The sequence below is a fragment of the Variovorax sp. GW821-FHT09B01 genome, assembly GCF_059418345.1.
This window is the reverse complement of record NZ_JBWKPQ010000030.1, coordinates 1-55,793: the sequence shown is the minus strand read 5'-3', so window position 1 is coordinate 55,793 and position 55,793 is coordinate 1. Positions and strand designations below refer to the sequence as shown.

Here is a 55,793-nt window from a genome sequence, read left to right as displayed (position 1 = left end):
GATGCCGGTGCCTGGGGCCTGACCTTCGCCACCGTGACCCAGCTCGCGGTGGGCGTGGCCGCCGGCGCGCGCCGCACCCTGATCGCCAACCAGGTGGTGAGCGACGAGGACCTGGCCGGCATCCAGCTGCTGCTGCGCGACCATGCGGGCCTGCGCATCGTGTTCCTGGTCGATTCGCTGGCGCAGCTCGCGCTGATCGAGGACTGGGCGCGCCGCCACCCGAACAGCGTTCCTTTCGAGGTCATGCTCGAGATCGGCGTCGCGGGCGCGCGCACCGGCTGCCGCACGCACGAGGAGGCGGTGGCGCTGGCCACGCGGCTGCGCGCGAGCGACGCGGTGCGGCTGGTGGGCATCGAGACCTACGAAGGGCAGGGCGCCACCGGCGCCAGCGAGCCCGACGCGGCCTATGCCGCGACCCTGATGGACCGCGTGGAAGCGGTGGCGCGCCATTGCGACACGCAGCAGCTGTTCGAGACCGACGAGGTGCTGGTCTCGGCCGGCGGCTCGGCCATCTTCGACCTCGTGGCCGGGCGACTCAAGCCCGCGCTGGCGTCGCCGGTGCGCGGCCTGCTGCGCTCGGGCTGCTACGTCACGCACGACCATGGCTTCTACAAGCGCATGGTCAGCGCGGTCGACGAGCGCCTGGGCTGCGATTGCGGCGAGAGCCTGGTGCCCGCGATGGAGGTCTGGGCCACGGTGCAGTCGCGGCCCGAGCCCGGCCTCGCGATCCTGGCCGTGGGCAAGCGCGACATCTCCTTCGACCTCTCGCTGCCGGTGCCGATCGCGCGCGCGGCGCGCGGCGCGCTGGCGCCCGAGGCCGTGCCCGCCGGCTGGAAGATCACGGCGCTCAACGACCAGCATGCCTACCTGCGCTGGGAGGCCGACGAGGAGGCGCGCGCGACGGCCGTCGGCGACCGCGTGGGCCTGGGCATCTCGCACCCCTGCACCACCTTCGACAAGTGGCACTGGATGCCCGTGGTCGAGAACGACTACCGCGTGAGCGACGCGGTGGCGATGCACTTCTGACCGCGCGGCCGATGACTCCCTCGCTGCTCCAGAAGATCGCGCAGACCCGCGAGGGCGCGCCCGCCACGCGGCGCGCGATCCTCGACCTGATCCTCGAGGACCCCGACCGGGTGCTCGAGGAGAGCTTCGAATCGCTGGCCGAGCGCTCCGGCAGCTCGGTGCCGACCATCATGCGCACCTGCCGCGACCTCGGCTTCGCGGGCCTGCGCGAGTTCAAGCTCGCGCTGGCGCAGGAGCTCGCGCTCGGCGGCTCGCCGCTGCACCGCCGCGTCAACATCGAGGACGCCGCCGACGAGGTGGTGTCGAAGATCGCGCGCAGCGCGGCCGCCTCGGTCTCGGGCGTGCGCGGCCAGCTCGACATGCAGGTGCTCGACGGCGCCGTCTCGGCCATCGCGGCCGCGCCGCACGTCGACCTCTACGGCGCCGGCGCCACCTCGTGGTTCATGGCCAACGACCTGCAGGCGCGGCTGTTCCGGCTCGGCCTGTCGGCCAATGCCTGGGCCGACTACCACCTGCAGCAGGTGGCCGGCGCCGCGCAGCGCCCCGGCGGCGTGGTGATCGCGATCTCGCACGTGGGCGGCATGCCCTCGCTGCTCGACGCGGTCGACATCGCGCGCGGCCAGGGCGCCAAGGTGGTCGCGCTCACGCGGCCCGGCACCGCGCTCGCGGCCAAGGCCGATTTCCTGCTCGGGCTCTCGGTGCCCGACGACGCCGTGATGCACGTGGGCATCGATGCCTACCTGACGCACCTCACGGCGATCGAGATCCTCACGGTGCTGGTCGCGCAACGGCGCGGCGAGCCGGCGGTGCAGCGCCTGCAGCGCGCGCGCGAAGCCTTCCAGCGCCACGGCATCGACGCCACCACGCACCCGCTGCAGAGCTGGGACGGCGGCGGCATCAACGAGAAAGGACACCGGTCGTGAGCGCTCCCCAAGCCGTGCTGCTCGAGGCCGGCCTCGTGGTCGACGGCTCGGGCGGCCCCTCGTGGCCCGGCGACGTGCTGCTGCGCGGCGACCGCATCCTCGCGCTCGGCGAGGGCCTGCGCGCGCGCCTGCCCGAGGGCCTCGAGCTGGCCGATGTCGAGGTCGTCGACTGCCGCGCCAAGGTGATCGCGCCGGGCTTCATCGACGCCCACACCCACGACGACGCGATCGTGCTGCGCGACCCGCTGTGCCTGCCCAAGGTGTCGCAGGGCATCACCACCGTGGTCACGGGCAACTGCGGCATCTCGCTCGCGCCCTACCGCACGCCGCAGTCGAAGCCACCGCTCACGCTGCTGGGCGCCGACTCGTTCCGCCACGCGAGCATGGCCGAGTACCGCGCCGCGGTCGACGCCACGCAGCCCGCGCTCAACGTGGCCGCGCTGGTGGGCCACACCACCCTGCGCTTCGCGGCCATGGAGGCGCTCGACCGGCCCGCCAGCGCCGACGAGCTCGCGCGCATGGCGGCGCTGCTCGAGGCCTGCATGGAAGAGGGCGCGCACGGCATGTCCTCGGGCCTGTTCTATGAAGAAGCCTTCGCCGCGCCCGCCGAGGAGGTGACCGCGCTCGCGCGCGTGGTGGCGCGCCACGGCGGCGTCTACGCCACCCACCTGCGCAGCGAGATGCAGCAGATCGTCGAGGCGCTGCACGAGGCCGGCGACTCGGCCTTCGCCGCCGGCGTGCCGCTGGTGATCTCGCACCACAAGTGCGCCGGGCCCGCGAACTGGGGCCGCACGAAAGAGACGCTGCCGCTGATCGAGTCGCTCGCGCAGCGTCAGAAGATCGCGATGGACGTCTATCCCTACGTCGCCGGTTCCACCGTGCTGCGCGAGGACCTGGTCGACGGCGTGATCGACGTGCTGCTGACCTGGTCCGACCCGCATCCCGAGATGACCGGCCGGCTGGTGTCGGACATCGCGCGCGAATGGGGCGTGAGCGAGCAGGAGGCCTGCCTGCGGCTGAAGCCCGGCGGTGCCTGCTACTTCCAGATGCAGGAAGAGGACGTGGAGCGCGTGATCGCGCATCCGCTGACCATGATCGGCAGCGACGGCCTGCCGCACGACCGCCATCCGCATCCGCGGCTGTGGGGCGCGTTCCCGCGCGTGTTCGCGCGCTACTGGCGCCAGCGCCGGCTGTTCACGCTCGAGCAGGCGGTGCACAAGATGACCGGCATGAGCGCGCGCAACCTGCGCATCGCCGAGCGCGGCCTGCTGCGCGCGGGCCACATGGCCGACGTGGTGGTGTTCGATCCCGAGACCATCGCCGACACCGCCACCTACGACCGGCCCAAGGGGCTGAGCCTGGGCATCGAGCGCGTGTTCGTCAACGGCGTGCTCGCTTACCGCGGCGGCGCGACCGTGGACGAGGCGCGCGTGCTGGCGCGCGCGGGGCGCATGCTGACGCGCGGGACCTGAGCGCGGCGGCCGCCCCGCGGCTGTCATCGGACTGTCACGAACCGTCATATTGCGTGGCTAGGATGTTCCTCGAACCCCGATGAAGGGGCCGAGGAGCAACACCGTTGGAAATCCGCAAACTGATCGCGCCGGCGCTGGCCGTGGTCCTGCTGGCCGCGGTCGCGGGCGGCGTCTGGTATTCGAACCAGCGCGTGCGCGACGACACGACGGCCGGCAACGCCGCGCGGATCGAGCAGGCGCGCCATGTGGCGCTGCGCGGGCTGATCGGTTCCGAGAAGGAATCGTTCTTCGCCGACGAGCGCGTCAAGCAGGCGCTGGCCGCGCAGGGCATCACGGTCACGGTGGAGAAGGCCGGCTCGCGCACCATCGCCGAGCGCTACGACGCCGGCAAGTTCGACTTCGGTTTTCCCTCGGGCGCGCCGGCCGCGCAGCGGCTCAAGGAGCTCGCGAAGGCGCCCAATGTCTACAACCCCTTCTACACGCCGATCGTGCTCGCGAGCTGGCGGCCGATCGCCGAGATCCTGATCGCCAACGGCGTGGCCGAGAAGCAGGGCGACTTCTACTACGTGGTCGACCTGCCGAAGCTGATGGCGATGATCGAGAAGGGCACGCGCTGGAAGGAGCTCAAGGCCAGCGCCGCGTTCTCCACCAGCAAGTCGCTGCTGATCAATTCGACCGACGTGCGCACCTCCAATTCGGCGGCGATGTACCTGGCGCTGGCGAGCTACCTCGCGAACGGCCAGCAGATCGTGCAGAGCCAGCAGGACGTGGACCGCGTGCTGCCGACGGTGGCGCCGCTGTTCCTGCGCCAGGGCTTCCAGGAACAGTCCTCGGCCGGCCCGTTCGAGGACTACCTCGCGCTCGGCATGGGCAAGGCGCCGCTGCTGGTGGCCTACGAATCGCAGCTGGTGGAGTTCTGGCTCAAGCATCCCGACCGGCTGCGCGGCGACATGGTGCTGCTCTATCCGCGGCCCACGGTCTATTCGAAGCATGTGCTGGTGCCTTACACGCCGGGCGGCGCGCGCCTGGGCGCGGCGCTGGAGAACGATCCCAAGCTGCGCGAGCTCGCGCACGAGTACGGCTTTCGCACCGGTGGCGATGCCAAGGGGCCCGAGAACTGGGCCGGCCGCGGCGTCAAGGTGCCCGACGTGCTGGTCGACGTGATCGACCCGCCCAGCTTCGAATGGCTCGAACGCATGACCACCGCCATCGAAGGCCGCTTCAAGTGAACCCGAGGAACCCATGAACACTTCCCGTCCCGAGTCCTCTCCCGCCACGGCGGTCGCCGTTGCCGCGCCCGACGTGCTGCAGCCGCCGCAGTCCTTCGTGCTCGAGCCGCCGGCGCCCGTCGCCCCGGTGCCGGTCGAATCCGCCAGCGGGCGGGTGCGGCTCAAGCCCGAGGAGGTCGGCGAGCTCGATGCGCAGGTCGATCGCTTCATCGACGACATCACGGCGCACGACAGCCAGCATCCGCAGTTCAAGGAGGCGGTGGCACGCATCCACTCGATGGGCAGCAAGGAGATCGAGGCCTCGGCCTCGGTCTCCAACCGCATGCTCGAACGCCCGGTGGGCTCGCTGCGCAACGGCCTGTTCGGCCAGGGCTCGCAGATCGGCCAGTCGCTGATCGACCTGCGCCACCAGGTCGAGGACCTCGATCCCTCGAAGCAGGGCGACCTGTTCTCGGCGCGCAAGCTGCTGGGCCTGATCCCGCTGGGCAACAAGCTGGTCGCGTACTTCGAGCGCTACCAGTCCTCGCAGTCGCACCTCAACGCCATCATCGAATCGCTCAAGCGCGGCAAGGACGAGCTGCTGCGCGACAACGCGGCCATCGAGCAGGAGAAGGTCAACCTCTGGACGCTGATGGAGCGGCTCGAGAAGTACGTGCACATCGGCAAGGCGCTCGACGCGCGCCTCGATGCCAAGGCGCGCGAGTTCGACGCCACCGATCCCGAGAAGGCGCGCGTGGTGCGCGAGGAGATGCTGTTCTACGCGCGCCAGAAGGTCACCGACCTGTTGACGCAGCTCGCGGTCAACATCCAGGGCTACCTGGCGCTCGACATGATCCGCAAGAACAACCTCGAGCTGACCAAGGGCGTGGACCGCGCCACCACCACCACGGTGTCGGCGCTGCGCACCGCGGTGATCGTGGCGCAGGCGCTGGCCAACCAGAAGCTGGTGCTCGACCAGATCGGCGCGCTCAATGCCACCACCGGCAACCTGATCGCCACCACCAGCGAGCTGCTGCGCGAGCAGACCGGCCAGATCCACCAGCAGGCGGCCTCGGGCACGATCGAGATCGCCAAGCTGCAGCAGGCCTTCGCGAACATCTACCAGACCATGGACGCGATCGCCGACTTCAAGCTCAAGGCGCTCGACTCGATGCAGACCACGGTCGATACGCTGAGCGACGAGGTGGCGCGCAGCCGCGGCTACCTCGACCGCGCGCGCCGCGAGACCTCGGCCGCCGCGCTGCGAGAACCGTCGGCGGGCGGCGGGGTCGTGCTGTGAGCCTGGCGCCGGCGCGGCGCTTCGCGCTCGGCGCGCTGCTGGCGCTGGCCCTCGGGCTGGCCGGCTGCGGCCGCGAGGAGACACCCACCGCCGCCGCGCCGCAGGCCACTGCGCCATCGGCCGCCTTCACCGTTCTCGCGGGCTCCGAGCTCAAGGACCTCGAGGCGCCGCTGGTCGAGGCCGCGCGCGCCGCCGGGGTGGAGCTGCAGCTGTCGTACGCGGGCACGCTCGACATCGTGGAGCGCGTGAACGCCGGCGAGCGCTTCGATGCGATCCTGCCGCCCAACGGCGCCTATCCCGCGCTGGCGCTCGCCAAACCGGCGGTGGCGCGCGAGAAGCTCTTCTATTCGCGCATCGCGCTCGGCGTGAAGGCCGCCAAGGCCGCGCGGCTGGGCTGGGACAAGCGCGCGCCCGGCTGGGCCGACATCGCGCGCGCCGCCAGCACGGGCCAGCTGCGCTACGGCATGACCAACGCGACCAGCTCCAACACCGGCATGAGCGCGCTGTTCGCGGTCGCCTCGGCGCTCGCGGGCAAGACCGAGGACCTGACGGCGCAGGACGTGGACGAGAAGACGCTCAAGGCCTTCCTCTCGGGCCAGAAGCTCACGGCGGGCAGCTCGGGCTGGCTGGCCGATGCCTACCTGGCCGATCCCGCGGCCATCGATGCGATGGTCAACTACGAGGCCGTGATCCTGCGCCTCAACGAGCGGCTGCCCGCGGCCGACCGATTGCTGCCGATCTATCCGCGTGACGGCATGATCTCGGCCGACTATCCGCTGATGCTGCTCGACGAGGCCCGGCGCGAGCCCTACAACCGGCTGGTGGCGGCCTGGAAGGGGGCCGCGTTCCAGCGCGACGCGCTGTCGGCCGCCTTCCTGCGCCCGGCCAATCCCGAGGTGCAGGCCGCGAGCGCGCTGCCCACGGCGGCGGTGTCGGAGCTGTCCTTTCCGAACCGGCTCGAGGTGATCGATGCCGTGCTCGGCACCTACCAGGCGCGCTGGCGCAAGCCCTCCACCTCGATCTTCGTGCTCGACCTCAGCGGCTCGATGCAGGGGCAGCGCCTGGAAGCCATGCGCGAGGCGCTCAAGCGGCTGTCGGGCGCCGAGGCCGGCGCCGCGGCGAGCGTGCGCTACAGCGCGTTCCAGAGCCGCGAACGCGTGGTGCTGATTCCGTTCGCCACGCGCGTGTCGGAACCGGTGTGGGTGCGCTTCGAGCCCGAGCGCATCGGCGCCGCGCGCGAGGAGCTGCGCCGCCAGGCCGACGCGATGAAGGCCGATGGCGGCACCGCCATCTATTCGGCGCTGGCCGTGGCCGAGGACCTCGCGCGCGAGGAGCAGCGCAGCGATCCCGATCGCTTCGTGAGCATCGTGCTGCTGACCGACGGCCAGAACAACGCGGGCCTGAATCCCGAGGAGTTCCAGGCGCGCTATGCGAACGGGCTGCCGGCGCGCATCTTCCCGATCCTGTTCGGCGAGGGCAACGCGGCCGAGATGCACCAGCTCGCGAAGTCCTCGGGCGGGCGCGAGTTCGACGGCCGCCGGCTGGTGCTGGCGCAGGTGTTCAAGGAAATCCGGGGCTACCAGTGAGCTCGCGCAAAGGTCCGACGTGGCGCGGCATTCGCTGAAGCTGCGCGCGCTGCTGTTCCTCTACGGCAACGGCAACATCCTCAGCTGCGCGCTCGCGCTGGCCGGTCCGGCGCTGCTGTTCGCGGGCGTCATCGACCGCGGCTGGCTCGCCATCACCGCCGGCCTCTACATCGGCGGCTGGCTGCTGGGCCGGCGCGCGCCCGAACTCGAGCGCCGCATCGAGGACAGCCTGAGCCTGGAGGAGACGCTGCGGCGGCTCGAGCAGGTGGTCGCGCGCGCCTCGCCGCACCTCACGGAGGACATGCGGCACAGCCTCGAGAGCGTGCGCGGCCTGGTGGTCGAGGTGCTGCCGCAACTGATGGATGCCGGCACCGGCGGCGACGACCTGTTCACCGTGCGCGAGACCGTGCTGCGCTACCTGCCCGAGACCCTGGCCAACTACGTGGCGCTGCCGCCGGCCTTTCGCGTCACGCAGCCGCTGAAGGACGGCAAGACCGCGCGCCAGCTGCTCGGCGAGCAGCTGGGCCTGCTCGATGCCAAGTTGCGCGAGGTGGTCGCCAACCTGGCCGCGAGCGATGCCGCGGCGCTGGTGGCCAACGGCCAGTTCCTCGAGAAGAAGTTCAGGCAGCCCGATTTCCTCGAAGGCTGAGCCGCGCCGGCAAAGCCCTTGCAAACGTGGGGCCGCGCGAGGGCTTCGATAGACTGCGCGGGTGACTTCCTCCTCCGAGCCTCCCAGTCCGTTGCTGGCCTGCGCCAGCCTCCCGCTTCTTCGCCGCCGCTTTCCGCGCGTGCTGTCCCCGCCCCTGACACGGCCTCCGCCGCGTCCCTCGGCCGCTTCTTTCCTCCCGATTTCCCCCTCATCGCCCGCCATGGTTCGCGCCATGCCGGGCCGCACGCGCTCGCGCGCCACCTTCCATGATTGAACTGCTGTCCGACCCCGCCGTCTGGATCGGTCTCCTCACGCTCGTCGTGCTCGAGATCGTGCTGGGCATCGACAACCTGATCTTCATCGCGATCCTCGCGGAGAAGCTGCCGCCGCACCAGCGCGACCGCGCGCGGCTCATCGGCCTGAGCCTGGCGCTCTTGATGCGCCTGGGGCTGCTGTCCATCGTCTCGTGGCTGGTGACGCTGACCACGCCGCTATTCAGCCTGTTCGGCCAGGGCTTCTCGGGGCGCGACCTGATCCTGCTGTTCGGCGGCCTGTTCCTGCTGTTCAAGGCCACGGCCGAGCTGCACGAGCGCATCGAGGGCGTGAGCCATGCCGTGACCGGCAGCGCGGCCTATGCGAGCTTCGGCGTGGTGGTGGCGCAGATCGTGGTGCTCGATGCCGTGTTCTCGCTCGACGCGGTGATCACGGCCGTCGGCATGGTCGACCACCTGCCGGTGATGATGGCCGCGGTGATCATCTCGATCGCGATCATGCTGTGGGCCTCGAAGCCGCTGACGCGCTTCGTCAACGCCCATCCCACGGTGGTGGTGCTGTGCCTGAGCTTCCTGCTGATGATCGGCCTGAGCCTGGTGGCCGAGGGCCTGGGCTTCCACATTCCCAAGGGCTACCTCTACGGCGCGATCGGCTTCTCGGTGCTGATCGAGGCGCTCAACCAGTGGGTGCGCCGCAATGCGCTGCGCCACGAGGCGCGCCGGCCGCTGCGCGAGCGCACGGCCGAATCGGTGATCCGCCTGCTCGGCGGCCGCACGCGCGGCGAACCGGTGCCCGCGGGCAGCGATGCGGCCGATGCCGATGCGCCCGCGGACGAACCCGCCTTCGGCATCGAGGAACGCAACATGGTCAGCGGCGTGCTCTCGCTGGCCGAGCGCAACGTGCGCTCGGTGATGACGCCGCGCGCCGACGTCTCCTGGGTCGACCTCGACGACGATCCCGAGGCGCTGCGCGAGCAGCTGCTCGACACGCCGCACGGCATCTTCCCGGTGTGCCGCGGCTCGCTCGACCAGGTGGTGGGCGTGGCGCGCGCCAAGGACCTGCTGGGCCAGCTGCTGCGCCATGGCCGCATCGACGAGGGCCATGGCCTGCGCGCGCCGATCTACGTGGCCGAGTCGACGCGCGTGATCCGCCTGATCGACACCCTGCGCGGCGCGCGCGGCCAGCTCGCGCTGGTGGCCGACGAGCACGGCACCCTGACGGGCGTGGTCACGCCGATCGACGTGCTGGAGGCGATCGCGGGCGAGTTCCCCGACGAGGACGAGGCGCTCGAGATCCAGCAGACCGGCCCCGAGGCCTGGACCGTGGCCGGCAGCGCCGACCCGCACCTGCTCGAGCAGGCGCTGCAGACCGACGGCCTGGCGAGCGAGGACGACAGCTACACCTCGGTGGCGGGGCTGCTGCTCGATCGCTTCGGCGGCCTGCCCGCGGCCGAGGCGACCTGGGTGCACGACGGCTGGGAATTCGTCGTCACCGGCGTGGATGCGCAGCGCATCCGCGAGGTGGCGGTGCGGCGCGTGCCCGTGGCGTTGCCCGAGGCCTGAAGCGCGCGGGGCGCCGCTTTGATAGGCTGGTGCCTTCCGCTCTCCGATCCGCTCCGCGCATGACCTCCAACGCTTCACACCGCCAGCCCGTTCCCCTCGCCAAGGCCTACCGCCTGCTCAACCACGGCCCCACGGTGCTGGTGAGCGCGGCCCATGCGGGCCGGCGCAACATCATGGCGGCGGCCTGGGCCATGCCGCTGGACTTCGATCCGCCCAAGGTGGCGGTGGTGCTCGACAAGAGCACCTGGACCCGCGTGCTGCTCGAGGGCGCGGGCAGCTTCGCGCTGCAGGTGCCGGTGCGCGCGCAGCTCGATCTGACCGAGGCGCTGGGCAGCAGCTCGGGCCGCGAGATGGTCGAGCGCGACGGCCGCGACAAGTTCGAGGCCTACGGGCTGCAGAGCTTCGCGGGCAGCGCCACCGGGGCGCCCCTGCTCGAGGGCTGCGCGGCCTGGCTCGAATGCCGGCTGCTGCCCGAGCCGCCGATCCAGCAGCGCTACGACCTGTTCCTCGGCGAGGTGATCGCGGCCCAGGCCGATGCGCGCGTGTTCTCGAACGGCCGCTGGCACTTCGAGGGCCACGACGAACTGCGCACGCTGCACCACGTGGCCGGCGGGCACTTCATCGTCGACGGCGAGGCGGTGGACGCGAAGCCACTGCCGCTGGCCGGGCGCTGAATCAGCCGTCGCTGGTCCGGCCCGACGCCACCAGCAGCTGCCGCAGCACCACCCCGCCGCACAGCGCGGCCGCGCCGGCCAGCAGCACGAAGCTCAGCACCCCGGCCGGCGAGGCGTCCTCGAGCCAGCCGGCCACCAGCAGCGTGGCGCTGTTGTAGGCCGCGTGCAGCGCGATGCACGGGATCAGCGAGCGCGTGCGCTCGTAGAGCCAGCCCAGCACCGCGCCCATCGCCACGCCGACCACGAACTGGTAGATGTTCATGTGGGCCGCACCGAACAGCAGCGCCGACATGAAGATCGCCTGCCCGCGCCCGTAGCGCTGCAGGAAGCCGCGCAGCACGATGCCGCGGAACAGCATCTCCTCGAGCAGCGGCGCCATCACGCAGACCGCCAGCACCGCCGCCACGCTGCCGTCGGCCATGCGGCTGAACATCGCCTCCTCCCAGGCCGACAGCGGCAGCGCCAGCGTCAGCAGGTTGATCGCGCAGGTGATCGCCAGCATCAGCGCCGGCACCAGCAGCAGCGTGGGCGGCACCACCAGCATCAAGGTGGCGCGCATCGAGGCATTCGAGGGATGGAACAGCGCGCGCCAGCCGAGCTTCTGCTGCTGCATCACGACCGCGAACACCAGCCCGTTGCCCAGCACGGACGACAGCACGCCGATCTGCATGGTGCTCAGGCCGAACAGCCGGTTGCCGTCGCGCAGCGCGGCGCCCACGACCAGCTCGCAGAGGAACAGGGCGAGGTACAGCAGGACGGCCTGGGTCGCAGAAGGGAAGGCCGGGCGGTTCGGGGAGGGCATGGGCGCTGCGCAAAGGTGGCGGGCATGTTAGCCGCTGCCGCCGGCCCGGCGCCTCCCCCAACCGGGGGGCGGTGTCAGACCACGAAGGGCAGGAAGCGCTTCGTGCCGCGCATGTAGGCGCGGTAGGCGTCGCCGAAATGCGCGATGCATTCGCGCTCGTCGCTGAGCGCCGTCAGCACCAGCAGCACGGTGGCCGCGAGCGCCAGCGCGAGGCCGGGGCCGCCGATGTCCTTGAGGCAGGCGCCCCAGGCCAGCAGCATCAGCGCGGTGTACATCGGATGGCGGATGTAGCGGAAGGCGCCGTCGGTGACCAGCGAGTCGGTCTTCTCGAAGCCGAGCAGCGCGGGATCGTCGCCGCGCGCCGCGCCGGGCCGCACCGCGGCCTGCAGCCGGCGCCAGGCATGCACCGGCAGCCAGGCCGACAGCGCCAGCAGCAGCCACGACAGCAGCTGGTGCGGCGCCAGCGGATCCACGTGCCACACCGGCAGGTTCAGCAGGATCAGCGCCAGCATGCACTCCCAGGCGAAGAAGCGGTAGAAGCCGTGCGAGCCGCGCCGGCGCAGCGCGCCGCGCGAGACGTACAGCAGCGCGGCCGAGACGACGACGAAGAGGGCGATCTGGATCCAGGCGAAAGGCATGGGCCCGAATCTACACGCCGGGCCGCGGCGCCCTCACACCTTGTCAGCCCATCGTCGAGTAGCCGCCGTCCACCGGGATCGACACGCCGGTCACGTAGTCGGCCGCGGGGCTCGCGAGGAACACGGCCGTGCCCGCGATGTCGGCCGGCCGGCCCCAGCGGCCCGCGGCCGTGCGCGCGACCACGCGCTCGTAGAGGCCCGCGACCTGGGCGCGCGCGCCGTCGGTCATCTCGGTCTGGAACCAGCCCGGCAGGATCGCGTTGACCTGGATGTTGTCGGCCGCCCACGAGAGCGCGGTCGACTTGGTGAGCTGCACCACGCCGGCCTTGCTCGCGGCATAGGCGGGCGAGTAGGCGGCGCCGAAGATCGACATCATCGAGCCGACGTTGACGATCTTGCCGCCGCCCGCGCGCTGCATGTGCGGATGCGCCGCGCGGCTCACGAGGAAGGCGCTGGTGAGGTTGGTCTGGAGCACGAGGTTCCACTCGTCCAGCGTGAGCTGGTCGACCGGCTTGCGCACGGTGGTGCCGGCGTTGTTGACCAGGATGTCGAGCCGGCCGCAGCGCGCGGCCACGGCGTCGACCGCCTGCTGCACCCAGGCCTCGTCGGCGACGTCGATGGCGATGGCGAAGCTGTCGCTGCCGAGCGCCTTCAGCGTCTCGACCGCGGCGGCCGATTTCTCGGGGTTGCGCGCGGCGATCACCACGCGCGCGCCGGCCTGCGCCAGGCCCTGGGCCATGCCGAGGCCCAGGCCGCCGTTGCCGCCGGTGACCAGCGCGACCTTGCCGCCGAGGTCGAACATCAGGCCGCCGCCGCCGGCACCGGCTTCTTCGCGACCAGCGTCAGGATGTCGTAGCTCGCGACCAGCTCGCCGTCCTGGTTCGTCACCTCGACGTCCCAGGCCACCACGCCCTGGCCCTGGCCGTTGGCGTCCTTGCGGTTGCGGTCGATCTTGCGCTTGCAGGTCAGGCGCGCGCGGATGGTGTCGCCGATGCCCACGGGCTTGATGAAGCGCAGCGTGTCGAGGCCGTAGTTGGCCAGCACCGGGCCCGGCGCGGGCGAGACGAACAGGCCCGCTGCCGCCGACAGCACGAAATAGCCGTGCGCGATGCGCTTGCCGAACGGCGACTCCTTGGCCGCGATCTCGTCGAAGTGCATGTAGAAGTAGTCGCCCGACAGTCCGCCGAAGGCCACGATGTCGGCCTCGCTCACGGTGCGGCGGTGCGTCAGCAGCGAGTCGCCGATTTGGAGGTCCTCGAAGTGGCTGCGGAACGGATGCACCTCGCTCTCGCGCACCTTGGCGCCGCGCACGTGCTCGCCGGTGACGGCCGCCAGCATGGTGGGCGAGCCCTGCAGCGCGGCGCGCTGCAGGTAGTGCTTGACGGCGCGCAGGCCGCCGAGCTCCTCGCCGCCGCCGGCGCGCCCCGGGCCGCCGTGCTTGAGCGGCGGCAGCGGCGAGCCGTGGCCGGTCGATTCGGCGGCGGCCTCGCGGTCGAGCACCAGCAGCCGGCCGTGCCAGGCCGCGGCCACGGGGATCGCCTTGGCGGCGGTGGCGGGATCGCGCGTGACCAGCGTGCCGACCAGGCTGCCGCGGCCGCGCGCGGCCAGCGCCAGCGCCTCGTCGATGCCCTCGTAGGGCATCAGCGTGCTGACCGGGCCGAAGGCCTCGATGTCGTGCACCGCGTCGTGCTCGAGCGGCTTGCGGCTCAGCAGCAGCGTAGGCGCGAAGAAGGCGCCCTCGGCCGTGCCGTCGCCCACCGGCGAGAAGCCCTCGCCGCCGCCGTACACCAGCTCGGCGCCCTTGCGCAGCTCGGCCACGCGCTCGGCCACGTCGGCCTGTTGCGCATGCGAGGCCAGCGCGCCCATGCGCACGTCCTCGCGCGAGGGATCGCCCACCACCGTCTTGGCCAGCCGCGCGCGCAGGCGCTCGGCCACGGCGTCGAGATGCTGGCGCGGCACGATGGCGCGGCGGATGGCGGTGCACTTCTGGCCGGCCTTCACCGTCATCTCGCGCGCCACCTCCTTCACGAACAGGTCGAACTCCTCGTCGTCGGGCGTGACGTCGGGCGCGAGGATCGCGCAGTTGAGCGAGTCGGCCTCGGCGTTGAACGGGATCGACTGGCGCACCAGGTTCGGATGCACGCGCAGCTTGGCGGCGGTGTCGGCCGAGCCGGTGAAGGTCACGACGTCGGGGCCCTCGAGGCGGTCGAGCAGGTCGCCCGTGCCGCCGATGACCAACTGCAGGCTGCCCTCGGGCAGGATGCCCGACTGCACGATCAGTCGCACCACGGCCTCGGTGAGGTAGCTGGTGGCGGTGGCCGGCTTGCCGATGCAGGGCATGCCCGCGAGGAAGCTGGGCGCGAACTTCTCGAGCAGGCCCCAGACCGGGAAGTTGAAGGCGTTGATGTGCACCGCCACGCCGCCGCGCGGCACCAGGATGTGGGTGCCCGCGAAGCCGCCCTTCTTGCCCAGCGGGAAGGCCGGGCCTTCGTGCACCAGGTTGCCCGAGGGCAGCTCGTTGCTGCCGATGCCCGCGTAGGCCGCGAGCGTGCCGGCGCCGCCCTCGATGTCGACCCAGCCGTCGGCGCGCGTCGCGCCGGTGTGGGCCGAGACGGCGTAGAGCGTTTCCTTGTTCGCGGCGATGTACTTGGCGAGCGCCTTGAGGCGTTCGGCGCGCTGCTGGAAGTCGAGCGCCATCAGCGCCGGGATGCCGACGCGGCGCGCATGGGCCAGCGCCTCGGCGAAGTCGATCGCCTCGGCGTGGGTGCTGGCGATGGCCTGGCCGTTGACGGCGCTGCGCAGCGACTGCGCGGCCTCGCGGCCGATCCAGCGGCCGGCGATGTAGCTTTGGAGGGTGGTGCTCATGGTGCTGGGTCCTTTGCTATCTCTGTGTTGGGCCTTCCCTGCGGAGGAAGGTCGGGATGGGTGCAGCCCCGGAGCTCGAGGCTGCGCGGAGGTCGAGGCCGTCGTGCCCCACCCCGGCCCTCCCCCGGCGGGGGAGGGAGGCATTCGTCAGTGGGCGTCGTCCTTCTTGCCGATGCCCAGGTAGGTATCGATGATCCGCTGGTCGTGCAGCAGCTCGCGCGCCGGGCCCTCGAGCGCCACGGCGCCCATCTCGAGCACGTAGGCGCGGTCGGCCACCTGCAGCGCGGCGCGCGCGTTCTGCTCCACCAGCAGCACCGACACGCCGTGCTTGCGCAGCTGCGCCACCACACGCAGCACCTCGCGCACCACCAGCGGTGCGAGGCCCAGCGAGGGCTCGTCGAGCATCAGCAGGCGCGGGCGCGCCATCAGCGCGCGGCCGATGGCCAGCATCTGGCGTTCGCCGCCCGAGAGCGTGGAGGCCATCTGCGGCCGGCGCTCCTTCAGGCGCGGGAAGATCTCGAAGATCTCGTCCATGCGCGCGCGCTGGTCGCGCTTGCCCTTGCGCCACTGGTAGAAGCCGCCGAGCAGCAGGTTGTCTTCCACCGACATCTCGCCGAACAGCTCGCGCCGCTCGGGCACCAGCGCCACGCCGCGCGCCACCATGGCCTCGACGCCGGGGCGCGCGATGCGCTCGCCCTGCAGCGACAGGCTGCCGGTGGAAGGCAAGAGGCCCATCGCCGCGCACAGCAGCGTGGTCTTGCCGGCGCCGTTCGGGCCGATCACGGTGACGATCTCGCCTTCGTTCACGTGCAGCCGCACGCTGTGCACCGCCTCCACCTCGCGGTAGGCGACGCAGAAGCCATCGAGTTGAAGCAGGGGTTGGCTCATCGCGATGCGTCCTCGAGCAGTTCGTCGTCGGCGCCGCCGAGGTAGGCCTCGAGCACGCGCGGGTTGGCCTGCACTTCGGCGGGCGAGCCGGTGGCGATCACGGTGCCGAACTCGAGCACGGTGATGCGGTCGGCGAGGTTCATCACGAACTCCATGTCGTGTTCCACCACCAGGATGCCGAGACCTTCGGCGCGCAGTTGGCCGAGCAGCTCGGACAGCGCGCGCTTCTCGAGGTGGCGCAGGCCGGCCGCGGGCTCGTCGAGCAGCAGCACCGAGGGCTGGCCCGCGAGCGCGCGCGCGATCTCGACCACGCGCTGCTGGCCCAGCGAGAGCGAGGCCGCGGGCGTGTCGGCATGCGCGCCGAGGCCGCAGCGCTCGATCTGGCGCCGTGCCTCGGCCATCAGCGCGGCTTCCTCCGCGCGGTCCAGCCGCAGCATCGCCGACACCCAGCCGCGCCTGGCGCGCAGGTGGGCGCCGAGCGCCACGTTCTCGATCACGCTGCGCTGGCCGAGCAGGCGCACGTGCTGGAAGGTGCGGCCCAGGCCCAGCGCGGCGAAGGCGCGCGAGGGCTTGCCCGACATCGGCTGGCCGACCAGCCGCACCTCGCCGGTGGTGGGATCGTCCACGCCCGAGATCATGTTGAAGAAGGTGCTCTTGCCGGCGCCGTTGGGGCCGATCAGCGCATGCACCTCGCCGGCCTTGAGGGTCATCGAGATGTCGTTGTTGGCGACCAGCCCGCCGAAGCGCTTGCTCACGCCGTCGGCCTGCAGCAGCAGGCTGCCGCTGGCCGGCAGCGCGCGCTGCGCGAGCTGCTCGGTGCTCGAGACGGCCGGGCCGGCGCCGGCGGCGCGCGGCAGTTCGCGCACCCAGCGGCGCGACAGCCGTGCCAGCGTGGGCCACAGGCCGTCGGCGAAGCGCTGCAGCACGAAGAGCATCAGCAGGCCGAACACCACCACCTCGAAGTTGCCGCTGGTGCCCAGCAGCGCGGGCAGGATGTCCTGCAGCTTCTCCTTCAGCAGCGTGATCAGCGTGGCGCCGAGCACCGCGCCCCAGAGATGGCCCGCGCCGCCGACCACCGCCATGAACAGCATCTCGATGCCGATGTTGAGGTTGAACGGCGTGGGGTTCACGAAGCGCTGCATGTGGGCATAGAGCCAGCCCGAGATCGCGGCCAGCAGCGCGGCCAGCACGAACAGCTTGATGCGGTGGCGCGCGGTGTCCACGCCCATCGACTCGGCCATCAGCCGGCCGCCCTTGAGCGCGCGGATGGCGCGGCCCTCGCGCGAGTCGAGCAGGTTGTGCATGGCCCACAGCGCGAGCAGCAGCACGGCCCAGATCACCACGCCGAGCATGCGCGGGGTGGCGAACGAGACGCCCGCGATCACCAGCGGCGGAATGCCGGTGATGCCGGTCTGGCCGCCGAGGAACTCCATGTTGCCGAGCAGGAAGTACAGGCTCAGGCCCCAGGCGATGGTGCACAGCGGCAGGTAGTGGCCCGAGAGCTTGAGCGTGACCGCGCCGAGCGCCCAGGCCAGCGCGAAGGTCAGCACCAGCCCGAGCAGCAGGCCGAGCCAGGGCACCAGCGCGGAACCCGCGAGGCCGCCGAGCCAGCCGGCCGCGGTCGGCGAGGTGCAGATCCAGGCCGTGGCATAGGCGCCCATGCCGACGAAGGCGGCCTGGCCGAAGGAGGTCATGCCGCCGACGCCGGTCAGCAGCACCAGGCCCACGGCCACCAGCGCATAGAGGCCGATGTTGCTGAGCACGGTGACGGTGAAGGGCGGCAGCCAGCCCCAGGCCAGCGCGAGCGCGACGATGAACACCAGCGTGAGCACGCGCGGCGTGACGAGCGGGCGGCCCTCGGGCACGGCGTTGGCGGAAGAAGAAGCCACAGGGGTCGATGAAGACGGGTTCATTCCTCGTCCTCCACGTGATGGCTGCGCAGCGAACGCCACCACAGCACCGGGATGATCAAAGTGAAGACCAGCACTTCCTTGTACGCGCTGGCCCAGAAGGAGGAGAAGGCCTCGAGCAGGCCCACCAGCAGCGCGCCCGCGAGCGCCAGCGGATAGCTCGCGAGCCCGCCGACGATGGCGGCCACGAAGCCCTTGAGGCCGATCAGGAAGCCGGTGTCGTAGTAGACCGTGGTGATCGGCGCGATCAGCAGGCCCGACACCGCGCCGATGACGGCCGCGAGCGCGAAGCTCAGGTCGCCCGAGAGCTCGGTGGGAATGCCCGACAGCCGTGCGCCGACGCGGTTGATGGCGGTGGCGCGCAGCGCCTTGCCGATCATCGAGCGGCCGAAGAACCAGAACATCGCGATCACCAGCACCAGCGTGACGCCGACCACCACCAGCGACTGGCCGGTGACGGGAATGCCGCCGAGGTCGAGGCGCAGCTCGGAGAACGCGCTGGTGCGCGAGCCCTCGGCGCCGAAGAAGAACAGCCCGAGACCGATCAGCACGCCGTGCAGCGCGACCGAGACGATCAGGAGCATCAGCACGCTGGCATCGGCCAGCGGGCGGTAGGCGAGGCGGTAGAGCAGCGGGCCCAGCGGCGCGATCAGCACCAGCACGGTGAGTGCCTGCGTCGCGAGCGAGGTGGGCTTGAGCACCAGCACCAGCGCGGCGGCCACCGCGGGGAAGGCCACGCACCAGGTCAGCGCCGAGCGCCAGTCGACCGTGGCGCCGCGCTTCCAGCGCCAGGCCTCGATCGCCAGCACGGCCAGCGCCAGCGCCAGCAGCAGCCACAGCGTGGACGGCGCGCGGCCGCCCTGCAGCGCGGCCATCGACAGCGCGCCGAAGGCGACGAACTCGCCCTGCGGGATGAAGATCACGCGCGTGACCGAAAACACCAGCACCAACGCGAGCGCCATCAGTCCGTAGACCGCGCCGTTCACGATGCCGTCCTGCCCGAGCAGCAGGGCGATCTGCAAATCCATACGACCAACTTTCCTTCAGAAGACCAGGGGCGAGAGAAAACCGTGCCCCTCTTGCAGGAACACCGCGGGCCGGTGGCGCCGGCCCGCGGTGTCCGTCGTTCAGCCCCGTGCGATCAGGGTTGGAATTTCCAGGCGCCGTTCTCGATCTTGACCATCACGCGCGCGCGCTGGTCCAGGCCCAGGTGGTCGCTCGCGCTCATGGTGAACACGCCGTGCGCGCCCGCCACGTCCTTGGTCTGCTCGAGCGCGTCGCGCAGCGCGGCGCGGAACTCGGGCGTGCCCGGCTGGGCCTTCTTGAGCGCGACCGGCACGGCCGAGCTCATCAGCAGGCCGGCGTCCCAGGCGTGCGCGCCGAAGGTCGAGACCGAGCCCTTGCCGTAGGCGGCTTCATAGGCGGCCACGTAGGCGAGCGCGGACTTCTTCACCGGGTGGCCGGCGGGCAGCTGGTCGGCCACCAGCACCGGGCCGGCGGGCAGGAAGGTGCCTTCCACGTCCTTGCCGCCCACGCGCAGGAAGTCGGCGTTGGCCACGCCGTGCGTCTGGTACATCTTGCCGGTGTAGCCGCGCTCCTTGAGCGTCTTCTGCGGCAGCGCGGCCGGCGTGCCCGAGCCTGCGACCAGCACCGCGTCGGGCTTGGCGGCCATGATCTTCAGCGCCTGGCCGGTGACCGAGGTGTCGGTGCGCGCATAGCGCTCGTTGGCCACGACCTTGATCTTCTTGAGTTCGGCGGCCTTGGCGAATTCCTGCGACCAGCCTTCGCCGTAGGCGTCGGAGAAGCCGATGAAGGCGACGCTCTTCACGCCGTTGGCGGCCATGTGCTCGGCGATGGCCAGCGACATCATGATGTCGTTCTGCGGCGTCTTGAAGACCCACTTCTTCTTGGCGTCCATCGGCTCGATGATGCGGGCCGAGGCGGCCACCGAGATCATCGGCGTCTGCGCCTCGCTGGCCACGTCGATCATCGCGAGCGAGGCCGGCGTGGTGGTCGAGCCCAGGATCACGTCGACCTTGTTCTCGGCGATCAGCTTGCGCGTGTTGTTGACGGCGGCCGTGGTGTCGGAGGCGTCGTCGAGCACGATGTAGTTGATCTTCTGGCCGCCGATGGTCTTGGGCATCAGCGAGATCGTGTTCTTCTCGGGGATGCCCAGCGAGGCCGCCGGGCCGGTGGCCGAGATGGTCACGCCGACGTTGACGTCGGCCCAGGCCGACAGGGCCGTGGCGCACAGGGCGGCGATCAGCAGGGGCTTGAAGAATTTCATGGTTGGCTTGTCTCCGGTTGAAAAAAGGTTGAGGCCTGAAGTATCTCAGCGCTCGTCGAACGAGAGCGTGACGCGTTCGGTAAGGGGGTGGGCCTGGCAGGTCAATACGAAGCCCGCGGCCACTTCATTCTTGTCGAGCGCGAAGTTTCTTTCCATGCGGACTTCCCCGTCCACGCACTTGGCGCGGCAGGTGCCGCACACGCCCGAGGTGCACGAGAACGGCACCTCGAGGCCGGCCGCCGAGGCCGCGTCGAGGATGCTGGGCTGGCCTTCGGTGTAGGTGATCTCGCGCTGCAGACCGTCGCGCACGATGGTCACGCGCGCGCGCTTGGCGTCGCCGGGCAGCGCCTCGTGCACCACGGCGCCGACCTGGGCGGTCGAGCTCGCCGAGGGCAGCGCGACGCCGAAGCGCTCGATGTGGATGCGTTCCTCGGGCACGCCCGCGGCCAGCAGCGCGGCCTCGGCCTCGTCGTTCATCTGGAACGGGCCGCAGATGTAGACGTGGTCGATGCTGCCCGCGGGCACCAGGCCCTGCAGGAACTCGCCGATCTTCTCGCGGTTCATCACGCCGAAGCCCAGCGGCGAGTCGGTGTGCTCGTCGGAGAACACGTGCTGCAGCACCAGGCGCGTCATGTAGCGGTTCTTCAGGTCCTCGATCTCTTCCTTGAACATCGTGGACTGGAGCTGGCGGTTGCCGTAGATCAGCGTGAAGCGGCTCTTCGGCTCGCGCGCCAGCACGGTCTTCATGATCGACAGGATCGGCGTGATGCCGCTGCCGCCCGCGATGCCGACATGGTGGCGCGCGGACTCGCCCTCGATCGGCACGAAGAAGCGGCCTTGCGGCGCCATCACCTGGATCGAGTCGCCGGGCTTGAGGTGGGCGTTGATCCAGTTGGAGAACTGGCCGCCGCGCACCTTGCGCACGCCCACGCGCAGCTCGCCGTCGTCGACGCCGGCGCAGATCGAATAGGAACGGCGCAGGTCCTGGCCGTCGATCTCGTTGCGCAGGGTCAGGTACTGGCCCTGCGTGAAGCCGAAGACTTCGCGCAGCGTCTCGGGGACCTCGAAGGAGACGATGACGGCCTCGGGCGTGTCGGGCTCGATGGCCTTCACGCGCAGGGGGTGGAACAGGGTACTCATCGGCGTGGGGCCTAGATCGGCTTGAAATGTTCGAAGGGTTCGCGGCAGGCGAGGCAGCGGTACAGCGCCTTGCAGGCGGTGGAGCCGAAGGCCGACAGCCGCTCGGTGCGCTCGCTCGCGCAGCGCGGGCAGGCGATGCGCTCGCCGGCGAGGCGGCCGAACAGGCGGATCGGCACCGCGGTGCCGGCGGCCTGCTCGGGCGTGAGGTGGGCGGGCGGGGCGATGCCGTAGGCCTTGAGCTTGGCGCGGCCCTCGTCGCTGATCCAGTCGCTGGTCCAGGCCGGCGCGCGGCGCAGGGTGGCGCGCGCGGGGCCGAGGCCGGCGCGCTCGATCGCGGCCAGCACGTCGTGCTCGATGGCCTCGGTCGCGGGGCAGCCCGAATAGGTCGGCGTCAGCACCACCTCGAGGCCGTCGTCGTGCTCGATCACGTCGCGCACGATGCCGAGGTCGCAGACCGACACGGCCGGCACCTCGGGGTCGGGCACCGAGTGCAGCACCTCCCAGGCGGCGTCGATGCGCGAGGCGGCCATGGTGTCGGCAGTCACCACACGCCCCCGGGGAAGGCGCGCTGCAGGTGCTGCATCTCGGCCAGCACGAAGCCCATGTGCTCGCTGTGCACGCCCTGCTTGCCGGTGCTGCGGAACTTGGCCTCGGCCGGCGCGGCCAGGCCGGCGGCGTCGAGCACCTGCTGCATCTCGGCGAACCACGGTTCGCGCAGTTCGTTCCAGGCCGGGCCCAGGCCGCTGGCGCTGGCCTCGCGGTCGACGGCGTCGGCCTCGAACAGCTCGGGCATGTAGAGCCAGGCCTGCTTGAGCGCGGCCTCGGTGCGGCGGCGCGATTCCTCGGTGCCGTCGCCCAGGCGCACGACCCAGTCGGCCGAATGCTGCTGGTGGTAGCGCGCTTCCTTCAGCGCCTTGCCGGCGATGGCGGCCACTTCCTCGTCGCTCGAGCTCGCCAGCCGTTGCCACAGCAGCTTGAGCAGGGTGGCGATCATGGTGTTGCGCACCACCGAGAACGCGAAGTCGCCGCGCGGCAGCTCGACCAGCGTGAGGTTGAAGTAGTCGCGTTCCTCGCGCAGGTAGGCGAGCTGGTCCTCGTCGTGCTCGCGGCCGGCGCCTTCCAGCTTGCCGGCGTGGGTGAGCAGCGCGCGCGCCTGGCCCACGAGGTCGAGCGCGATGTTGGCCATCGCGATGTCCTCCTCGAGCACGGGCGCGTGGCCGCACCACTCGCCCAGGCGCTGGGCCAGCACCAGGCAGGTGTCGCCGATGCGCAGCAGGTACTGCACGGCGGGCGTGCGGTTCAGTTCGATCGATGCTTGCATGGCCGGCCGCTCACATGTGGTCGACGGATTTAGGCAGCGCGTAGAAGGTCGGGTGGCGGTAGACCTTGTCCTCGGCGGGATCGAAGTACATGTCCTTGTCGCCCGGATCGCTCGCGACGATCTGCTCGGAGCGCACCACCCAGATGCTGCAGCCTTCCTGGCGCCGCGTGTAGACGTCGCGCGCCATCTGGATCGCCATCTTGGAGTCGGCGGCGTGCAGGCTGCCGCAATGCTTGTGGTCCAGGCCGGCCTTGCTGCGCACGAACACTTCCCACAGGGGCCATTCTTGTTTCTGTTCGACGGTCATGCCGCCTCCTTCATCGGTTGCTTGTTGGCATGGGCGAGTGCGGCTTCGCGCACCCAGGCACCGTCTTCCCAGGCGTCGACACGGGCCTGCAGGCGTTCGCGGTTGCAGGGGCCGTCGCCGCCGATCACGCGCCAGAACTCGCTCCAGTCGATGGTGCCGAAGTCGTGCGCCTGGCGTTCCTCGTTCCACTTGAGGTCGGGGTCGGGCAGGGTCACGCCGAGGATGGCCGCCTGCTCGACGGTGGCGTCGATGAACTTCTGGCGCAGCTCGTCGTTGCTGAAGCGCTTGATGCCCCAGCGCATCGACTGCGCCGAGTTGGGCGACTGGTCGTCGGGCGGGCCGAACATCATGATCGAGGGCCACCACCAGCGGTTGACCGCGTCCTGCACCATCGCCTTCTGCGCGTCGGTGCCGTGGGTCATCATGGTCAGCAGTGCCTCGTAGCCCTGGCGCTGGTGGAAGCTCTCCTCGCGGCAGATGCGGATCATGGCGCGCGCGTAGGGCGCGTAGGAGCAGCGGCAGATCGGCACCTGGTTCATGATGGCCGCGCCATCGACCAGCCAGCCGATGGTGCCCATGTCGGCCCAGGTCAGCGTGGGGTAGTTGAAGATCGAGCTGTACTTGGCCTTGCCGGTGTGCAGCGCGTCGAACATCTGGTCGCGCGAGGTGCCCAGCGTCTCGGCCGCGGCATAGAGGTAGAGGCCGTGGCCGCCCTCGTCCTGCACCTTGGCCAGCAGGATCGCCTTGCGCTTGAGCGTGGGCGCGCGGCTGATCCAGTTGCCCTCGGGCAGCATGCCGACGATCTCCGAGTGCGCGTGCTGGCTGATCTGCCGCACCAGCGTCTTGCGGTAGTGATCGGGCATCCAGTCCTTGGCCTCGATGAAGTCGCCGGCGTCGATGCGCGCGTCGAAGCGTTCCTCGAGCCGCAACTCGTCGGCCGAGCGCAGGGCCTTCTTGCCGTCGCCGGCGTCCTTGCCCATGGTGTCCATGGCTTGTGTGTACATCGCGGTTCTCCTTGAGAGGTGAAGAGGTCGTCGATCGGTGGTCAGTAGCTCAGCTGCTTCGTGGACTGCGCGCGGCGGTCCACCTCGGCCGGTGTCAGGGCCTCGCTCTTGCAGCCGAAATCCTTGAACAGCGCCATCTGGTCGGCGTAATGGGGCGACTTGCGGCCGTCAGGTGCGACGAAGCCGCTCTGGCCCGGCGGGGCGGCGGTGCACAGCACGACGCCCTTGGCGCCGAGCACCACCTTGTCGTTCTGCGTGCCGCGGTTCATGTAGCTCGGCAGGGTCAGCTGCTCGTCGGCCCCGGCCTGCGGCGCGCCGATGAAGTTGCTGGTGAGGAAGACATGCTTCGTCACCGGCGTGCGCCACTTGGCGGTGTCGCTGCCGAAGCGCTTGTCGAGCTCGGCCACGGCCTGCGCGAGCGTGGCGCGCAGCACCGCATTCTTGTCCTCGCCGTTGAAGAAGTCGTAGCGCTGCGGCACGCCGGCCTTGGGGCCGAGCAGCGCGTTGTAGACCAGCTTCAGGCCGTTGCCCGGGCGGATGCTGGCCACCTGCGTCTCGCCGGCATAGCCGGTGCCCGCATAGGCCGCGAACACCTCGGGCGGCAGGTCGTCGGCCAGCACCTTGCGGTAGAGGATCGGCAGCCAGGCCGTCATCAGCGTGGTGGCCGGGCTGTCGTAGACGCCGCGCTCGGCCGGGTCCTCGTTGAGCATGTTCCAGTCCGCCAGCACCTGGGCCGCGCGGCGCGCCGGGTCGGCGGCCGGCAGGCCGCGCGTCGCCTCGAGCGCGAAGGGCACGAGGTAGCGCGCGTTGGTGTCGGCGTAGGCGGTGGTGCGGTTGAGCGCCCAGAGCTCGTCGGGCGTGAGCCGGGGCTTGGCCTCGAGCCGCGCCGTGAACTCGTGCACCCGGTCGACCACCGAGTAGTTGCCGCCGTCGCTGACCGCGCCCGGCGCCGACTGGTTGTTCCAGTTGGCGACGTAGCCCTGCGCCGGGTTGAAGGTCTTCGGGTCCTCGCTGAACGGGCGGATGCCGAGCCATTCCATCGAGCCGTCGCCCACGGCGGGCAGGCGGATGTCCTGCGTGGCCGGGCGGATCGGCAGCCGGCCCGGCGAGACGTAGCCGATGTTGCCGGCGGTGTCGGCGTAGTACCAGTTGATGGTGATGGCCACGCGCGAGGCCTGCGCCAGCCACTGTTCCCAGTTCTGCGCGCGCATCGCGTGAATCCAGCCCAGCAGCGACTCGAGCTCGTAGCCGTCCCAGCTGCGCTTCATCGAATACGCGGTGCCGTTGGGCAGGTCGAAGTTGGTCACGGTGCCGTGCACGGTGGCGTAGACGTCCAGGCTCTGGTCGGGCTGGCCCTTGACCTTGATGAGCTCGGTGCGCTTGCTCATGGCGCGCATCGCGCCGTTGAAGCGGTACTGATACTGGTTGGCCGGGTCCAGCTTCTCCTGGTACATGTCGTTCACGTCGAGCGGGCCGGCGGTGGCGCCCCAGGCGATCTTGCCGTTGGTGCCGAACAGCACCACGGGATGCGCGAACGGCGTGTTGCCGGTCACGTCGAAGCCGGCGCCGTGCAGGCCGATGCCGAACACGTACGAGGGATTGAACCAGTTGAACTGCGGACCGTTGATGAAGACGGTGCTGCCGTCGGTGGTCTTGTTCGGGCCGGCGATCCAGAGGTTGCTGGCGATCGGGCGGGTCCAGGGCTCGGCCACGCCGCGCTGCGCGGCATCGATCTCGTTGCGCGCGACCAGCAGCTCGGGCGAGACCGGCGCCAGCGCCGCGCGATGGGCGGCGTGCGCATCGTCGGCGGCGCCTCGGGCCACGGCCTTGGGACGCGGCACGGTGGTGGGCGCGAGCGGGTCTTCCACCCAGCGGATCTGGTCGAACAGCTGGCGGCCGGCCTCGTCGCCGCGCGCCTTGCGCAGCTGCTCGAGCAGGCGCAGGTTGGCGAGCTCGCTGCTCACGTTGGAGTAGCGGTTGGCCATGGTGCCGACCCAGATCATCGCCACGTCGTAGCCGGTCCAGTCGGCCTTCGGACGGAAGCCGGCGTCGGCGAACTGCTTGGGCAGCAGGGTGCCCGGCGCGGCCAGCACTTCGTTCACGCGCGCATTGAAGCCGGCGGCATAGCCGTCGAAGATGGCCTTGTCGTCGCTCGACAGGCGCGCCATCTGCGCGCGGATCGAGGCGGGATCGAAGCTGGCGCGGCTGCCCTTGTCGAGCGCGACATAGGCCGGGCCCATCACTTCGGCGACGGTGCCCAGCACCGCGCGGCGCGCCATCTCCATCTGGAACAGGCGGTCTTCCGCGACGGCATAGCCGAAGCCGTGGAACAGGCCGCGCACGTCGTTGGCATAGACGTGGGGCACGCCGTAGTCGTCGCGCTTGATCGTGACCTTGCCGGCCGGGGGCATGGCCGCGCCGGTGGCCGGGGCGGTGGAGTTGGCGGCGCAGCCGGCCAGCGCCACCAGGGCGCAGGCGAGGGCGATCGATCGGAAATTCAGAGTCATCGGTGGCGGTTCGGGGGGAAAGCGGCGGCGCCTCAGCGCGGGCGGTTGTCGACGACGCGCCGGGCCTTGCCGGTCTGCGTGCGTTCCATCTCGTTCGGGGCATGCACCACCACGCGGGTGGAGATGCCGACCAGCGTCTTCACGCGGTGCTGCACCCAGCCGGCAATGGCCGCGCGGTCGGCCGCGGCGGCTTCGTTCGGCGCGAGCTCGCAGTGCACCTCGACCTGGTCGAGCAGGCCTTCGCGGCTCACGTGCACCTGGTAGAGGCCGGTGAGGGCGCCGTGCGCGAGCACGATCTCCTCCACCTGGGTGGGGAACACGTTCACGCCGCGGATGATCATCATGTCGTCGCTGCGCCCGACGATCTTGCCCATGCGGCGGAAGGCGCGCGAGGTGGGCGGCAGGAGGCGCGTGAGGTCGCGCGTGCGGTAGCGGATGATCGGCATCGCTTCCTTGCTCAGCGAGGTGAACACCAGCTCGCCTTCCTCGCCGTCGGCCTTCAGCTCGCCGGTCTCGGGATCGATGATCTCGGGATAGAAGTGGTCTTCCCAGATCACCGGGCCGTCCTTGCTCTCGACGCATTCGCTGGCCACGCCCGGGCCCATGACTTCGCTCAGGCCGTAGATGTCGACGGCGTCGATGCCGGCCTTGGCCTCGATGTCGCGGCGCATGGCCTCGGTCCAGGGCTCGGCGCCGAAGATGCCGATGCGCAGCGAGCTGTCCTTGGCGTCCAGGCCCAGGCGTTCGAACTGCTCGATGATCACCTGCATGTAGCTCGGCGTGACCATGATGATGTCGGGCCGGAAGTCCTGGATCAGCTGCACCTGCTTCTCGGTCTGGCCGCCCGACATCGGGACCACGGTGCAGCCCGCGCGCTCGGCGCCGTAGTGCGCGCCCAGGCCGCCGGTGAACAGGCCGTAGCCGTAGGCGATGTGGATCAGGTCGCCGGCGCGGCCGCCCGCGGCGCGGATCGAGCGCGCGACCAGGTCGGCCCAGGTGTCGATGTCCTTCTTGGTGTAGCCCACCACGGTCGGCTTGCCGGTGGTGCCCGACGAGGCGTGGATGCGCGCGACCTGCTGGCGCGGCACCGCGAACATGCCGAAGGGGTAGTTGTCGCGCAGGTCGCTCTTGACCGTGAACGGGAATTTCGCGAGGTCGTCCAGTGTCTTGAGGTCGCCCGGCTGCACGCCCTTGGCGTCGAAGGCCTGGCGGTAGTGCGGCACGTTGTCGTAGGCGCGCTGCAGCGTGTCGCGCAGGCGCTGCACCTGCAGCGCGGTGATCTCGTCGCGGCTCGCGGTCTCGATCGGTTCGAGATCGCCGGGGGCGGGGCGGGGTGCTGGCATGACGGGTCCTCGGTTCTTTTGCGTTCGGTTCAGGCCGCGACGGCGGGGCGGCCCTTGGCGGTGTAGGAGCGGCCGCGGAAGATCGCGACGCGCTCGCCGCGCTGGTTGGTGATCTCGGTGTCGTAGACGCCGGTGCGGCCGGCCTTCGAGACCTCGAAGCAGCGCGCGGTCAGCAGGTCGCCTTCGCGCGCGGGGGCGATGAAGTCGATCGCGAAGCCCGAGGCCACGGTCAGCTCGTTGTAGGAGTTGCAGGCGAAGGCGAAGGTGGAATCGGCCAGCGTGGCCATGAAGCCGCCGTGGCAGATCGCATGGCCGTTGAGCATGTCGGGGCGCACGCGCATCTCGATCGTGGCCTGGCCGGGGCCGACCTCCACGATGCGCATGCCCAGGCCCTTGGAGGCGTTGTCGTTGGCGAACATGCCGTCGCGCACGTACTCGGCGGTCTGTTGCGGGGTGCGTTCGGTGCTCATGGCTCAGCGGTCCTTGAAGACGGGGGCGCGCTTGGCGCGGAAGGCCTCGACACCTTCGCGGTAGTCGTTGGCGGCGCCGAGGTCGCGCTGCAGGCGGGCCTCCTCGGCCAGGGCGGTGTCGAGGTCCATGGTCTGCGCGGCGTTCATCGCGGCGCGCGTGGCGACCAGCGCGCGCGAGGGCATGGCGGCGAGCCGGCCCGCGAGCGCGGCGGCGGCATCGGCCAGCGCGGCGTCGTCCACCACCTGCCAGATCAGGCCGATGCGCGCGGCTTCCTCGGCCGGCAGCTTGTCGCCGAGCATCGCGATGCCCAGTGCGCGCGCCGGGCCCACGAGCCGCGGCAGCAGCCAGGTGCCGCCGGTGTCGGGCACCAGGCCGATCTTGGTGAAGGCCTGGATGAAGCTGGCCGAGCGCGCGGCGAGCACGAGGTCGCAGCACAGCGCGAGGTTGGCGCCGGCGCCGGCCGCAACGCCATTGACCGCGGCGACCACGGGCACGGGCATGCTGCGGATGCGCTGGACCAGCGGGCCGTAGAGCTTCTCGATGACATGGCCCAGGTCCTTGGGCGCGGCGCCGGGCGTGGTGTCGGGCGCGACCATCGGGTCGGCGAGGTCCTGGCCGGCGCAGAAGGCGCGGCCGGCGCCGGTCAGCACCACGCAGCGCACTTCGGCATCGGCCGCGGCCGCTTCGAGCGCCGCCAGCAGTTCGGCGTGCAGTTCGCTCGTGAAGCTGTTGAGCGCCGCGGGGCGGTTGAGGCTCAGTGTGCGGACGGCGCCGGCATTGCCGACGAGGACCAGGGGTTCCGACATGGGCTTGTCTCTCATCTGTGGGGGGGATGACTTCGGGTCAATTACTATTGACCGACCGTTCGGTAGATTTTAGGATGGCGAACGAATCCGGCACAAGTCCAAAGCATTCAGGGAAAACCCTGAATTGCGAGACGAAGGACCGGCACCCCACAGGAGACCGCACCCATGCCCAGCTACGCCATCGACGGCGTGATCCCCGTCGTCGACCCCACCGCCTACGTGCATCCGTCCGCCGTGCTGATCGGCGACGTGATCGTGGGTCCGAACTGCTATGTCGGCCCCTGCGCCAGCCTGCGCGGCGATTTCGGCCGCATCGTGCTCGAGGAGGGCTCGAACCTGCAGGACAACTGCTGCGTGCACGGCTTTCCCGACAACGACACGGTGATCGAGGTCAACGGCCACATCGGCCATGGCGCGATCCTGCACAGCTGCGTGGTGCGGCGCGACGCCATGGTGGGCATGAACGCCGTGGTGATGGACGAGGCCGAGATCGGCGAGAAGGCCATCGTGGCCGCCAGCGCCTTCGTGCCGGCCGGCATGAAGGTGCCGCCGCGCACGCTGGTGGCGGGCATGCCCGCGCGCGTGAAAAGAGAACTGAGCGAGGCCGAGATCGCGTGGAAGCTCGAGGGCACGCAGGTCTACCAGGCGCTCGCGGTGCGCAGCCTCGCGACGATGCGCGAGGTCGAGCCGCTGGCGCAGGTCGAGGCCGGGCGGCCGCGGCTCCCGGCGATCGACGTCAAGCCGCTGATCGCGACCAGGCGCAGCTAGGATCGCGCGCTGCCCGCCACACCCTCTCAACGCCAGAACAGAAAGAACACCGATGCCCAGAGGAAGATCCGCCAGCTACGACGACCAGCGCGAGCTCATCCTCGAGCGGGCCGCGCGGCTGTTCGCGCGCCAGGGCTACCCGGCCACCTCGATGAACCAGGTGGCCGAGGCCTGCAATCTCTCGAAGGCCACGCTCTACCACTACTACAAGGACAAGCGCAGCCTGCTGATCAGCATCGCCGAGACGCACGTCTCCAAGCTGGCGGCGCTGGTGGCCGAGGAGGAGGCCTCGACGCAGACCGACGAGGAGCGGCTGCGGCGCTTCATCTACCGCATCGTCGAGGAGTACGCGGGCGCGCAGGACGCGCACCGCGTGCTGACCGACGACGTGCGCTTCCTCGAGGAGAAGGACCGCGAGCGCGTGCTCGACAAGGAGCGCGAGGTGGTCGCGGGCTTCGCGCGCGCGGTGGCCGCGCTGCGCCCGGGCACGCCGAGCGACGACCTGGCCAAGCCGCTGACCATGCTGCTGTTCGGCATGATCAACTGGATGTTCACCTGGATGAAGCCCGGCGGCCAGCTCGACCATGCCTCGATCGCGCCGGTGGTGGCCGATCTGTTCCTCGGCGGCATCGGTGCCGTGAAGGCGCCGCCGGCACGCGCGAAGAAGAAGCCGAAGCCGGCGGCCTGAGGGCGCGGACCTTCAGCGCGCCGCGCCGGCGTAGCGCGCGGCCGGCGTGCCGTTCTGCGAGGCGCCGAAGAGTTGGGCGCGCGCGTCGTCGTAGGCCGCGAACAGCGGCGCGTAGTCGTCCACCGAGGGCATGGTGATCGGCTCGCCGAGGTCGAGGCCGGCGATGGCGGCATCGACGCAGTGCTCGGCCGTCATCACGTGCGCGGGATCGAGGTTCGTGACCGGCACGCCCGACAGCTCCCAGATGTCGGTGGCGGTGGCCGCGGGCAGCACCAGCTGCACGCGCACGCCGCTGCCCGCCACTTCCTCCTGCAGGCCGCGCGTGAAGTTCAGCACGAAGCCCTTGGTGCCGCTGTAGATGCTGCTGATCGGCAGCGTGTGGAAGCCCAGCACCGAGCCGATGTTGATCAGCGTGCCGCGGTCGCGCGCCTTGAAGCCCGCGAGCGCCACCAGGCTCAGCCGCGCCAGCGCGGTGACGTTGACGTCGATCATCGACTGCGCCGACGCGGGCGCGGTCGCGAGCACCGGCGCCAGCGTGGAGGTGCCGGCGTTGTTGACCAGCAGCGTGATCGAGGTATCGGCGGCGATGGCCTGCGCCACGCGCTCGAGGTCGGCCGCGGCGCCGAGGTCGGCCACCAGGGTGTTCACCGTCACGCCGTACTGGCTGCGCAGCGCCTTGGCGGCCTCTTCGAGGCGGTCGCCGCGGCGCGCCACCAGCAGCAGGTCGTGGCCGCGGCGCGCCAGCCGGTCGGCGAAGAGCCGGCCCAGGCCGGCGGAGGCGCCGGTCACCACCGCGGTGCCGGGGTGGGCGGAGGTGTTGTTCGCTTGATTGCTCATGTCGTTCTCCAGAAAGAAATCGGGGTGCCCGCGCGGTCGGCGACCGCTTCCAAAGGCCCTTCGTCGTTAAGCATGATGGTGATCATGTTTGACGGTGCGAAGCATGATGCTTATCATGAATAGCGTCAACCAGGGTCTGGAAGTACCCGGAAAGAGGATGAGGTCACATGCGATACCCCGCAGCGGAAACCGCCGAAAAGCATCAGAAGATCCTGGGCGAGGCCTCGCGCCTGTTCCGCGAGCGCGGCTTCGGCGGCGTGAGCGTGAGCGAGATCATGAAGGCCACGGGCCTCACGCACGGCCCGTTCTACAACCACTTCGACTCGAAGGAAGCGCTGATGGCCGAGTGCGTCGACCATGCGTCGGCGCACTCGCTCGCCGACCTCGACGCCGCCACCCAGCTGCCCAACGGCATGGTCGACTACGTGCGCGCCTACCTCAGCGTGTCGCATCGCGACGCGCCCGGCGACGGCTGCCTGCTCGCGGCCTTCTCGGCCCAGACGGCGCAGAAGCAGGTCACCGCGCCTTCGCTCACCGCGCACATGAAGGCGAGCATCGAGCGCTTCGCGAAGTTCTTCCCGTGGCGCGCGCGCAAGAACGCCGATGCGCGCGGCGACGCGATCCGCGCGGTGGCGGCGATGACCGGCGGGCTGGTGCTGGCGCGCGCGATGAACGACGAGGCGCTGTCCGAGGAGATCCTGCGCGAGGTGCTCGCGGGGATCGAGGGGATGGCGAAGGCCTGAGAGGGCGCCGCCCTAGAGAATCCGGTTGAACCAGAGCAGCGAGAGCCCGGCCGACAGCAGCGTGAGCACCGCGGCGCCGAGCGCGAACAGCGCCGAGATCTCGGTTTCCTTCTTCTCGACCGTGAGCCGCGAGCTCAGCGTCTCGTAGACCTTCTTCAGGTCGGCGGCGGTGCCGGCATAGAAGTAGTCGGCGTGGGTCTTGCTGGCGACGGCCTTGAGGGTTTCCTCGTCGAGCCGCACGCGCATCGACCAGCCCTCGAAGCCGATGGTCTCGCCGTCGACCGTGCCGATGCCCACGGTGTAGATGCGCACGCCGCGGTCGGCCGCGGCCTTGGCCGCGTCGAGCGGATCGACGCCGGTGGTGCGCTGGCCATCGGTCAGCATGATGATCGCGGCCGAGGTGAAGGAGCCCGGCGCGACCGGCGTGAACTCCTTGGCCGGCTTGTCGGCCTGGTCGATGGCCACGCCGCGCTGGCGGCTCGGCGCGCTGAACTGCGAGACGTCGATGCCGGCCTCGGGGAACAGGGTGGCGAGCGACACCACGATGGCATTGCCGGTGGCCGTGGCGCGCTGCAGCTGGAAGCTGTCGATCGCGGTCACGAGGTCGTCGTGGTTGGTGGTGGGCAGCTGCGCCACCTGCGCGCTGCCCGCGAAGGCGACGATGCCGACCTTCACGTTGCGCGGCAGGTCCTTGATGAAGCTCTTGGCGGCATCCTGCGCCGCCACCAGCCGGTTCGGCAGCACGTCGGCGGCGCGCATGCTGCCCGAGACGTCCATCGCGAGGATGATGGTCTGCTGGTTCGACGGCAGCATCACCACCGCCATCGGCCGCGCGGCCGCCACCAGCATCGCGGCCAGCGCGAGCAGGAACAGGAACGGCGGCACATGGCGCCGGATGCTCTGGCCGGTGCCCATCGCCTCGCGCACGATCGACAGGCTGGCGTAGCGCACCGCGAGCTTCTTCTTGCGGCGCAGCAGCCACAGGTAGAGCAGCACCAGCAGCGGCAGCGCCAGCAGCAGCCAGAGGAATTGGGGCCAGAGGAAGGTCACGGCGAAATCCTCGCGCTCGTCGTCGCGCACGTCAACTCGATATACCCGATGGTCGTCATGCAGCCACCGCCTTTACAGGACGCGAGGCACCCGAAGCGCGCACGCGCCGCTTGCGCATGTCGGCGAAACGCACGATCGCCTCGACCAGGTCGTCGGCGGTCGACAGCTCCAGCGTGTCGACGCCCGCACGGGCCAGCGCGCCGCGCAGCGCATCCTCGCGCTCGCGGGCGATGCGCGCGAAGCGGCGGCGAAAGCCCGCATCGTGGGTGTCGACCCAGAGCTGCTCGCCGGTCTCGGCGTCGCGCAGCGGCACCAGGCCCAGGTCGGGCATGTCGAGCTCGAGCGGGTCGAACAGGCGCACGGCCACGACCTCGTGGCGCTGCACCAGTTGGCCCAGCGGCTTCTCCCAGCCGGGCTCGCTCAAAAAGTCGGACACCACGAACACGGTCGAGCGGCGCGGCATCAGGGTGGCGGCCGACTTCAGCAGGTCGTCGAGCCGGGTCATGCCCTTCTGCGGCGGCGCCTTGTCGGCTTGGTCGGCGCGGCGCTCCATCGCATGCAGCAGGTGCAGCACATGGCGCCGGCCGCTGCGCGGCGGGATCACGGCCTCGAGGTCGTGGCCGTAGACCAGCGCGCCGACGCGATTGCCGTGGCGCGTGAGCAGGCGCGCCAGCACGCCGACGAAGCCGGCCGAGATCTCGCGCTTGGCCTTCAGGCCCGAGCCGAAGTCGACCGAGCGGCTCAGGTCGAGCACGAACCAGGCCGACATCTCGCGGTCTTCGGTGAAGACGCGCACATGCGGTGTCTGCAGCCGCGCCGTGACGTTCCAGTCGATGTGGCGCACGTCGTCGTGCAACTGGTATTCGCGCAGGTCGGCCAGGTCGAGGCCGGTGCCGCGCATCAGCGTGCGGTAGTCGCCCTGCAGCAGGCCATCGAGGCGGCGGATCACGGTCCATTCGAGGCGGCGCAGGGCGCGCTCGGCGCCGCCCGCCTCGAGCGCGGGACGTTCGTCGTTCGCGGCGGCCTCGGGGGCCTTGCGCCACCAGCTTTTCTTCATGGCGGGTCGTGTGGGGTGATCCGGGTTCAGGCGGCGAGCTTCTCGTGCTCGAGCGGCTTCGGCGGTGCGGGCACCGCGCGCATGATCTTCTCGATCAGGCCGTCGGGCGTCAGTCCCTCGGACAGGCCTTCGTAGGACAGCGTCACGCGGTGGCGCAGCACGTCGGGCACCAGCGCCGTCATGTCCTCGGGCAGCGCGTAGCTGCGCCCGCGCAGCAGCGCCAGGGCGCGCGCGCCCTCGGTCAGGCTGATGCTCGCGCGCGGGCTGGCGCCGAAGGTGATGAAGCGGCCCATGTCCTTGAGCCCGTGCTTGTCGGGCGTGCGCGTGGCCGAGACCAGCTTCACCGCGTACTGGATCAGCGAGGGGTCGACGTACACGCGCCGCGCCTCGGCCTGCAGCGCCGCGAGCTGTTCGGTGGTGGCGACCGGCACGGCCTCGACCGGCGGGCCGATCACGCGCTGCACGATCACGAACTCCTCCTCGTCGGTCGGGTAGTCGACCAGCACCTTCATCATGAAGCGGTCGACCTGGGCCTCGGGCAGCGGATAGGTGCCCTCGGTCTCGATCGGGTTCTGCGTGGCCATCACGAGGAAGGGGCGCGGCACCTTGTGCGTCTCGCCGGCGATCGTGACCTGGCGTTCCTGCATCACCTCGAGCAGCGCGCTCTGCACCTTGGCCGGCGCGCGGTTGATTTCGTCGGCCAGCAGCAGGTTGGCGAACACCGGGCCCAGCGAGGTGCTGAAGTCGCCGGTCTTCTGGTTGTAGATGCGCGTGCCCACGAGGTCGGAGGGCACCAGATCGGGCGTGAACTGGATGCGCTTGAACTGGCCTTGCACGGTGTCGGCCAGCGTCTTCACGGTCAGCGTCTTCGCGAGGCCCGGCACGCCTTCGACCAGCAGGTGGCCGCCCGCGAGCATCGCGACCATCACGCGCTCGAGGAAGCGGTCCTGGCCCACCACCACCCGCTTCACCTGGTAGAGGATCTGCTCCATCAGCTCGGCGGTGCTGGCGGGCGTGGCGAAGGAGGAGGTTTCGGTGCTGCTCATTCGGGGCTCTTTCTGGGTCGAGAAAAGGAAGAGGGGGTCAGAACGGTGGCGAACCGGCCGCCGAGGCCGCGTTCTCTATCGGCACGGCGAAGCCGATGCCGATGAAGGTGCGCTGCTGCGTGGGATTGAGGATGGCGGTGACGATGCCGAGCACCTCGCCGTCCATGTTGACCAGCGGGCCGCCCGAATTGCCGGGGTTGGCGGCCGCGTCGAACTGGATCAGGTTGCCGAGCTCCTGCTTGCCCTCGGGCGAGCGGAACGAGCGCTTGAGGCCCGACACCACGCCGGCCGACACCGAGGGGCCGATGCCGAAGGGAAAGCCCACCGCGGCCACCTGATCGCCGGGCCGCAGGTCGGCGGTCGAGCGCATCACGGCGGGGATCAGGTCGTCGGGAATCTTCTGCGCCTGCAGCACCGCGAGGTCGTTCTCGGGCTGCACGCCGGTGATGACGGCCGGTGCCTCCAGGCCGTCGGCGAAGGTCACCTTGATGGTCTCGGAGCCCGCGACCACGTGCAGGTTGGTGAGGATCACGCCCTTGTCGACGATCACCACGCCGGTGCCCACGCCGCGCTCGACCTGGCCCGGCGGGCCGTCGTCGGCCGGTGCCTCGGGCGACTTGCCCTTGGCCATGTTGCGGCCGCGCTTCTGCGTCTTGGCCTCGGGCGTGGCCTTCTCGGGGCCGTAGCCGACCACGCGCACCACCGAGGGCCGCACGATGTCGGCGGCCTTGGCGGCGGGCGAGGGGAGGGTGTTGGTCTGCAGCGTGCGCAGCACGGCCGCGTCGATGTCCTTCTGCGTGAGCTGGCGCGCATTGCCGCGCTGCCACCAGGCCGCGCCGCCGGCCGCGAGGGCCGCGCACAGCGCGAGACTCAGCAGCGCGAAGCTGCGGCGGCCGGGCTGCCAGCCCTGGCGAGCGGTAGGCGCTGCCTGCGCCTCGGCCACAGCGGGATCGACCACCGCCGGCGCGGGGGACCCGTCATCGGACGCGTTCGGCGTGCGTGGCGAGCGGCTGTACATGGCGGGCCTGCGCATGGGGTGGACCTCCGGCAAAAGGGGTGTCGCGTGATGAAAGCCACAGTAGCACGCTTTCTTCTGCCTTGCATCCCTTCGGGCATCATCGCGCGATGGCTCGTTTCGTCGACACCCACTGCCACCTCGATGCGCCCGAATTCGGTGCGGAGATGCCCGCGATCCGCGCCCGCGCGGCCGAGCGCGGCGTCGCGCTGTGCGTGATCCCGGCCGTGGCGGCCTTCAATTTCGCGACCGTGCGCGAGCTCGCGGAGCGCCAGGGCGACGCCTATGCGCTGGGCATCCATCCGCTGTGCACGGGCGATGCCAAGGAAGAGGATCTGGCCCTGCTCGACGCCGAATTGAGCGCGCGGCGCGACGATCCGCGGCTGGTGGCGGTCGGCGAGATCGGGCTCGACTACTTCGTCGAGCATCTCGACGACGACAAGCAACAGCACTTCTTTCACACTCAGTTGCAATTGGCGCGCAAGCACGAGCTGCCGGTGCTGATCCATGTGCGGCGCTCGGTCGACAAGGTGCTCAAGCATCTGCGGCAGACCGCCGGCGGGCAGCCGTGGCGCGGCATCGCGCATGCCTTCAACGGCAGTGAGCAGCAGGCGCAAGCCTGCATCGCGCTCGGGCTCAAGCTGGGCTTCGGCGGCGCCGTGACCTTCGAGCGCGCGCTGCAATTGCGTCGGCTCGCGGCCACCTTGCCGGTCGAGGCGCTGGTGATGGAGACCGACGCGCCCGACATCCAGCCGCACTGGCTCTACCGCACGCAGGCGCAGCGCGACGCGGGAGAGGCGCAGGGCCGCAACGAGCCCGGCGAGCTGCCGCGCATCGCCGACGTGGTGGCTCGATTGCGCGGCATCGGGGTCGATGAACTGGCCGAAAAAACCACGCGAAATGCCGTGGAAGCGATGCCGAAGCTCCAAAGTCTTCTGGCGCTGTCGGAGGGGTCCTTACCCAGGTCGTAGGCCAATGCCTTGACTTGGGTCCAAGTGCTTTCCAGGCCTGCATTTGCTGTCATCCTTGAACCGTGGAGCTTCGTTGGACAGGGGTGACGACCTTCGTCACCGATGTCGAATGACACCGGCTCCCAGCATTTCATCCAAGAAAAGGAGTTCATCCATGAAAGCAACTTTCGCTCGCACCCTTCCCGTCGTGCTCGCACTGGCATTCGGTGCCGTGGGCATCTCCGCCGTGGCACAGACCACCGCGCCCGCGACGGCCGAACCCACGACCACCGAGAAGGTGAAGGAAGCCGGCAAGGACGCCTACGACGCGACCAAGGACACCACCAAGCGCGCCGTGAACGCGACCGAGCGCGGCGCCGAGAAGGCCTGGGACGCGACCAAGCGCACGACCAAGAAGGCCGCCAACGCGACCGAATCGGGCGCCGAAAAGACCTGGGACGCGACCAAGAAAACCACCAAGAAGGCGACCCACGCCACCAAGAAGGCCGCCACCAAGACCGGTGAAGTGGTCGAGAACGCCGGCCACAAGACGGCCGACGGCATGCGCAGCACGGGTCACGCCATCGGCGAGAAGATCCCGGGCACGGCCGAGAACGAAGCCGCCAAGAAGTAAGCAGGCAGGCCGTCGGGCCGCGACCGCAACGAAAACCCGCCTCGGCGGGTTTTCTTTTGGGCGCGCTCAGGCCGGCTTGGGTGCCGTGTCCGGCGCCGTGCGATGCAGCACCGGCGTCTCGGGCGTCGGGTAGCCGGCCGCGCCGAAGGTCTTCACGATCGCCTTGTGGGTGTCGAAGTAGACCTGCCAGTAGTGGTCGGTGTGGGTATAGGGCCGCACCGCCAGCAGCGGCCCTTCGGGCGTGAACTGCAGGATCTCCACGTCGGGCGGCGGCTGCGTCGCCACGTTGGGGATGGCCTGCACGGCCTGGCGCAGCAGCTCGATGGCCTGGTTCACGTCGACGCCGTTGGCCACCTTGGCCGTGGTGTCGACGCGTCGGAAGGCGAGGGTGCTGAAGTTCTGGATGGTGTCCGAGAGCACCTTGTTGTTGCCCACCGTGGCGGTCACGTTGTCGGGCGTGATCAGCGTGGTGCCGAACAGCCCGAGCTCCTGCACCGTGCCGTTCACGCCGCCGATGGTCACGTAGTCGCCCACCTTGTACGGCCGCAGCACCTGCAGGAACACGCCGGCCGCGAAGTGCGTGAGCAGCCCGCCCCAGGCGGTGCCGATCGCCAGCCCCGCGCCCGCGAGCAGCGCCGCGAAGGAGGTGGTCTTGACGCCGAACATGTCGAGGATCGCGAGGATCAGCACGATGTTCAGCAGCACGCTGAGGATCGACACCAGGTAGTGGCTCAGCGTCGGATCGACGCGCCGGCCGCGCTCGAGGCCGACGCGCACGAAGCGCAGCGCGAATCCGATCAACCAGCGGCCCACCAGCCAGGCGGCGATCGCGCCGAGCACCTTGAGGCCAAAATCGGCGCCTTGCGTACTGAGAAAAGTCCAGACGGCTTCCGTGTTCATGAATCTCCATCCTCCGGTACAGGCGCGGTGACTCGATCCAAACCCCAAAAACCTTCGACCCGGTCCGACCGCGCCCCCATTCACAAACGAGCAGCGGCGGAACCCGCCGTTGCGGCAGCGGGCGCCGTGCTCACGGGGCTGGCACCGATCGTCTCGCCCGCCACCGTGGTGTTGATCCTCGGCAGCTTTCCGGGCGCGAGATCGCTGGAACAGCGGCAGTATTATGCGCACCCGCAAAACCAGTTCTGGAAAATCTTGCAAGCCCTGTGGCCCCACGACCCGCTCCCCACGGGAGTCGATAGCTATCAAAAGCGTAGCGATTGGCTGCTGGCGCACGGCCTCGGCGTGTGGGACGTCTATGCGGCCTGCGAGCGCGAGGGCAGCCTCGACTCGGCAATCCGCGCGGCCGTGCCCAACGACATCGCGGCGCTGCACCTGCCGAAGCTGGCGGCCGTGGCCCACAACGGCGGCGAGAGTTTCAAGCACGCCCGGCACACCCGAACCCTGGGCGTGCCGGTTTACCCACTGCCTTCCACCAGCCCGGCCAATGCGTCGTGGAGCTTCGAGCGCAAGCTCGCCGCATGGCGCGAGGTCTTCTCTGTCCATGGACTGGTCTGATGGCCGCACGCAAGCAATCCACTTCCCGCCTTCCCGCCGAACTGCCCGAGGTCAACTTCTCCGACTGGGGCGACATCCGCTACCTGCACCTGGGCACCGAATGGGTCCAGGGCTCGATGAAGCTGGACGCGCCCTACGAGATCGAGCTCGAGTACGTGCAGCGCATGATGGCCTGGCTGCTGTTCGTCGACGGCACCGGCATCGGCAACCGCCATGCGATGCAGCTCGGCCTGGGCGCGGCCACGCTCACCAAGTTCTGCCGCAAGACCTTGCGCATGCGCACCACCGCGGTCGAGCTCAACCCGCAGGTGGTGTCGGCCTGCCGCGGCTGGTTCAAGCTGCCGCCCGACGACGCCAAGCTGCGCGTGGTGATCGCCGACGCGGCCGAGGAGATCCGCCGACCCGAATGGCAGGGCACGGTCGATGCGCTGCAGGTCGACCTCTACGACCACGAGGCCGCGGCGCCCGTGCTCGACAGCGAAGACTTCTATGCCGACTGCCGCGCGCTGCTCACCGAGGACGGCGCGATGACGGTCAACCTCTTCGGCCGCTCGTCGAGCTACGAGCGCAGCCTCGAGAAGATCCAGGCCGTCTTCGGCGCCGACGCGGTCTGGGCCTTCAAGCCGACGCGCGAGGGCAACACGGTGGTGCTCGCGCAGCGCCAGCCCAGCCGGCCCAAGCGCGAGGCGCTTGCCGAGCGTGCCCAAACCATCCAGACTCGCTGGGGCCTGCCCGCGCCCAAGTGGCTGCGGGTCTTCAAGCCGGTCCTTTCCATCTGAATCCATGAGCGCCGTTCCCGCTTCCGCCGCACCGGCCACCCGCCCCGAAGGGCCGCTCGAGCTGCGTCGCCTGATCGAATGGCTGGCCGCCGACGGCGTGATCTCGCCGATGGAAGCCAAGCGCACCATCGCGCGCTGCGCCCAGGCCGAGAGCCGCCAGCATCCGCTGGTGCGGCTGGCCAACGTCGCGATGACGCGCGAGAGCGACAGCAAGCCGCTCGACCTCGAGATGCTCGCGCAGTGGCTCGCGGGCCGCGCGGGCCTGTCCTATCTGCGCATCGATCCGCTCAAGGTCGACGTGGGCAAGGTGGCCGACACCATGAGCGCGGCCTATGCCGAGCGCCACAAGGTGCTGCCGGTGCAGGTGCTGCCCAACGAGGTGGTGGTGGCCACGGCCGAACCCTTCCTCACCGACTGGATCTCCGAGGTCGAGCGCCAGTCGCGGCGCACGGTGCGGCGCGTGGTCGCGAACCCGGCCGAGATCCAGCGCTACACGGCCGAGTTCTTCGCGCTCGCGAAGTCGGTGCGCGCGGCGCAGAAGGCCGGCGGCAACACCGGCGGCGCGAGCTTCGAGCAGCTGGTCGAGCTCGGCAAGAGCAACAAGCAGCTCGATGCCAACGACCAGAGCGTGGTGCAGGTGGTCGACTGGCTGTGGCAGTACGCCTTCGACCAGCGCGCGAGCGACATCCACCTCGAGCCGCGCCGCGACCAGGGCGTGATCCGCTTCCGCATCGACGGCGTGCTGCATCCGGCCTACCAGATGCCGATGGGCGTGATGAACGCGATGGTCGCGCGCATCAAGCTGCTGGGCCGCATGGACGTGGTGGAGAAGCGCCGTCCGCTCGACGGCCGCATCAAGACCCGCAACATGCGCGGCGAAGAGGTCGAGATGCGGCTGTCGACCCTGCCCACCGCCTTCGGCGAGAAGATGGTGATGCGGATCTTCGACCCCGACACCGCGGTCAAGGACCTCGATGCGCTCGGCTTCGCGCAGCACGATGCGCAGCGCTGGGAGCAGCTCGTCACGCGGCCCAACGGCATCATCCTCGTGACCGGCCCCACGGGCTCGGGCAAGACCACCACGCTGTACTCCACGCTCAAGCGCGTGGCGACCGAGGAGGTCAACGTCAGCACCGTCGAGGACCCGATCGAGATGATCGAGCCCGCGTTCAACCAGACGCAGGTGCAACCGCAACTCGATTTCGGTTTCACCGAGGGCCTGCGCGCGCTGATGCGGCAGGACCCGGACATCATCATGGTCGGCGAGATCCGCGACCTCGCGACCGCCGAGATGGCGGTGCAGGCCGCGCTGACCGGCCACCTGGTGTTCAGCACCCTGCACACCAACGACGCGCCCAGCGCCATCACGCGGCTGATGGAACTCGGCGTGCCCTCGTACCTCATCAACGCCGTGATGCTCGGCGTGCTCGCGCAGCGGCTGGTGCGCACCCTGTGCCCGCACTGCAAGCAGCCCGACGACGGCATCACGCGCGAAAAGCTCGAGGCCATCGTCCAGCCGTGGCAGATCACGGGCTCGGTGCGCGCCTACAAGCCGGTGGGTTGCGTCGACTGCCGCATGACCGGCTACATGGGCCGCATGGGCCTGTACGAACTGCTGAGCATCAGCGAGACCTTCCGCTCCGAGGTCACGAAGGAACCGAACCTCTCGGCGCTGCGGCGCCAGGCCGTGGTCGACGGCATGCGGCCGCTGCGCCTCGCGGGCGCGCTGCGCGTGGCCGAGGGCCTGACCACGATCGAGGAAGTGCTGAGCGCGACGCCGCCGCTCGACGCTTGAACCGTCCCCGGCGCAGCCCCGCGCCGAACACGAACTACTTACATCCGAGGCGCCTCGTGCACCGGGGTTATCCCTAAGTTCTCGGTAGGTGGAACCCACATGGGGCTGACTTCCACCTGACTCCACAATCCCGCATCGAAATTTGTTCGAGGAGACTGTTCGTGAAAATCAAAAGTCAGAAAGACTTTTTCTCGGGACTGATGTTCACCGTGGTCGGGGTCGCCTTCGCTTGGGGCGCCACCAACTACAGCGTGGGCACCGGTGCTCGCATGGGTCCCGGCTACTTCCCGCTGGTGCTCGGTATCCTGATGGCGGTGATCGGCCTGGGCATCATGTTCAGCGGCATGACCGTCGAAACCACCACGGGCGACAAGATCGGCAAGTGGGCCTGGCGGCAGGTGGTGCTGATCCTCGGCGCCAACCTCGTGTTCGGCATCCTGCTGGGCGGCCTGCCGAGCTTCGGCGTGCCGGCCATGGGCCTGATCATCGCGATCTACGCGCTGGTGATCATCGCCAGCCTCGCGGGCCACGAGTTCAAGTTGCCCAGCGTGCTGATCCTGGCCACCGTGCTGGCGGTCGGCAGCTACATCGCCTTCATCTGGGCGCTCAAGCTCCAGATCCAGGTCTGGCCGACCTTCATCGGCTGAGGACGCAAGCACCATGGAACTCTTTCAAAACCTCTCGACCGGCTTCGGCGTCGCGTTCACCTTCACGAACCTGCTGTACTGCCTGGTCGGCTGCATCCTGGGCACGCTGATCGGCGTGCTGCCCGGCATCGGCCCCGTCGCGACCATCGCGATGCTGCTGCCCGCGACCTACGCGCTGCCGCCCGTCTCGGCCCTGATCATGCTGGCCGGCATCTACTACGGCGCGCAGTACGGCGGATCGACCACCGCCATCCTGGTGAACCTGCCAGGGGAGTCATCATCAGTGGTGACAGTGATCGACGGCTACCAGATGGCACGCAAGGGCCGGGCGGGGCCGGCGCTTGCCGCGGCGGGCCTGGGCTCGTTCTTCGCGGGCTGCGTCGGTACGCTGATCCTGGCCGCCTTCGCGCCGCCGCTGACCGAGCTGGCCTTCAAGTTCGGCCCGGCCGAATACTTCTCGCTGATGATCCTGGGCCTGATCGGCGCCGTGGTGCTGGCTTCGGGTTCGCTGCTCAAGGCGATCGCGATGATCGTGCTGGGCCTGCTGCTGGGCCTGGTGGGCACCGACGTGAACTCGGGCGTGGCGCGCTTCAGCTTCGACATCCCCGAACTGACCGACGGCATCGGCTTCGTGGCCATCGCCATGGGCGTGTTCGGCTACGGTGAAATCATCGCGAACCTCTCGCGTCCCGATGAAGAGCGCGAAGTGTTCACCGCCAAGGTGAAGGGCCTGTTCCCGACCAAGGAAGACTTCAAGCGCATGGTGCCCGCGGTGCTGCGCGGCACGGCGCTCGGTTCGGCCCTGGGCATCCTGCCCGGCGGCGGCGCGCTGCTGGCGGCCTTCGCGGCCTACACCATCGAGAAGAAGACCAAGCTGAAGCCGGGCGAAGTGCCCTTCGGCAAGGGCAACATCCGCGGCGTGGCGGCTCCCGAGTCGGCCAACAACGCCGGCGCGCAGACCTCCTTCATTCCGCTCTTGACGCTGGGCATTCCGCCCAACGCCGTGATGGCGCTGATGGTGGGCGCGATGACGATTCACAACATCCAGCCCGGCCCGCAGGTGATGACCAGCAACCCCGAGCTGTTCTGGGGCCTGATCGCCTCGATGTGGATCGGCAACGCGATGCTGATCATCCTGAACCTGCCGCTGATCGGCATGTGGATCAAGCTGCTGTCGGTGCCCTACAAGTACCTGTTCCCGGCGATCGTGCTGTTCTGCGCGATCGGCGTGTACTCGACCAACAACAACACCTTCGACATCTGGATGGTGGGCATCTTCGGCTTCGTGGGCTACACCTTCTTCAAGCTCGGCTGCGAACCCGCGCCGCTGCTGCTGGGCTTCATCCTGGGCCCGATGATGGAGGAGAACCTGCGCCGCTCGCTGCTGCTGTCGCGCGGTGACTGGACCGTGTTCATCACGCGCCCGATCTCCGCCGGCCTGCTGGCTGCCGCCTTGCTGCTGCTCGTCATCGTGCTGCTGCCGGCCGTGAAGTCGAAGCGCGAGGAAGCCTTCGTCGAGGAGTGATCGACGACCGCCCGGCACGCGTGCCGGGTTCGTTCCAATGAACGGCGCCTGCGGGCGCCGTTCGTTTTTGGCGAAGGCCGTTCAGCCCTTCGCCGTGCGCGGCTTCAGGTGCTGCCGCGCGATGTCGAGGAAGGCCATCGCGGCCGGGCTCAGCGGATGCTTGGCCAGCCGTACCGCCACCAGCGGGTACTCGAGCACCGGCCGCGTGACCGCGAGCGCGCGCAGGTTCGGCGGCATCAGCACCTCGACGTAGCGCGGCAGCAGCGCCACGCCCGCGCCGGCCTGGATCAGGCCGAAGGCGGTGGAGAGCATCGACACGTGGTGCGCCACCTGCGGGTAGACGTTGGCCACGCTCGAGAGCTGGCGGCTCACCGCGCGCCAGACGTTGGCGTCGGGGTTGACGTGGATGAAGGGCAGGGCGTCGAGCTGCCGCGCCTCGATGCTGCTGCGCTGCGCGAGCGGATGGTCCTCGCGCACGAACAGCGCCATGCGCTCGACGAACAGCGGCTCGGTCGCGAGCTCTGAATGCGCCTGGCCGATGTCGGAACCGAAGCCCAGGTCGGCCTCCTGCGAGAGGATGCGCGAGATCATCTGCTCGGCGGTGCTGTCGAGCAGCGTGGTGGCCAGCTTGGGGTGCTTGTGCGCGAAGCGCCCGAGCAGCGGCGGCATCAGCGCGCCGGCCGTGAGATGGCCCACCGCCAGCACCACGCGGCCCTCGCGCAACTGCGCCTGCGAGCGGCAGGCATTGACCGACTCATCGATCAGCCGCAGCGCGCGCACCGCCGTGTCGACCATCATCTGGCCGGCATCGGTCATGCGGATGCGGCGCCCGCGCACCACCAGCGGCTGGCCCAGGTCCTCCTCCATGCGCTTGACCAGGTGGCTGATGGCCGGCTGGGTCAGTTGCAGGCTCTCGGCGGCCAGCGTGAAGCTGCCCGTTTCGGCCACCGCCGCGAGCGCGCGAAGCTGCTGCAGCGAAACCTCCTCGGCGGCGATTCGTGCCATAAATTGTGCTCATAGTTGAATAAGCGGGATTATCTGGCTTGATGCGCCCGCGCTGCTTAGCATCGAATGTTCGCCATCTTGCGAAGGGAATCCAGCACCATGCAACGCCACCAGTTTCTCCACGGCCTCGCGGCCGCCTTCGCCGCGCTGTGCCTGGCCGCGCCGGCCACCGGCTTCGCGCAGGGCTACCCGAACAAGCCGATCCGGCTGGTCGTGCCCTTTCCCGCGGCCGGTGCCACCGACCTGTTCGCGCGCACGCTGGGCCAGAAGATGGGCGAGAAGCTGGGCACCACGCTGGTGGTCGACAACAAGCCCGGCGCCGGCGGCGCCATCGGCTCCGACCTCGCGGCCAAGGCCGCGCCCGACGGCTACACGCTGCTGCTGGCCACCACCAGCACGCACTCGATCGGCCCGGCCATCACCAGCCGCCTGCCCTACGACACGGTGCGCGACTTCACGCCGATCGCCCACGTGGGCGACGCGCCGAGCATCATGCTGGTGCCGGTCGACTCGCCCGCGAAGACGGTGCGCGAGTGGATCGACTACGCGAAGAAGAACCCCGGCAAGCTCAACTACGCCTCGAGCGGCAACGGCACCATCGTGCAGCTCACGGCCGAGCTGTTCAAGGCGCAGGCCGGCGTGTTCGTCACCCACATTCCCTACAAGGGCACGGCGCTCGCGATCCCCGACCTGATCAGCGGCAAGGTCGAGGTGCTGTTCGACTCGCTGCCCACCGGCATGCCGCACGTGCGCGACGGCCGGCTGCGCGCACTCGGCGTGACCACGCTCAAGCGCAGCCCGCTCGCACCCGAACTGCCCCCGATCGCCGACACGCTGCCGGGCTTCGAGTCGAATACCTGGTTCGGCTTCTACGGCCCCAAGGGCCTGCCGCCCGACATCGTGGCGCGCGTGAACAAGGCCGCCAACGAGGCGCTGGCCGACCCCGAGGTCAAGGACAAGCTGTCGCGCCTGGGCATCGAGCCCGCCACGGCCGGCACGCCCGAGCAGTTCGCGAAGATGGTGGCCGCCGACGCCGCCAAGTGGAAGAAGATCGTCGTCGAACGCAAGATCACCAACGACTGAAGACACGAGAGCACGACCGCCATGACCGCCTTGAACTTCGATTTCGGCAATCCCTACACCTCCACCCGCATCCCGGTGTTCGCGCGCAACGTGGTGTCGACCTCGCACCCGCTGGCCGCGCAGGCCGGCCTGCGCATCCTGCAGCAGGGCGGCAACGCGGTCGACGCGGCCGTCGCCACCGCGGCCGTCATGACGCTGGTCGAGCCGGTGAGCAACGGCCTGGGCAGCGATGCCTTCTGCATCCTGTGGGACGGCAAGGCACTGCACGGCCTCAATGCCTCGGGCCCCGCGCCCAAGGCCTGGACGCCCGAGTACTTCAAGGCCAAGTACGGCGCCGACGCCGCCACCCCGCCGATGCGCGGCATCGACTCGGTCACCGTGCCGGGCGCGGTGCGCGGCTGGGCCGCGCTCAGCGAGCGCTTCGGCAAGCTGCCCTTCGCCGACCTGATGGCGCCGGCCATCGACATCGCCGAGCGCGGCTACCTGGTGCCGCCGGTGGTGCAGGGCAAGTGGCTCGCGGCCACGCCGCTGCTGCAATCGCAGCCGGGCTTCGCGCAGGCCTTCCTGCCCTGGGGCCGCGCGCCCGAGGTCGGCGAGCTGTTCCGCTTCGCCGCCGCCGCGCGCGCGCTCAAGGCCATCGCCCGCACCAGGGGCGAGGCCTACTACACGGGCGAGATCGCCGAGGCGCTCGCGAAGTTCTCCCAGGAGCAGGGCGGCGCGCTCACCGTGGCCGACCTCGCGGCCTACCAGCCCGAGTGGGTCACGCCGATCTCGCGCGACTACCGCGGCCACACGCTGCACGAGATCCCGCCCAACGGCCAGGGCATCGCGGCGCTGATCGCGCTGGGCATCCTCGAGAAGTTCGACATCGCCTCGCTGCCGGTCGACTCTGTCGAGTCGCAGCATCTGCAGATCGAGGCCATGAAGCTGGCCTTCGCCGACGTCTACCGCTACGTGTCGGAGCGCAAGACCATGGAGGTCACGACCGAGCAGATGCTCGACGATGCCTATCTGGCCTCGCGCGCGCGGCTGATCGACCGCAACAAGGCGCAGGACTTCAAGGCCGGCAACCCCGTCAAGGGCGGCACCATCTACCTCACCGCGGCCGACGAGAGCGGCATGATGGTGAGCTTCATCCAGAGCAACTACATGGGCTTCGGCTCGGGCTGCGTCGAGCCCGAATTCGGCATCAGCCTGCAGAACCGCGGCCACGGCTTCAGCCTCAGGGCCGAGAGCCCGAACGTGGTGGCGCCGGGCAAGCGTCCGTTCCACACCATCATCCCGGCCTTCCTCACCAAGGACGGCCAGCCGGTGATGAGCTTCGGCGTGATGGGCGGCAACATGCAGCCCCAGGGCCACATGCAGACGCTGGTGCGCATGCTCGACTACAAGCAGAACCCGCAGGCCGCCTGCGACGCGCCGCGCTGGCGCTTCAACGCGGGCATGGAGATCAACGTCGAGGCCGCGATGAACCCGGCCACCGTGCAGGGCCTGCGCGGGCTGGGCCATCACCTCGAGGTCATCAACGACTCCTACCAGGACTTCGGTGCCGGCCAGTTCATCTGGCGCGCGGGCGATCCTTCGGTCGAGGGCTACGTGGCCGCCAGCGATCCGCGCCGAGACGGAGCGGCAGCAGGGTATTGAGCTTTCACGCGATGATTTGGGGATGACCAAGACGGCCGCGAGCACCGGCATTCCCCTTCCAGACGGCGCGAAGCGCATCGCGCCCGGCCTCGTCCTCGCCTCGCTGGGCGCGATCGCGTTCAGCGGCAAGGCGATCATCGTCAAGCTGGCCTATCGCCACGGCGTCGATGCCGTGACGCTGATCATGCTGCGCATGCTGTTCGCGCTGCCGCTGTTCGCGCTCATGGCCTGGTGGGCCGGGCGCGGCAAGCCTGCCTTGAGCTTTCGCGACTGGCTCGGCGTGATCGGGCTGGGCTTCTCGGGCTACTACCTCGCGAGCTTCCTCGACTTCGCCGGGCTGGCCTACATCTCGGCCAGCTTCGAGCGGCTGATCCTCTATCTCAATCCCACGCTGGTGCTGTTCTTCGGCTGGGTGCTCTATCGGCGCCGCGTCACGCGGCCGCAGCTCGTCGGCATGGTCATCAGCTACGCGGGCGTGCTGCTGGTGTTCGGCCACGAGCTGCTGGCCGGCGAGAGCAAGGGCGGCGGCCTCGCGGCGGCCTGGGGCGCGTTCCTGGTGTTCCTCAGCGCGGTGAGCTACGCGGGCTACCTGGTCTACAGCGGCGAATTCGTGCAGCGCCTCGGATCGCTGCGGCTGGTGGGCCTCGCGACCACGGTGGCCTGCCTGTTCTGCCTCGCGCAGTTCGCGCTGCTGCGGCCGCTCGACGCGGCGCTGCAGGTGGCGCCCGAGGTGATCTGGCTGTCGGTGCTCAACGCCACCTTGTGCACGGCGGTGCCGGTGCTGATGGTGATGATGGCCATCGAGCGCATCGGGCCGGCCATCGCCGCCCAGACCGGCATGATCGGGCCCTTGTCGACCATCCTCATGGGCGTGGTCATACTCGGCGAACCGTTCACGGCCTGGATCGCCGCCGGCACGGCGCTGGTGATCGCGGGCATCTTCGTTTTCACGCGCAAGGGCCGCTGAGGCCGTCGCGCTTTTCTTCTTTCTCTTCTGGAGTCGAACAAATGGATCTGGGCATTGCAGGCAAGACCGCGCTGGTGTGCGGCGCGAGCAAGGGGTTGGGCTACGGCTGCGCCGAGGCGCTGGTGCGCGAGGGCGTCAACGTGGTGATCGTGGCGCGCGGCGCCGAGGCGCTCGAGGCGGCCGCCAAGCAGCTGGCCGACGCGGCCACCGCGGCGGGCACGCCCGCGCCCTTCGTCAAGGCCGTGGCGGCCGACATCACGACCGAGGCCGGCCGCGCCGCGGTGTTCGCGCTGGGCCATGCCTTCGACATCGTGGTCACCAATGCCGGCGGCCCGCCGCCCGGCGACTTCCGCAACTGGGAGCGCGAGGACTGGATCAAGGCGGTCGACGCCAACATGCTCACGCCGATCGAGCTCATCAAGGCCACGGTCGACGGCATGGCCGAGCGCGGTTTCGGGCGCATCGTCAACATCACCTCGAGCTCGGTGAAGTCGCCGATCGAGGTGCTGGGCCTGTCGAACGGCGCGCGCAGCGGCCTCACGGGCTTCGTGGCCGGCGTGGCGCGCAGCGGCGTCGCGGCCAAGGGCGTGACCATCAACAACCTGCTGCCCGGTTCCTTCGAGACCGACCGCCTCAAGGGCACGATGAGCGGCGCGGCGCAGAAGTCGGGCCTGGACTTCGACACCGTGTGGGAGAACCGCAAGAAGTCCGTGCCCGCGCGCCGCTTCGGCACGCCGGCCGAGTTCGGCGCGATCTGCGCCTTCCTCTGCAGCGTGCAGGCCGGCTACATGACCGGGCAGAACGTGCTGGCCGATGGCGGTGCCTACCCGGGCACCTACTGAGCCGGACCGGGCATCACGCGGAACGAAGAATTCGCGGGGCAAGAAGAAGATGAGCAGGGAGTCGTTTGAGAAGATCACGCTGGTGTCCGTCACCGGCCTGCCGGACGCACGCGGCGCCGCCATGGCGCTCGCGTTGAGCCTGGCGCAGATGCCCGGCGCGCGCGCGCTGCTGTGCAGCCCGCAGGCGCCGGCCGATCTGGGCCGCGGCATCGCGCACCGCGCGATCGCGCCGCTCAACTACCACGAGTACAGCTGGTTCATCATGTTCGCGCTCTGGCGCGTGGTGCAGACCGAGTTCGTGCTGATCGTGCAGGAAGATGGCTGGGTGCTCGACGCGGCCAACTGGAACGAGGCCTTCCTCGACCACGACTGCATCGGCGCGCCGATCCATCTCGCGCGCATCGAGCCGCCGCAGGGGCCGGCGTACTGGCGCACCCGCTTCGAATGGGCCGACGAGTACGCGCGGCCCGACCACCGCGTCACGCCGGTGCTCAATGGCGGCTTCAGCCTGCGCAGCCGGCGCTTCCTGCGCGCGCTGGTCGACCATCCGCAGATCCGCGTCGAGATTCCGCCGCCCGATGCGCTCGAGGGCGAGCCGCTGCGGATGCACTGGCATCACGACCCCTTGCTGGAGGACGTGCAACTGACCGGCGTGCTGCGGCCCGCGCTCGAGGCCCAGGGCCTGCGCTTCGCGCCGGTCGAGCTGGCGCGCGAGTTCGCGATCGAGCATGCGGGCCCGCAGCTGCACCATGGCTTCGATGCGCTGAGGATCTTCGGCCATCACTCGAAGGTGCGTCGGCTGGTGTCGCTGTCGCCGCCCACGGTGCGTTCGCTGGTGCCGCTGTCGGAGCTCGACGGCTGGTACGGCGAGCGCGACCTGCTGACGATGTTCGAGCGCCGCGGCTACCGCATCGAGTTCCCGCCCGAGGCGCAGGCCGTGGCCGTGTCGCCGGGCCCCACGCGCAGGGTCTACGACTGCTTCACCTACAACGGCGAGGCCGACATCCTCGCGGCGCGGCTGCACGAGCTCGACGAGGTGGTCGACTGCTTCGTCGTGGTCGAGGCCGACCGCAGCTTCACCGGCGTGCCCAAGCCGCTGCGCTTCGACGCCGCCGATCCTCGCATCGCGGCCTTCCTGCCGCGCATCCGCCATGTGGCGGTGCACGACATGCCCGAGGTCGACGCGGCCGCCGATGCGATGGCCGTGCCCGGCGACTGGCATGCCGACACGCCGAAATCGGGCTTCTGGATCCGCGAGAAATTCCAGCGCAACCAGATCCTGCGCGGCCTGCACGACGCGGCGCCGCACGACCTGGAGATGATCTCCGACGCCGACGAGATACCGCGCGCCGACACCGTGCGCGCCATGCGCGACGACCGCCGCCACGAGGTCTTCGGGCTGCGCCAGGCCTTCTATTACTTCTACGCCAACTACCGCAACGTGCAGGGCCCCGAGGCCGCGTCGGTCTGGACCGTGGCGGCCACGCGCGCGCGGCTCGACGGCCTCACGCCCGACCAGCTGCGCCTGCGCGTGCGCAACGGCGCCCAGCCCGCGCGGCTGATCGACGACGCGGGCTGGCACCTGTCCTACCTCGCGATGGACGAGGAGGCGGTGCGCGCCAAGATCCGCGGCTTCGCGCACCAGGAATACAACCGGCCCGAGCTGCTCGATGCGCTCGACATCCCCGCGCTGCTGGCCTCGGGGCGCGACCTCTATGACCGGCCCGGCTATGCGTGGCAGCTGGTGGGCCGCGAGGAGGCGCCGCGCTGGCTGGCGAGCCAACCGGAGCTGGCGCACCTGTTCGCGCCCGCCGCGCCGCCGCCGGTGCGCTATGCCAAGGAGTCGTACCTCACGGTCGAGCCGAGCCCGTTCGGCTTCTGGGAGCGGCATGCGAACCGCCGCATCCTGCAGGCCTATGCGCCCTTCATCCAGGGCCGCGTGCTCGACATCGGCTGCAACCACGGCGCGAGCACCTACTGGCTGCGCGAGAACCCGCGGGTGAGCGAGGTGGTCGGCGTGGACCTCAACGAACAGGCGCTGTCGCTGGCGCGCGAACTCTTCGAGGCCGTGCCCCTGGCCAGCCTGTTCGTCGAGCACGACCTCACGGCCGACGGCCCGATCGTTCCGCCGGCCGACACCGTCGTGAGCTTCCATACGCTGGAGCACATCTACGCCGACGACGTGGCGGACTTTCTCTCGTCGGCGTGCCGGTCGCTGGTGCCGGGCGGCCACTTCGTGATCTCGATTCCCTACGACCGCGCCTATCCCGATCCCTGCCACGTGGGCTTCTACACCGAGGCCAGCCTGGCGCAGGCGATGGAAGCGGCGGGACTGGAAACCATCGAGTGCTTCAAGGACGACCGCTTCGACGAGAAGGACCTGCTGACCGGGCTGTTCCGCAAGCCCTGAGCAGCGCGCGCGAGCGCTCGTTCAGCGCCGCGTCGACACCACGATCCCGCCCACGATCAGCACGAAGGCCGCGCCGTGGTACCAGTGCGGCGCCTCGCGCAGGAAGGCCGCCGACATCATGGCCGCGAACAGCGGCGTGAGGTTCATGAAGATGCCGGCCACCTGCGGCCCCGCGCGCTGCACGCCGGTGCCCCAGCAGCGATAGGCCAGCACGGCCGGGCCGATGCCGATGAAGGCCATGGCGGCGACCAGCGGCCAGCCCAGGTCGAGATGGGCCGGCGTCAGCGTCCACTCGCCGGCCGCCAGCGCGCCCGACCAGGCGATGCCGAATACCAGCTGCGCCATCAGGAAGGCGGCCCAGTCGCGCCGCAGCGCGGCGGGCTCGTGCGTGCGCGCGAGCAGCCAGCTGTAGAAGGCCCATGCGATGGTGCCCAGGATCATGTAGAGGTCGCCCGGCACCAGCCGCAGCGCCAGCAGCTGGCGCCACTCGCCGCGGCTGAGCACCAGCAGCACGCCGAGCATCGACAGCAGCGCGCCGCCGATCGCGCGCCCATGCGGGCGGGCACCGAAGAACAGGCTGCCCACCGCCAGCATCCACAGCGGCAGGCTCGAGCCCACCAGCGTCACGTTGATCGGCGTGGAGGTCTGCAGCGCCAGGTACTGGAAGGCGTTGTACAGGCCGATGCCCAGCAGGCCCAGCAGCGCGTAGCGCTTCCAGTGCGCCCACAGCGGGCTCGCGGGCCGCAGCACCGGGGCCGCGAGCGGCAGCAGCAGCACGAAGGCGATGACCCAGCGCACGAAGTTCAGCGTGAGCGGCGACACCAGCTCGCGCACCAGCCGGCCGACCACCGCGTTGCCGGCCCACAGCAGCGGCGGCACGACGAGCAGGAGGATGGTCAGGGGCGTGAGGCGCTGTGGCGATGGCATGGGCGCCGACTCTAGCGGCTCGCGGCAATGACCCGTGTCGCCGCGGAAACCCCAAACATGGCAGGATGCGCCTCTTCTTTTTTCGCGCGTGGAGACAGCACCGATGTTGAGCAAAGCCGTTCGTATCGACCGCCATGGCGGTCCCGAGGAACTGAAGATCGTCGAGGTCGAAGTCGGCGAGCCCGGCCCCGGCGAGATCCGCATCCGCCACAAGGCCGTGGGCCTGAACTTCATCGACACCTACCAGCGCAGCGGGCTCTATCCGTTCCAGATGCCGCTGCAGCTCGGCATGGAGGCCGCGGGCGTGGTCGAGGCGGTGGGCGAGGGCGTGACGCACCTGAAGGCCGGCGACCGTGCCGCCTATGCGAGCCAGCCGCCCGGCGCCTACAGCGAGCTGCGCGTGATGCCCGCCAAGTGCGTCTGCAAGCTGCCCGACGACATCTCCTTCGAGACCGGCGCGGCCATGATGCTCAAGGGCCTGACCACGCAGTACCTGCTGAAGAAGACGCTGCCGGCCGAGGGCCTGCAGCCCGGCGACTTCGTGCTGTTCCATGCCGCGGCCGGCGGCGTCGGCCTGATCGCCTGCCAGTGGGCCAAGGCGCTGGGCCTGCAGCTGATCGGCACCGCCGGCAGCGACGCTAAGTGCCAGCTCGCGCTGGACCACGGCGCGGCGCACGCCATCAACTACAGCAGCGAGAACTTCGCCGCCCGCGTCAAGGAGATCACCGGCGGCAAGGGCGTGAAGGTGGTCTACGACTCGGTCGGCAAGGACACCTTCGAAGGCTCGATCGACTGCCTGCGTCCCTTCGGCCTGCTGGCCGTGTTCGGCAACGGCTCGGGCCCGGTGCCGCCGGTGAACCTCGGCGTGCTGGCCTCGAAGGGCTCGCTGTACCTGACGCGCCCCACGCTGTTCTCGCACCTGGCCACGCGCGACAGCACGCAGGCGGCGGCCGACGACCTGTTCGCCATCGTGCAAAGCGGCGCGGTGAAGATCCCGATCGTGCAGCGCTATGCGCTGGACGACGTGCAGCAGGCGCACCGCGACCTCGAGGCGCGCAAGACCACGGGCTGCACGATCTTCACGCTCTGAGCGGCCCCGAAGCCGGGCGTGGCGGCACCCCGGCCTTGTCCTACCCGGGCAGGGGTGTCATGCCTGCGTCTTGTGGCGGGTGCACTTTGTAGCCTCGTTGCCAACAAAGTCCAGCCAGCCGTTCATCGGGCCGAAGCGGATGCCTCGCTTCGCCGCCCGCAGGGATGGCCGCATGCCGCCATGAGCACCGTCCGCACCTTCATCGTCGAAGACAACCCCACCATCCGCGAGAACCTCGTGGGCACCTTGCGCGAGGTGGCGCGGGTCGATCCGGTCGGCCTGGCCGACACCGAGGCCGAGAGCACGCGCTGGCTGACGCGCAACATGGCGCTGTGGGACCTGGCGATCGTCGACCTGTTCCTCAAGGACGGCACCGGCCTCAGCGTGCTGCAGGCCTGCCGCCACCGCGATCCGGCCCAGAAGATGGTGGTGCTGAGCAACCATGCCACGCCCGACATGCGCCGCCGCTGCCTGCAGCTCGGCGCCGACGCCGTGTTCGACAAGGCCACCGAGGTCGACGATCTGATCGACTACTGTCTGCGCCGCCGGCAGGCGCGCTTCACGACGGCCGCCGCGAGCTATCCCCCACCGTCCGCGTCGCCTTCTTCGCGCCCCGCCGCCTCGACGGCGCACTAGCGCGAAAATACGGGTAATCCCTTATTCGAGCGATCGTCCCTGCACAGGGGCCGGTCGCGCTTTGCCTTTCCATGTCCCGTTCCCGTCTCCTGCCCGACAACTTCACCCTCGCCCTGCTGTCGGTCGTCACCCTCGCGAGCCTGCTTCCCGCCAGCGGCCGTCCCGCCCAGTTCTTCGAGGGCCTGACCACGGTGGCCATCGGCCTGCTGTTCTTCCTGCACGGCGCCAAGCTCTCGCGCGAGGCGATCCTCGAGGGCATCACCCACTGGCGGCTGCACCTGCTGGTGTTCGCGAGCACCTTCGTGCTGTTCCCGCTGCTCGGGCTGGCGTTGAAGCCGGTGCTGGTGCCGCTGGTCACGCCCGAGCTCTACACCGGCGTGCTCTACCTGTGCGTGCTGCCCGCCACCGTGCAGTCGGCGATCGCCTTCACCGCGATGGCGCGCGGCAACATGCCGGCGGCGATCTGCAGCGCCTCGGCCTCGACATTGCTGGGGGTGTTCGTGACGCCGGTGCTGGTGGGGCTGGTGGTGTTGCCGCATGGCGGGCATGCGGCTTCGTCGTCGCTCGATGCGATCGGGCGGATCCTGCTGCAGCTGATGGTGCCGTTCGCGGCGGGGCATCTGCTGCGGCCGTGGATCGGGGGCTGGGTGAAGCGGCGTGCCTCGGTGCTGAAGTTCGTGGACCAGGGGTCGATCCTGCTGGTGGTCTACACGGCGTTCAGTGCGGCGGTGATCGAGGGGCTGTGGCGGCAGGTGCCGGGGCATGCGCTGGTGGGGTTGCTGGTGGTGTGTGCGGTGATCCTGGCTTTGGCTCTGAGCCTGACTACCTTGTTGGCGCGCAAGCTTGGCTTCGATACGGAAGACGAGATCACTATCGTGTTCTGTGGGTCGAAGAAGAGTCTGGCCAGCGGGATTCCGATGGCGAAGGTTCTGTTTGCTTCGCATGCTGTTGGCGCCATCGTTTTGCCGCTGATGTTGTTTCATCAGATGCAGTTGATGGTTTGTGCTGTGTTGGCGCAGAGGTATGCGCGGCGGCAGGTGCGTGTTGCTGTTGAGCCTGCTGCGTTGGGGGCTGCTTCTTCTAAATAGCGGGTTGCTTTTGCTGAGGCAGGAGCCGGGAATTCCGCCCGGCGGCGGACCTACTTTCTTTTGCTTCGCCAAAAGAAAGTAGGCAAA

Annotated in this window: 52 protein-coding genes (1 of these 52 running past the window's edge); 27 read left to right on the top strand and 25 right to left on the bottom strand. The window is 69.9% G+C overall.

Translation table 11 applies throughout. The features are described 5' to 3' along the window. From AC07RV_RS41090 to AC07RV_RS41050, 9 genes are all read left to right on the top strand, one after another. A protein-coding gene (locus AC07RV_RS41090) for an amino acid deaminase (RefSeq protein WP_296781425.1) crosses the window boundary here: on the top strand, positions 1-1,026 show its 3' portion. The gene continues 276 nt to the left of window position 1, outside the view; the window shows 1,026 of its 1,302 coding nt (coding positions 277-1,302); its start codon lies beyond the left edge, outside the window; its stop codon occupies positions 1,024-1,026. 11 nt (positions 1,027-1,037) lie between these two features. Then, a complete protein-coding gene (locus AC07RV_RS41085; protein WP_093351801.1) occupies positions 1,038-1,949 on the top strand; it encodes a MurR/RpiR family transcriptional regulator in 912 nt (303 codons plus the stop codon). Beyond that, positions 1,946-3,421, top strand: a complete 1,476-nt coding sequence (locus tag AC07RV_RS41080; RefSeq protein WP_296781399.1) for an N-acyl-D-amino-acid deacylase family protein — start codon at positions 1,946-1,948, stop codon at positions 3,419-3,421. Before AC07RV_RS41085 ends, AC07RV_RS41080 begins: the two co-directional genes overlap by 4 nt. Positions 3,422-3,525: 104 nt before the next feature. Further along, positions 3,526-4,650 (top strand): substrate-binding domain-containing protein, encoded by a 1,125-nt coding sequence (locus AC07RV_RS41075; RefSeq protein ID WP_296781398.1) that lies wholly within the window; start codon positions 3,526-3,528, stop codon positions 4,648-4,650. 13 nt (positions 4,651-4,663) lie between these two features. Beyond that, positions 4,664-5,929 carry a toxic anion resistance protein gene (locus AC07RV_RS41070; RefSeq protein ID WP_296781397.1) on the top strand — a complete coding sequence of 422 codons (1,266 nt, stop codon included), beginning with the start codon at positions 4,664-4,666 and terminating at the stop codon, positions 5,927-5,929. Continuing rightward, a complete protein-coding gene (locus tag AC07RV_RS41065; RefSeq protein WP_296781396.1) occupies positions 5,926-7,515 on the top strand; it encodes a vWA domain-containing protein in 1,590 nt (529 codons plus the stop codon). Before AC07RV_RS41070 ends, AC07RV_RS41065 begins: the two co-directional genes overlap by 4 nt. A 19-nt stretch (positions 7,516-7,534) precedes the next feature. After that, on the top strand, positions 7,535-8,164 hold the full coding sequence (locus AC07RV_RS41060; RefSeq protein WP_296781395.1) for a hypothetical protein: 630 nt from the start codon (positions 7,535-7,537) through the stop codon (positions 8,162-8,164). 269 nt (positions 8,165-8,433) lie between these two features. Continuing rightward, positions 8,434-9,999, top strand: a complete 1,566-nt coding sequence (locus AC07RV_RS41055) for a TerC family protein (RefSeq protein ID WP_296781424.1) — start codon at positions 8,434-8,436, stop codon at positions 9,997-9,999. Between the two features lie 59 nt (positions 10,000-10,058). Next, entirely contained in the window at positions 10,059-10,673 is a 615-nt protein-coding gene (locus AC07RV_RS41050; RefSeq protein WP_296781394.1) for a flavin reductase family protein, read from the top strand. 1 nt (position 10,674) lies between these two features. Here the strand turns inward: AC07RV_RS41050 and AC07RV_RS41045 are convergent, their stop codons facing one another. The 17 genes from AC07RV_RS41045 to AC07RV_RS40965 all read right to left on the bottom strand — a co-directional run bounded on the left by AC07RV_RS41045 (position 10,675) and on the right by AC07RV_RS40965 (position 28,962). Next, on the bottom strand, positions 10,675-11,475 hold the full coding sequence (locus AC07RV_RS41045; RefSeq protein ID WP_093351788.1) for a CPBP family intramembrane glutamic endopeptidase: 801 nt from the start codon (positions 11,473-11,475) through the stop codon (positions 10,675-10,677). Between the two features lie 74 nt (positions 11,476-11,549). Beyond that, positions 11,550-12,113 (bottom strand): methyltransferase family protein, encoded by a 564-nt coding sequence (locus AC07RV_RS41040; RefSeq protein WP_296781393.1) that lies wholly within the window; start codon positions 12,111-12,113, stop codon positions 11,550-11,552. Positions 12,114-12,156: 43 nt separating this feature from the next. Further along, positions 12,157-12,915, bottom strand: a complete 759-nt coding sequence (locus tag AC07RV_RS41035) for an SDR family NAD(P)-dependent oxidoreductase (protein WP_296781392.1) — start codon at positions 12,913-12,915, stop codon at positions 12,157-12,159. Continuing rightward, positions 12,915-14,978, bottom strand: a complete 2,064-nt coding sequence (gene paaZ / locus AC07RV_RS41030; protein WP_296781391.1) for a phenylacetic acid degradation bifunctional protein PaaZ — start codon at positions 14,976-14,978, stop codon at positions 12,915-12,917. The genes AC07RV_RS41035 and paaZ overlap by 1 nt, the downstream gene beginning before the upstream one ends. A 147-nt stretch (positions 14,979-15,125) precedes the next feature. Then, the gene (locus tag AC07RV_RS41025; protein WP_208510732.1) at positions 15,126-15,866 is read right to left on the bottom strand and encodes an ABC transporter ATP-binding protein; all 741 of its coding nucleotides are present in this window, start codon (positions 15,864-15,866) and stop codon (positions 15,126-15,128) included. Continuing rightward, a complete protein-coding gene (locus AC07RV_RS41020; RefSeq protein ID WP_296781390.1) occupies positions 15,863-17,779 on the bottom strand; it encodes a branched-chain amino acid ABC transporter ATP-binding protein/permease in 1,917 nt (638 codons plus the stop codon). The genes AC07RV_RS41025 and AC07RV_RS41020 overlap by 4 nt, the downstream gene beginning before the upstream one ends. Continuing rightward, positions 17,776-18,804, bottom strand: a complete 1,029-nt coding sequence (locus AC07RV_RS41015; protein ID WP_093351772.1) for a branched-chain amino acid ABC transporter permease — start codon at positions 18,802-18,804, stop codon at positions 17,776-17,778. The genes AC07RV_RS41020 and AC07RV_RS41015 overlap by 4 nt, the downstream gene beginning before the upstream one ends. A 113-nt stretch (positions 18,805-18,917) precedes the next feature. After that, complete coding sequence (locus AC07RV_RS41010) at positions 18,918-20,063, bottom strand: ABC transporter substrate-binding protein (RefSeq protein WP_093351770.1); 1,146 nt, start codon at positions 20,061-20,063, stop codon at positions 18,918-18,920. A gap of 45 nt (positions 20,064-20,108) precedes the next feature. Beyond that, a complete protein-coding gene (gene paaE / locus AC07RV_RS41005; RefSeq protein ID WP_093351767.1) occupies positions 20,109-21,203 on the bottom strand; it encodes a 1,2-phenylacetyl-CoA epoxidase subunit PaaE in 1,095 nt (364 codons plus the stop codon). An 11-nt stretch (positions 21,204-21,214) separates the two neighbouring features. Further along, positions 21,215-21,733 carry a 1,2-phenylacetyl-CoA epoxidase subunit PaaD gene (gene paaD, locus AC07RV_RS41000; RefSeq protein WP_093352182.1) on the bottom strand — a complete coding sequence of 173 codons (519 nt, stop codon included), beginning with the start codon at positions 21,731-21,733 and terminating at the stop codon, positions 21,215-21,217. A gap of 11 nt (positions 21,734-21,744) precedes the next feature. Beyond that, the gene (gene paaC, locus AC07RV_RS40995) at positions 21,745-22,524 is read right to left on the bottom strand and encodes a 1,2-phenylacetyl-CoA epoxidase subunit PaaC (protein WP_093351765.1); all 780 of its coding nucleotides are present in this window, start codon (positions 22,522-22,524) and stop codon (positions 21,745-21,747) included. Between the two features lie 10 nt (positions 22,525-22,534). Beyond that, complete coding sequence (paaB, locus tag AC07RV_RS40990) at positions 22,535-22,831, bottom strand: 1,2-phenylacetyl-CoA epoxidase subunit PaaB (protein ID WP_057593738.1); 297 nt, start codon at positions 22,829-22,831, stop codon at positions 22,535-22,537. Next, entirely contained in the window at positions 22,828-23,835 is a 1,008-nt protein-coding gene (gene paaA, locus AC07RV_RS40985; RefSeq protein WP_057593739.1) for a 1,2-phenylacetyl-CoA epoxidase subunit PaaA, read from the bottom strand. Before paaA ends, paaB begins: the two co-directional genes overlap by 4 nt. 41 nt (positions 23,836-23,876) lie before the next feature. After that, positions 23,877-26,342: a penicillin acylase family protein gene (locus AC07RV_RS40980; protein WP_296781389.1), complete on the bottom strand. Its 2,466-nt coding sequence runs from the start codon at positions 26,340-26,342 to the stop codon at positions 23,877-23,879. Between the two features lie 32 nt (positions 26,343-26,374). Then, positions 26,375-27,685, bottom strand: coding sequence for a phenylacetate--CoA ligase PaaK (paaK, locus tag AC07RV_RS40975; protein ID WP_296781388.1), 1,311 nt, complete (start codon positions 27,683-27,685; stop codon positions 26,375-26,377). A 29-nt stretch (positions 27,686-27,714) separates the two neighbouring features. Beyond that, the gene (gene paaI, locus AC07RV_RS40970) at positions 27,715-28,155 is read right to left on the bottom strand and encodes a hydroxyphenylacetyl-CoA thioesterase PaaI (protein WP_057593742.1); all 441 of its coding nucleotides are present in this window, start codon (positions 28,153-28,155) and stop codon (positions 27,715-27,717) included. A 3-nt stretch (positions 28,156-28,158) separates the two neighbouring features. Further along, positions 28,159-28,962: an enoyl-CoA hydratase-related protein gene (locus tag AC07RV_RS40965; RefSeq protein WP_296781387.1), complete on the bottom strand. Its 804-nt coding sequence runs from the start codon at positions 28,960-28,962 to the stop codon at positions 28,159-28,161. A gap of 165 nt (positions 28,963-29,127) precedes the next feature. Here AC07RV_RS40965 and AC07RV_RS40960 point away from each other — a divergent pair, with 165 nt between their 5' ends. Both AC07RV_RS40960 and AC07RV_RS40955 read left to right on the top strand, forming a co-directional pair. Beyond that, positions 29,128-29,730 (top strand): phenylacetic acid degradation protein PaaY, encoded by a 603-nt coding sequence (locus tag AC07RV_RS40960; protein WP_261210036.1) that lies wholly within the window; start codon positions 29,128-29,130, stop codon positions 29,728-29,730. Positions 29,731-29,782: 52 nt separating this feature from the next. Beyond that, complete coding sequence (locus tag AC07RV_RS40955) at positions 29,783-30,418, top strand: TetR/AcrR family transcriptional regulator (protein WP_296781386.1); 636 nt, start codon at positions 29,783-29,785, stop codon at positions 30,416-30,418. Between the two features lie 12 nt (positions 30,419-30,430). Here the strand turns inward: AC07RV_RS40955 and AC07RV_RS40950 are convergent, their stop codons facing one another. After that, a complete protein-coding gene (locus AC07RV_RS40950; protein WP_296781385.1) occupies positions 30,431-31,255 on the bottom strand; it encodes an SDR family NAD(P)-dependent oxidoreductase in 825 nt (274 codons plus the stop codon). A gap of 167 nt (positions 31,256-31,422) precedes the next feature. Here AC07RV_RS40950 and AC07RV_RS40945 point away from each other — a divergent pair, with 167 nt between their 5' ends. Further along, positions 31,423-31,998, top strand: a complete 576-nt coding sequence (locus AC07RV_RS40945) for a TetR/AcrR family transcriptional regulator (RefSeq protein ID WP_296781384.1) — start codon at positions 31,423-31,425, stop codon at positions 31,996-31,998. A 12-nt stretch (positions 31,999-32,010) separates the two neighbouring features. On the opposite strand, the gene AC07RV_RS40940 is transcribed toward AC07RV_RS40945, so the two are convergent. From AC07RV_RS40940 to AC07RV_RS40925, 4 genes are read right to left on the bottom strand one after another with little or no spacing between them, the layout of a single operon-like run. Further along, positions 32,011-33,048 (bottom strand): VWA domain-containing protein, encoded by a 1,038-nt coding sequence (locus AC07RV_RS40940; RefSeq protein WP_296781423.1) that lies wholly within the window; start codon positions 33,046-33,048, stop codon positions 32,011-32,013. Between the two features lie 55 nt (positions 33,049-33,103). Continuing rightward, a complete protein-coding gene (locus AC07RV_RS40935; protein ID WP_296781383.1) occupies positions 33,104-34,105 on the bottom strand; it encodes a DUF58 domain-containing protein in 1,002 nt (333 codons plus the stop codon). A 26-nt stretch (positions 34,106-34,131) separates the two neighbouring features. Next, complete coding sequence (locus AC07RV_RS40930; protein ID WP_208509177.1) at positions 34,132-35,151, bottom strand: AAA family ATPase; 1,020 nt, start codon at positions 35,149-35,151, stop codon at positions 34,132-34,134. A 37-nt stretch (positions 35,152-35,188) separates the two neighbouring features. Next, entirely contained in the window at positions 35,189-36,184 is a 996-nt protein-coding gene (locus AC07RV_RS40925) for a S1C family serine protease (protein ID WP_296781382.1), read from the bottom strand. A 92-nt stretch (positions 36,185-36,276) separates the two neighbouring features. Between AC07RV_RS40925 and AC07RV_RS40920 the strand changes: the two genes are divergently transcribed. Continuing rightward, complete coding sequence (locus AC07RV_RS40920) at positions 36,277-37,137, top strand: TatD family hydrolase (RefSeq protein WP_296781381.1); 861 nt, start codon at positions 36,277-36,279, stop codon at positions 37,135-37,137. Positions 37,138-37,291: 154 nt separating this feature from the next. Then, on the top strand, positions 37,292-37,750 hold the full coding sequence (locus AC07RV_RS40915; RefSeq protein ID WP_296781380.1) for a hypothetical protein: 459 nt from the start codon (positions 37,292-37,294) through the stop codon (positions 37,748-37,750). Positions 37,751-37,816: 66 nt separating this feature from the next. Here AC07RV_RS40915 and AC07RV_RS40910 read toward each other — a convergent pair whose 3' ends face one another. Further along, positions 37,817-38,650, bottom strand: a complete 834-nt coding sequence (locus AC07RV_RS40910; protein WP_093351727.1) for a mechanosensitive ion channel family protein — start codon at positions 38,648-38,650, stop codon at positions 37,817-37,819. A gap of 126 nt (positions 38,651-38,776) precedes the next feature. Between AC07RV_RS40910 and AC07RV_RS40905 the strand changes: the two genes are divergently transcribed. The 5 genes from AC07RV_RS40905 (at position 38,777) to AC07RV_RS40885 (ending at position 44,014) form a co-directional block, all read left to right on the top strand. Next, positions 38,777-39,268, top strand: coding sequence for a DNA-deoxyinosine glycosylase (locus AC07RV_RS40905; protein ID WP_177239504.1), 492 nt, complete (start codon positions 38,777-38,779; stop codon positions 39,266-39,268). Further along, positions 39,268-40,047, top strand: a complete 780-nt coding sequence (locus AC07RV_RS40900; RefSeq protein ID WP_296781379.1) for a class I SAM-dependent methyltransferase — start codon at positions 39,268-39,270, stop codon at positions 40,045-40,047. Before AC07RV_RS40905 ends, AC07RV_RS40900 begins: the two co-directional genes overlap by 1 nt. A gap of 4 nt (positions 40,048-40,051) precedes the next feature. Then, the gene (tfpB, locus tag AC07RV_RS40895) at positions 40,052-41,842 is read left to right on the top strand and encodes a type IV pilus assembly ATPase TfpB (RefSeq protein WP_296781378.1); all 1,791 of its coding nucleotides are present in this window, start codon (positions 40,052-40,054) and stop codon (positions 41,840-41,842) included. 161 nt (positions 41,843-42,003) lie between these two features. Further along, complete coding sequence (locus tag AC07RV_RS40890; RefSeq protein WP_093351719.1) at positions 42,004-42,489, top strand: tripartite tricarboxylate transporter TctB family protein; 486 nt, start codon at positions 42,004-42,006, stop codon at positions 42,487-42,489. A 13-nt stretch (positions 42,490-42,502) separates the two neighbouring features. Further along, the gene (locus AC07RV_RS40885; RefSeq protein ID WP_093351715.1) at positions 42,503-44,014 is read left to right on the top strand and encodes a tripartite tricarboxylate transporter permease; all 1,512 of its coding nucleotides are present in this window, start codon (positions 42,503-42,505) and stop codon (positions 44,012-44,014) included. Positions 44,015-44,095: 81 nt separating this feature from the next. Here AC07RV_RS40885 and AC07RV_RS40880 read toward each other — a convergent pair whose 3' ends face one another. Beyond that, complete coding sequence (locus tag AC07RV_RS40880; protein ID WP_208509168.1) at positions 44,096-45,019, bottom strand: LysR family transcriptional regulator; 924 nt, start codon at positions 45,017-45,019, stop codon at positions 44,096-44,098. A gap of 99 nt (positions 45,020-45,118) precedes the next feature. On the opposite strand from AC07RV_RS40880, the gene AC07RV_RS40875 reads away from it, so the two are divergent. From AC07RV_RS40875 to AC07RV_RS40855, 5 genes are read left to right on the top strand one after another with little or no spacing between them, the layout of a single operon-like run. Further along, positions 45,119-46,102: a Bug family tripartite tricarboxylate transporter substrate binding protein gene (locus AC07RV_RS40875; RefSeq protein WP_296781377.1), complete on the top strand. Its 984-nt coding sequence runs from the start codon at positions 45,119-45,121 to the stop codon at positions 46,100-46,102. Between the two features lie 30 nt (positions 46,103-46,132). Then, a complete protein-coding gene (locus AC07RV_RS40870; RefSeq protein WP_296781422.1) occupies positions 46,133-47,746 on the top strand; it encodes a gamma-glutamyltransferase family protein in 1,614 nt (537 codons plus the stop codon). Between the two features lie 22 nt (positions 47,747-47,768). Next, complete coding sequence (locus AC07RV_RS40865; protein WP_296781376.1) at positions 47,769-48,713, top strand: DMT family transporter; 945 nt, start codon at positions 47,769-47,771, stop codon at positions 48,711-48,713. A 41-nt stretch (positions 48,714-48,754) separates the two neighbouring features. Further along, positions 48,755-49,555: an SDR family oxidoreductase gene (locus AC07RV_RS40860; RefSeq protein ID WP_093351705.1), complete on the top strand. Its 801-nt coding sequence runs from the start codon at positions 48,755-48,757 to the stop codon at positions 49,553-49,555. A gap of 49 nt (positions 49,556-49,604) precedes the next feature. Continuing rightward, on the top strand, positions 49,605-51,965 hold the full coding sequence (locus AC07RV_RS40855) for a DUF5672 family protein (RefSeq protein WP_296781375.1): 2,361 nt from the start codon (positions 49,605-49,607) through the stop codon (positions 51,963-51,965). Between the two features lie 21 nt (positions 51,966-51,986). On the opposite strand, the gene AC07RV_RS40850 is transcribed toward AC07RV_RS40855, so the two are convergent. Further along, the gene (locus tag AC07RV_RS40850; RefSeq protein ID WP_296781374.1) at positions 51,987-52,892 is read right to left on the bottom strand and encodes a DMT family transporter; all 906 of its coding nucleotides are present in this window, start codon (positions 52,890-52,892) and stop codon (positions 51,987-51,989) included. Between the two features lie 103 nt (positions 52,893-52,995). On the opposite strand from AC07RV_RS40850, the gene AC07RV_RS40845 reads away from it, so the two are divergent. The 3 genes from AC07RV_RS40845 to AC07RV_RS40835 all read left to right on the top strand — a co-directional run bounded on the left by AC07RV_RS40845 (position 52,996) and on the right by AC07RV_RS40835 (position 55,706). After that, the gene (locus tag AC07RV_RS40845) at positions 52,996-53,982 is read left to right on the top strand and encodes a quinone oxidoreductase family protein (RefSeq protein ID WP_093351699.1); all 987 of its coding nucleotides are present in this window, start codon (positions 52,996-52,998) and stop codon (positions 53,980-53,982) included. 180 nt (positions 53,983-54,162) lie between these two features. After that, positions 54,163-54,618, top strand: a complete 456-nt coding sequence (locus AC07RV_RS40840) for a response regulator (RefSeq protein ID WP_093351697.1) — start codon at positions 54,163-54,165, stop codon at positions 54,616-54,618. Positions 54,619-54,689: 71 nt separating this feature from the next. Continuing rightward, positions 54,690-55,706, top strand: coding sequence for a bile acid:sodium symporter family protein (locus AC07RV_RS40835; RefSeq protein ID WP_296781373.1), 1,017 nt, complete (start codon positions 54,690-54,692; stop codon positions 55,704-55,706). Positions 55,707-55,793: the final 87 nt, after the last annotated feature.

Excerpts from the sequence above, each read along its gene's own strand:
- AC07RV_RS41085 (WP_093351801.1), top strand. The coding sequence starts at position 1,038 with ATGACTCCCTCGCTGCTCCAGAAGATCGCGCAGACCCGCGAGGGCGCG.
- AC07RV_RS40835 (WP_296781373.1), top strand. The coding sequence starts at position 54,690 with ATGTCCCGTTCCCGTCTCCTGCCCGACAACTTCACCCTCGCCCTGCTG.
- AC07RV_RS41020 (WP_296781390.1), bottom strand. The coding sequence starts at position 17,779 with ATGAACCCGTCTTCATCGACCCCTGTGGCTTCTTCTTCCGCCAACGCC.
- AC07RV_RS40840 (WP_093351697.1), top strand. The coding sequence starts at position 54,163 with ATGAGCACCGTCCGCACCTTCATCGTCGAAGACAACCCCACCATCCGC.
- paaC (WP_093351765.1), bottom strand. The coding sequence starts at position 22,524 with ATGCAAGCATCGATCGAACTGAACCGCACGCCCGCCGTGCAGTACCTG.
- tfpB (WP_296781378.1), top strand. The coding sequence starts at position 40,052 with ATGAGCGCCGTTCCCGCTTCCGCCGCACCGGCCACCCGCCCCGAAGGG.
- AC07RV_RS40920 (WP_296781381.1), top strand. The coding sequence starts at position 36,277 with ATGGCTCGTTTCGTCGACACCCACTGCCACCTCGATGCGCCCGAATTC.
- AC07RV_RS40950 (WP_296781385.1), bottom strand. The coding sequence starts at position 31,255 with ATGAGCAATCAAGCGAACAACACCTCCGCCCACCCCGGCACCGCGGTG.
- AC07RV_RS40945 (WP_296781384.1), top strand. The coding sequence starts at position 31,423 with ATGCGATACCCCGCAGCGGAAACCGCCGAAAAGCATCAGAAGATCCTG.
- paaB (WP_057593738.1), bottom strand. The coding sequence starts at position 22,831 with ATGACCGTCGAACAGAAACAAGAATGGCCCCTGTGGGAAGTGTTCGTG.
- AC07RV_RS41040 (WP_296781393.1), bottom strand. The coding sequence starts at position 12,113 with ATGCCTTTCGCCTGGATCCAGATCGCCCTCTTCGTCGTCGTCTCGGCC.
- AC07RV_RS40885 (WP_093351715.1), top strand. The coding sequence starts at position 42,503 with ATGGAACTCTTTCAAAACCTCTCGACCGGCTTCGGCGTCGCGTTCACC.
- AC07RV_RS40845 (WP_093351699.1), top strand. The coding sequence starts at position 52,996 with ATGTTGAGCAAAGCCGTTCGTATCGACCGCCATGGCGGTCCCGAGGAA.
- AC07RV_RS40965 (WP_296781387.1), bottom strand. The coding sequence starts at position 28,962 with ATGTCGGAACCCCTGGTCCTCGTCGGCAATGCCGGCGCCGTCCGCACA.
- AC07RV_RS40925 (WP_296781382.1), bottom strand. The coding sequence starts at position 36,184 with ATGCGCAGGCCCGCCATGTACAGCCGCTCGCCACGCACGCCGAACGCG.
- AC07RV_RS40980 (WP_296781389.1), bottom strand. The coding sequence starts at position 26,342 with ATGACTCTGAATTTCCGATCGATCGCCCTCGCCTGCGCCCTGGTGGCG.
- AC07RV_RS41010 (WP_093351770.1), bottom strand. The coding sequence starts at position 20,063 with ATGAAATTCTTCAAGCCCCTGCTGATCGCCGCCCTGTGCGCCACGGCC.
- paaI (WP_057593742.1), bottom strand. The coding sequence starts at position 28,155 with ATGAGCACCGAACGCACCCCGCAACAGACCGCCGAGTACGTGCGCGAC.
- AC07RV_RS40955 (WP_296781386.1), top strand. The coding sequence starts at position 29,783 with ATGCCCAGAGGAAGATCCGCCAGCTACGACGACCAGCGCGAGCTCATC.
- AC07RV_RS41015 (WP_093351772.1), bottom strand. The coding sequence starts at position 18,804 with ATGGATTTGCAGATCGCCCTGCTGCTCGGGCAGGACGGCATCGTGAAC.
- AC07RV_RS40900 (WP_296781379.1), top strand. The coding sequence starts at position 39,268 with ATGGCCGCACGCAAGCAATCCACTTCCCGCCTTCCCGCCGAACTGCCC.
- AC07RV_RS40910 (WP_093351727.1), bottom strand. The coding sequence starts at position 38,650 with ATGAACACGGAAGCCGTCTGGACTTTTCTCAGTACGCAAGGCGCCGAT.
- AC07RV_RS41050 (WP_296781394.1), top strand. The coding sequence starts at position 10,059 with ATGACCTCCAACGCTTCACACCGCCAGCCCGTTCCCCTCGCCAAGGCC.
- paaK (WP_296781388.1), bottom strand. The coding sequence starts at position 27,685 with ATGCCAGCACCCCGCCCCGCCCCCGGCGATCTCGAACCGATCGAGACC.
- AC07RV_RS40860 (WP_093351705.1), top strand. The coding sequence starts at position 48,755 with ATGGATCTGGGCATTGCAGGCAAGACCGCGCTGGTGTGCGGCGCGAGC.
- AC07RV_RS40915 (WP_296781380.1), top strand. The coding sequence starts at position 37,292 with ATGAAAGCAACTTTCGCTCGCACCCTTCCCGTCGTGCTCGCACTGGCA.
- AC07RV_RS40930 (WP_208509177.1), bottom strand. The coding sequence starts at position 35,151 with ATGAGCAGCACCGAAACCTCCTCCTTCGCCACGCCCGCCAGCACCGCC.
- AC07RV_RS41035 (WP_296781392.1), bottom strand. The coding sequence starts at position 12,915 with ATGTTCGACCTCGGCGGCAAGGTCGCGCTGGTCACCGGCGGCAACGGC.
- AC07RV_RS40960 (WP_261210036.1), top strand. The coding sequence starts at position 29,128 with ATGCCCAGCTACGCCATCGACGGCGTGATCCCCGTCGTCGACCCCACC.
- AC07RV_RS41070 (WP_296781397.1), top strand. The coding sequence starts at position 4,664 with ATGAACACTTCCCGTCCCGAGTCCTCTCCCGCCACGGCGGTCGCCGTT.
- AC07RV_RS40850 (WP_296781374.1), bottom strand. The coding sequence starts at position 52,892 with ATGCCATCGCCACAGCGCCTCACGCCCCTGACCATCCTCCTGCTCGTC.
- AC07RV_RS40855 (WP_296781375.1), top strand. The coding sequence starts at position 49,605 with ATGAGCAGGGAGTCGTTTGAGAAGATCACGCTGGTGTCCGTCACCGGC.
- paaA (WP_057593739.1), bottom strand. The coding sequence starts at position 23,835 with ATGTACACACAAGCCATGGACACCATGGGCAAGGACGCCGGCGACGGC.
- paaZ (WP_296781391.1), bottom strand. The coding sequence starts at position 14,978 with ATGAGCACCACCCTCCAAAGCTACATCGCCGGCCGCTGGATCGGCCGC.
- AC07RV_RS40865 (WP_296781376.1), top strand. The coding sequence starts at position 47,769 with ATGACCAAGACGGCCGCGAGCACCGGCATTCCCCTTCCAGACGGCGCG.
- paaE (WP_093351767.1), bottom strand. The coding sequence starts at position 21,203 with ATGAGTACCCTGTTCCACCCCCTGCGCGTGAAGGCCATCGAGCCCGAC.
- AC07RV_RS41025 (WP_208510732.1), bottom strand. The coding sequence starts at position 15,866 with ATGAGCCAACCCCTGCTTCAACTCGATGGCTTCTGCGTCGCCTACCGC.
- paaD (WP_093352182.1), bottom strand. The coding sequence starts at position 21,733 with ATGGCCGCCTCGCGCATCGACGCCGCCTGGGAGGTGCTGCACTCGGTG.
- AC07RV_RS41045 (WP_093351788.1), bottom strand. The coding sequence starts at position 11,475 with ATGCCCTCCCCGAACCGCCCGGCCTTCCCTTCTGCGACCCAGGCCGTC.
- AC07RV_RS40880 (WP_208509168.1), bottom strand. The coding sequence starts at position 45,019 with ATGGCACGAATCGCCGCCGAGGAGGTTTCGCTGCAGCAGCTTCGCGCG.
- AC07RV_RS40935 (WP_296781383.1), bottom strand. The coding sequence starts at position 34,105 with ATGAAGAAAAGCTGGTGGCGCAAGGCCCCCGAGGCCGCCGCGAACGAC.
- AC07RV_RS40875 (WP_296781377.1), top strand. The coding sequence starts at position 45,119 with ATGCAACGCCACCAGTTTCTCCACGGCCTCGCGGCCGCCTTCGCCGCG.